Annotated in this window: 59 protein-coding genes (1 of these 59 cut by a window edge); 32 read left to right on the plus strand and 27 right to left on the minus strand. The window is 32.6% G+C overall.

Annotation, left to right across the window (positions count from 1 at the left end):
* The 5 genes from B5E87_RS04720 to B5E87_RS15685 all read left to right on the plus strand — a co-directional run.
* Window positions 1–683: the 3' end of a metallophosphoesterase gene (locus B5E87_RS04720; RefSeq protein ID WP_158095551.1), read on the plus strand. Its footprint begins 1,816 nt before the window's first position; 683 of the gene's 2,499 nt are visible here — the last part of the coding sequence; the start codon falls outside the window, past its left edge; it ends in the stop codon at window positions 681–683.
* Between the two features lie 184 nt (window positions 684–867).
* Window positions 868–1,668, plus strand: coding sequence for an AIM24 family protein (locus B5E87_RS04725; RefSeq protein ID WP_087243772.1), 801 nt, complete (start codon window positions 868–870; stop codon window positions 1,666–1,668).
* A gap of 238 nt (window positions 1,669–1,906) precedes the next feature.
* On the plus strand, window positions 1,907–2,626 hold the full coding sequence (locus B5E87_RS04730) for an HNH endonuclease (protein ID WP_158095552.1): 720 nt from the start codon (window positions 1,907–1,909) through the stop codon (window positions 2,624–2,626).
* Between the two features lie 248 nt (window positions 2,627–2,874).
* Window positions 2,875–3,171: a zinc-ribbon domain-containing protein gene (locus tag B5E87_RS04735; protein WP_087243773.1), complete on the plus strand. Its 297-nt coding sequence runs from the start codon at window positions 2,875–2,877 to the stop codon at window positions 3,169–3,171.
* Window positions 3,171–3,518: a DUF2085 domain-containing protein gene (locus tag B5E87_RS15685; protein WP_087243774.1), complete on the plus strand. Its 348-nt coding sequence runs from the start codon at window positions 3,171–3,173 to the stop codon at window positions 3,516–3,518. Before B5E87_RS04735 ends, B5E87_RS15685 begins: the two co-directional genes overlap by 1 nt.
* Window positions 3,519–3,561: 43 nt before the next feature.
* On the opposite strand, the gene B5E87_RS04745 is transcribed toward B5E87_RS15685, so the two are convergent.
* Together B5E87_RS04745 and B5E87_RS04750 are read right to left on the minus strand one after the other, a co-directional pair.
* Window positions 3,562–3,981: a YolD-like family protein gene (locus tag B5E87_RS04745; protein WP_087243775.1), complete on the minus strand. Its 420-nt coding sequence runs from the start codon at window positions 3,979–3,981 to the stop codon at window positions 3,562–3,564.
* Window positions 3,978–5,444, minus strand: coding sequence for a Y-family DNA polymerase (locus B5E87_RS04750; protein WP_087243776.1), 1,467 nt, complete (start codon window positions 5,442–5,444; stop codon window positions 3,978–3,980). Before B5E87_RS04750 ends, B5E87_RS04745 begins: the two co-directional genes overlap by 4 nt.
* 240 nt (window positions 5,445–5,684) lie before the next feature.
* Here B5E87_RS04750 and B5E87_RS04755 point away from each other — a divergent pair, with 240 nt between their 5' ends.
* The 14 genes from B5E87_RS04755 to B5E87_RS04815 all read left to right on the plus strand — a co-directional run bounded on the left by B5E87_RS04755 (window position 5,685) and on the right by B5E87_RS04815 (window position 17,105).
* Window positions 5,685–6,524, plus strand: a complete 840-nt coding sequence (locus tag B5E87_RS04755) for a DpnII family type II restriction endonuclease (RefSeq protein ID WP_158095553.1) — start codon at window positions 5,685–5,687, stop codon at window positions 6,522–6,524.
* 37 nt (window positions 6,525–6,561) lie between these two features.
* Window positions 6,562–7,200 carry a metal-dependent hydrolase gene (locus B5E87_RS04760; protein ID WP_087243778.1) on the plus strand — a complete coding sequence of 213 codons (639 nt, stop codon included), beginning with the start codon at window positions 6,562–6,564 and terminating at the stop codon, window positions 7,198–7,200.
* Window positions 7,201–7,445: 245 nt separating this feature from the next.
* Window positions 7,446–9,911: an InlB B-repeat-containing protein gene (locus B5E87_RS04765; protein WP_158095554.1), complete on the plus strand. Its 2,466-nt coding sequence runs from the start codon at window positions 7,446–7,448 to the stop codon at window positions 9,909–9,911.
* Between the two features lie 81 nt (window positions 9,912–9,992).
* Complete coding sequence (locus B5E87_RS04770; protein ID WP_087243780.1) at window positions 9,993–10,661, plus strand: hypothetical protein; 669 nt, start codon at window positions 9,993–9,995, stop codon at window positions 10,659–10,661.
* A 112-nt stretch (window positions 10,662–10,773) separates the two neighbouring features.
* A complete protein-coding gene (locus B5E87_RS04775) occupies window positions 10,774–11,805 on the plus strand; it encodes an ATPase, T2SS/T4P/T4SS family (protein ID WP_087243781.1) in 1,032 nt (343 codons plus the stop codon).
* The gene (locus B5E87_RS04780; RefSeq protein ID WP_087243782.1) at window positions 11,798–13,378 is read left to right on the plus strand and encodes a hypothetical protein; all 1,581 of its coding nucleotides are present in this window, start codon (window positions 11,798–11,800) and stop codon (window positions 13,376–13,378) included. The genes B5E87_RS04775 and B5E87_RS04780 overlap by 8 nt, the downstream gene beginning before the upstream one ends.
* A 133-nt stretch (window positions 13,379–13,511) precedes the next feature.
* A complete protein-coding gene (locus tag B5E87_RS14985; protein WP_158095555.1) occupies window positions 13,512–13,676 on the plus strand; it encodes a hypothetical protein in 165 nt (54 codons plus the stop codon).
* Window positions 13,677–14,120: a hypothetical protein gene (locus B5E87_RS04785; RefSeq protein ID WP_087243783.1), complete on the plus strand. Its 444-nt coding sequence runs from the start codon at window positions 13,677–13,679 to the stop codon at window positions 14,118–14,120. It begins immediately after the preceding gene.
* A 13-nt stretch (window positions 14,121–14,133) separates the two neighbouring features.
* Window positions 14,134–14,469: a hypothetical protein gene (locus B5E87_RS04790; protein ID WP_087243784.1), complete on the plus strand. Its 336-nt coding sequence runs from the start codon at window positions 14,134–14,136 to the stop codon at window positions 14,467–14,469.
* Window positions 14,470–14,668: 199 nt separating this feature from the next.
* Window positions 14,669–14,872: a hypothetical protein gene (locus B5E87_RS04795; protein WP_087243785.1), complete on the plus strand. Its 204-nt coding sequence runs from the start codon at window positions 14,669–14,671 to the stop codon at window positions 14,870–14,872.
* Between the two features lie 206 nt (window positions 14,873–15,078).
* Window positions 15,079–15,381, plus strand: a complete 303-nt coding sequence (locus B5E87_RS04800) for a hypothetical protein (RefSeq protein WP_087243786.1) — start codon at window positions 15,079–15,081, stop codon at window positions 15,379–15,381.
* A 98-nt stretch (window positions 15,382–15,479) separates the two neighbouring features.
* Complete coding sequence (locus B5E87_RS04805) at window positions 15,480–16,178, plus strand: hypothetical protein (protein ID WP_087243787.1); 699 nt, start codon at window positions 15,480–15,482, stop codon at window positions 16,176–16,178.
* Window positions 16,165–16,509, plus strand: a complete 345-nt coding sequence (locus tag B5E87_RS04810; RefSeq protein ID WP_087243788.1) for a winged helix-turn-helix domain-containing protein — start codon at window positions 16,165–16,167, stop codon at window positions 16,507–16,509. The genes B5E87_RS04805 and B5E87_RS04810 overlap by 14 nt, the downstream gene beginning before the upstream one ends.
* A complete protein-coding gene (locus B5E87_RS04815; RefSeq protein WP_087243789.1) occupies window positions 16,506–17,105 on the plus strand; it encodes a hypothetical protein in 600 nt (199 codons plus the stop codon). Before B5E87_RS04810 ends, B5E87_RS04815 begins: the two co-directional genes overlap by 4 nt.
* Before the next feature lie 31 nt (window positions 17,106–17,136).
* Here the strand turns inward: B5E87_RS04815 and B5E87_RS04820 are convergent, their stop codons facing one another.
* Window positions 17,137–17,586, minus strand: coding sequence for a hypothetical protein (locus B5E87_RS04820; RefSeq protein WP_158095556.1), 450 nt, complete (start codon window positions 17,584–17,586; stop codon window positions 17,137–17,139).
* A gap of 235 nt (window positions 17,587–17,821) precedes the next feature.
* On the opposite strand from B5E87_RS04820, the gene B5E87_RS04825 reads away from it, so the two are divergent.
* From B5E87_RS04825 to B5E87_RS04870, 10 genes are all read left to right on the plus strand, one after another.
* Window positions 17,822–18,301 (plus strand): DUF1307 domain-containing protein, encoded by a 480-nt coding sequence (locus B5E87_RS04825; RefSeq protein ID WP_158095557.1) that lies wholly within the window; start codon window positions 17,822–17,824, stop codon window positions 18,299–18,301.
* A gap of 91 nt (window positions 18,302–18,392) precedes the next feature.
* Window positions 18,393–19,679, plus strand: a complete 1,287-nt coding sequence (locus B5E87_RS04830; RefSeq protein WP_087243792.1) for a CAP domain-containing protein — start codon at window positions 18,393–18,395, stop codon at window positions 19,677–19,679.
* A gap of 171 nt (window positions 19,680–19,850) precedes the next feature.
* Window positions 19,851–25,259 carry a SpaA isopeptide-forming pilin-related protein gene (locus tag B5E87_RS04835; protein ID WP_087243793.1) on the plus strand — a complete coding sequence of 1,803 codons (5,409 nt, stop codon included), beginning with the start codon at window positions 19,851–19,853 and terminating at the stop codon, window positions 25,257–25,259.
* A 108-nt stretch (window positions 25,260–25,367) separates the two neighbouring features.
* Window positions 25,368–25,547, plus strand: a complete 180-nt coding sequence (locus tag B5E87_RS04840) for a hypothetical protein (protein WP_087243794.1) — start codon at window positions 25,368–25,370, stop codon at window positions 25,545–25,547.
* Window positions 25,548–25,549: 2 nt separating this feature from the next.
* Window positions 25,550–25,870 carry a hypothetical protein gene (locus B5E87_RS04845; protein ID WP_087243795.1) on the plus strand — a complete coding sequence of 107 codons (321 nt, stop codon included), beginning with the start codon at window positions 25,550–25,552 and terminating at the stop codon, window positions 25,868–25,870.
* Between the two features lie 74 nt (window positions 25,871–25,944).
* Window positions 25,945–26,529: a hypothetical protein gene (locus B5E87_RS04850; protein ID WP_087243796.1), complete on the plus strand. Its 585-nt coding sequence runs from the start codon at window positions 25,945–25,947 to the stop codon at window positions 26,527–26,529.
* A gap of 67 nt (window positions 26,530–26,596) precedes the next feature.
* Window positions 26,597–27,868, plus strand: a complete 1,272-nt coding sequence (locus B5E87_RS04855) for a C40 family peptidase (RefSeq protein WP_241147131.1) — start codon at window positions 26,597–26,599, stop codon at window positions 27,866–27,868.
* Between the two features lie 87 nt (window positions 27,869–27,955).
* Window positions 27,956–28,321, plus strand: coding sequence for a hypothetical protein (locus B5E87_RS04860; protein WP_087243797.1), 366 nt, complete (start codon window positions 27,956–27,958; stop codon window positions 28,319–28,321).
* Window positions 28,278–28,814, plus strand: coding sequence for a hypothetical protein (locus tag B5E87_RS04865; protein ID WP_087243798.1), 537 nt, complete (start codon window positions 28,278–28,280; stop codon window positions 28,812–28,814). The genes B5E87_RS04860 and B5E87_RS04865 overlap by 44 nt, the downstream gene beginning before the upstream one ends.
* Window positions 28,807–29,295, plus strand: a complete 489-nt coding sequence (locus B5E87_RS04870) for a hypothetical protein (protein WP_087243799.1) — start codon at window positions 28,807–28,809, stop codon at window positions 29,293–29,295. The genes B5E87_RS04865 and B5E87_RS04870 overlap by 8 nt, the downstream gene beginning before the upstream one ends.
* Window positions 29,296–29,301: 6 nt before the next feature.
* Here the strand turns inward: B5E87_RS04870 and B5E87_RS04875 are convergent, their stop codons facing one another.
* On the minus strand, window positions 29,302–30,207 hold the full coding sequence (locus B5E87_RS04875) for a tyrosine recombinase (RefSeq protein WP_087243800.1): 906 nt from the start codon (window positions 30,205–30,207) through the stop codon (window positions 29,302–29,304).
* A 217-nt stretch (window positions 30,208–30,424) separates the two neighbouring features.
* On the opposite strand from B5E87_RS04875, the gene B5E87_RS04880 reads away from it, so the two are divergent.
* On the plus strand, window positions 30,425–30,718 hold the full coding sequence (locus B5E87_RS04880) for a hypothetical protein (RefSeq protein ID WP_087243801.1): 294 nt from the start codon (window positions 30,425–30,427) through the stop codon (window positions 30,716–30,718).
* A gap of 306 nt (window positions 30,719–31,024) precedes the next feature.
* Here the strand turns inward: B5E87_RS04880 and B5E87_RS04890 are convergent, their stop codons facing one another.
* The 18 genes from B5E87_RS04890 to B5E87_RS04970 all read right to left on the minus strand — a co-directional run bounded on the left by B5E87_RS04890 (window position 31,025) and on the right by B5E87_RS04970 (window position 47,825).
* Window positions 31,025–32,368, minus strand: coding sequence for a cadherin-like beta sandwich domain-containing protein (locus B5E87_RS04890; RefSeq protein WP_087243803.1), 1,344 nt, complete (start codon window positions 32,366–32,368; stop codon window positions 31,025–31,027).
* A 12-nt stretch (window positions 32,369–32,380) separates the two neighbouring features.
* Window positions 32,381–34,057 carry a dockerin type I domain-containing protein gene (locus B5E87_RS04895; RefSeq protein WP_241147132.1) on the minus strand — a complete coding sequence of 559 codons (1,677 nt, stop codon included), beginning with the start codon at window positions 34,055–34,057 and terminating at the stop codon, window positions 32,381–32,383.
* A gap of 230 nt (window positions 34,058–34,287) precedes the next feature.
* Complete coding sequence (locus B5E87_RS04900; protein ID WP_087243804.1) at window positions 34,288–35,634, minus strand: HD domain-containing protein; 1,347 nt, start codon at window positions 35,632–35,634, stop codon at window positions 34,288–34,290.
* 33 nt (window positions 35,635–35,667) lie between these two features.
* Window positions 35,668–36,402 (minus strand): hypothetical protein, encoded by a 735-nt coding sequence (locus B5E87_RS04905; protein ID WP_087243805.1) that lies wholly within the window; start codon window positions 36,400–36,402, stop codon window positions 35,668–35,670.
* A 61-nt stretch (window positions 36,403–36,463) separates the two neighbouring features.
* Window positions 36,464–36,781, minus strand: a complete 318-nt coding sequence (locus B5E87_RS04910; protein ID WP_087243806.1) for a hypothetical protein — start codon at window positions 36,779–36,781, stop codon at window positions 36,464–36,466.
* On the minus strand, window positions 36,781–37,191 hold the full coding sequence (locus tag B5E87_RS04915; RefSeq protein WP_087243807.1) for a hypothetical protein: 411 nt from the start codon (window positions 37,189–37,191) through the stop codon (window positions 36,781–36,783). The genes B5E87_RS04910 and B5E87_RS04915 overlap by 1 nt, the downstream gene beginning before the upstream one ends.
* A complete protein-coding gene (locus tag B5E87_RS04920) occupies window positions 37,166–37,564 on the minus strand; it encodes a hypothetical protein (RefSeq protein WP_087243808.1) in 399 nt (132 codons plus the stop codon). The genes B5E87_RS04915 and B5E87_RS04920 overlap by 26 nt, the downstream gene beginning before the upstream one ends.
* A gap of 15 nt (window positions 37,565–37,579) precedes the next feature.
* Window positions 37,580–38,494 carry a PIN domain-containing protein gene (locus B5E87_RS04925; RefSeq protein WP_087243809.1) on the minus strand — a complete coding sequence of 305 codons (915 nt, stop codon included), beginning with the start codon at window positions 38,492–38,494 and terminating at the stop codon, window positions 37,580–37,582.
* A gap of 106 nt (window positions 38,495–38,600) precedes the next feature.
* The gene (locus tag B5E87_RS04930; protein ID WP_087243810.1) at window positions 38,601–40,088 is read right to left on the minus strand and encodes a hypothetical protein; all 1,488 of its coding nucleotides are present in this window, start codon (window positions 40,086–40,088) and stop codon (window positions 38,601–38,603) included.
* Window positions 40,089–40,302: 214 nt separating this feature from the next.
* The gene (locus B5E87_RS04935; protein ID WP_087243811.1) at window positions 40,303–40,893 is read right to left on the minus strand and encodes a hypothetical protein; all 591 of its coding nucleotides are present in this window, start codon (window positions 40,891–40,893) and stop codon (window positions 40,303–40,305) included.
* 16 nt (window positions 40,894–40,909) lie between these two features.
* The gene (locus tag B5E87_RS04940; protein ID WP_087243812.1) at window positions 40,910–42,523 is read right to left on the minus strand and encodes an NERD domain-containing protein; all 1,614 of its coding nucleotides are present in this window, start codon (window positions 42,521–42,523) and stop codon (window positions 40,910–40,912) included.
* A 25-nt stretch (window positions 42,524–42,548) separates the two neighbouring features.
* Window positions 42,549–42,875 (minus strand): helix-turn-helix domain-containing protein, encoded by a 327-nt coding sequence (locus B5E87_RS04945; protein ID WP_087243813.1) that lies wholly within the window; start codon window positions 42,873–42,875, stop codon window positions 42,549–42,551.
* Window positions 42,876–43,003: 128 nt separating this feature from the next.
* Window positions 43,004–43,174 carry a hypothetical protein gene (locus tag B5E87_RS14990; protein ID WP_158095558.1) on the minus strand — a complete coding sequence of 57 codons (171 nt, stop codon included), beginning with the start codon at window positions 43,172–43,174 and terminating at the stop codon, window positions 43,004–43,006.
* 96 nt (window positions 43,175–43,270) lie between these two features.
* Entirely contained in the window at window positions 43,271–44,311 is a 1,041-nt protein-coding gene (locus B5E87_RS04950; RefSeq protein WP_087243814.1) for a hypothetical protein, read from the minus strand.
* Complete coding sequence (locus tag B5E87_RS04955; protein ID WP_158095559.1) at window positions 44,298–45,635, minus strand: PcfJ domain-containing protein; 1,338 nt, start codon at window positions 45,633–45,635, stop codon at window positions 44,298–44,300. The genes B5E87_RS04950 and B5E87_RS04955 overlap by 14 nt, the downstream gene beginning before the upstream one ends.
* Window positions 45,636–45,700: 65 nt before the next feature.
* Window positions 45,701–46,087 carry a hypothetical protein gene (locus tag B5E87_RS04960; RefSeq protein WP_087243816.1) on the minus strand — a complete coding sequence of 129 codons (387 nt, stop codon included), beginning with the start codon at window positions 46,085–46,087 and terminating at the stop codon, window positions 45,701–45,703.
* Window positions 46,088–46,214: 127 nt separating this feature from the next.
* The gene (locus tag B5E87_RS04965; protein ID WP_087243817.1) at window positions 46,215–46,550 is read right to left on the minus strand and encodes a YolD-like family protein; all 336 of its coding nucleotides are present in this window, start codon (window positions 46,548–46,550) and stop codon (window positions 46,215–46,217) included.
* A gap of 18 nt (window positions 46,551–46,568) precedes the next feature.
* Entirely contained in the window at window positions 46,569–47,825 is a 1,257-nt protein-coding gene (locus tag B5E87_RS04970) for a Y-family DNA polymerase (RefSeq protein ID WP_087243818.1), read from the minus strand.
* A gap of 144 nt (window positions 47,826–47,969) precedes the next feature.
* Here B5E87_RS04970 and B5E87_RS04975 point away from each other — a divergent pair, with 144 nt between their 5' ends.
* Window positions 47,970–48,563: a LexA family protein gene (locus B5E87_RS04975; protein ID WP_087243819.1), complete on the plus strand. Its 594-nt coding sequence runs from the start codon at window positions 47,970–47,972 to the stop codon at window positions 48,561–48,563.
* 12 nt (window positions 48,564–48,575) lie between these two features.
* On the plus strand, window positions 48,576–49,529 hold the full coding sequence (locus B5E87_RS04980) for a DUF4046 domain-containing protein (protein WP_087243820.1): 954 nt from the start codon (window positions 48,576–48,578) through the stop codon (window positions 49,527–49,529).
* A gap of 30 nt (window positions 49,530–49,559) precedes the next feature.
* Here the strand turns inward: B5E87_RS04980 and B5E87_RS04985 are convergent, their stop codons facing one another.
* From B5E87_RS04985 to B5E87_RS05005, 5 genes are all read right to left on the minus strand, one after another.
* Window positions 49,560–50,147 carry a hypothetical protein gene (locus B5E87_RS04985; RefSeq protein ID WP_087243821.1) on the minus strand — a complete coding sequence of 196 codons (588 nt, stop codon included), beginning with the start codon at window positions 50,145–50,147 and terminating at the stop codon, window positions 49,560–49,562.
* Between the two features lie 73 nt (window positions 50,148–50,220).
* A complete protein-coding gene (locus B5E87_RS04990) occupies window positions 50,221–51,243 on the minus strand; it encodes a DNA recombination protein RmuC (protein WP_087243822.1) in 1,023 nt (340 codons plus the stop codon).
* A gap of 55 nt (window positions 51,244–51,298) precedes the next feature.
* On the minus strand, window positions 51,299–51,634 hold the full coding sequence (locus B5E87_RS04995; RefSeq protein ID WP_087243823.1) for a hypothetical protein: 336 nt from the start codon (window positions 51,632–51,634) through the stop codon (window positions 51,299–51,301).
* 11 nt (window positions 51,635–51,645) lie between these two features.
* Window positions 51,646–51,852 (minus strand): hypothetical protein, encoded by a 207-nt coding sequence (locus B5E87_RS05000; RefSeq protein WP_087243824.1) that lies wholly within the window; start codon window positions 51,850–51,852, stop codon window positions 51,646–51,648.
* Window positions 51,853–52,002: 150 nt separating this feature from the next.
* Window positions 52,003–52,170: zinc ribbon domain-containing protein (locus B5E87_RS05005; protein WP_143746878.1), on the minus strand; the 168-nt coding region annotated here is incomplete at its 5' end.

Raw genomic sequence — 52,170 nt, forward strand, 5'->3', positions numbered from 1 at the left:
ATTATAAAGATGGAGTATATAATATTACTTCCGAACAATATAAAAATTTCTTGCGCGGGAAGAATGTTCGTTGTAACTATAACCGTACTCCTTATAAGCTTTATATGTTAAAAAGACAAGGTTATTATTGCTTTATAAGTGAATCCAAGAATCATCAATTGTGTATCTTACATGGTGGAGCATTAAAAAAACTAGAGCAAAAAGATATTAATTATTATTATTCTCACATGTTAGAAGCTATTGATTTAATCTATGAATTAGAACCGTATTATCATATTCAAAAAAATGTATCTAAAGAAATAAAAGCAATTGGCGGTTCAGGATATATTCATGGGTGTATTGTTGACATTGATTATTACAATCATATTTACATTAATCCATTTGATTTGACTTGTACTCCATATTTTGCTTGGAATATGGAAGACAAAATGCTGTATCCTTCATTAAGTAAGTTATTAGAAGAAAGAAACGAAACTTTATTCTTAAATTATAAGCAAGGGACAAAGCAATTACCTTCACTTAATAATCTTAAATATCCGGCCATTCAAGAAAAAACTATGTATTATGATACGGATATTTATCAGTATTCTCGATATTTGAACAAAACACAACGTATTCAAAAAGGAATACTATCTATATGGCCTGATAAGAACAATACTGATAATAATTTATTAACTAATTAATAATTGTTGTTTTGTTATTACAATCCTTAATATATTTAGATAAGGATAATGAAAACCAATTCTTAATATAAGTAGGCATATCTAATGTCGTTTTCTAATTCGATGACATTAAGGTATACCTTCATTTTTTTTGTTGAGATATATGCTACAATAAAATAGCAAAGTCAATTGCGGAGGATGAAAATTGTTTAAAGTTAGAAATTTTTATGATAATGACGATGTTAAAGTCATTGATGAATTAGCCCCATTCAAGGTTGTAGAATATCAAAGAGACTTATCCGTCATGCCACAAAATGCACAGATGGCCTATTTTGCAGACAAGATGAATGTCAGAAAAAGACAAGTTGTTTGTGATGTAGGGCAATCCAACATTACCTTACAGGCTGGTGCAATGCAATGGATGCTAGGGGATGTCCACGCTACAACGGGAGTTAAAGGTGTTGGAGACCTTTTCAGTAAAGCTGTCAGAGGAAAGGTCACTGGTGAATCTGCCATTAAACCTGAGTATGTAGGGAATGGAATACTCGTCTTAGAACCAACATATAAGCATATTTTATTAGTTGACTTGAGTGACTGGAATCATTCTATTGTGTTGGATGATGGCTTGTTTTTAGCATGTGATGCCAATTTAAAACATAAGGCTGTCATGAGAAGTAATGTTTCATCTGCACTTGCAGGAAATGAAGGATTGTTTAACTTAGGCATTGAAGGAAGTGGAGTGGTATGCTTAGAATCAAAATGTCCTAGAGAGGAGCTTATTGAAATCACTTTAGAAAATGATGTCTTGAAGATTGATGGAAACATGGCTATTGCATGGAGTGGTAGTCTTGATTTCACTGTTGAACGTTCTGGAAAGAGCTTGATAGGTTCGGCTGCATCTGGTGAAGGATTGGTCAATGTATATCGAGGAACTGGTAAGGTCTTAATGGCACCTGTCGGCGATGAAGCTATGATGTGGAATAGTCAGATTGATGTGGGTGAGTGAAAATGCTAAAAAAAACTGTTTCTATTATCTAGTTGTATATTTTTATTAACTGGATGCACAATTTTAGAAAACAATAAACAAGACTATAATATTAATAATATTGAAAATGAAAACAGTATAAAAAACAAAAATTCTAAAGACAAAAATTCACAAACAGAACAAGGTATGAATGATTTTGATAGTCTTGTAGGAGATTTTGCTCCACTTCATTAAAATACAAGCGTTAGTTACAAAAGAGGTGATATTTATAAATAACGAATCTCAAGTAATATTAATAATTATATGTCTGATATTTATCCTCTCTGTATTTTTAGCATATAAATATAATCCATTTTCTTATCCTTATTATAAAATTGAAATAGATATAACAGGTAAAAAAAACGTAGATATTGATGAACAAATTGAATTATATTTATTAAGAAATAAAGAGAATTCATTGAAAGAATTTGAAACATATTTAAAAAACTTAAACAATTGGAAACAAGAATCCGAGAAAAAAATAGAAAACTCTATTTTAAAAAAGAGAAGAAAAGCACAGTATTTAAAAGCTTTAGATGATAAAAATATGTTTTGTTTCTATTTTATACGAAGAAAAACAAAATATAAACAAGTAAATTATATGAGATATCCTTATATTGAAAAGATTATTTATGATTCTAAAAATTGTGATATAAATGCAATTCGAGAAAAATATAAAAAATTAGAAAATATAAATTTTGAAACAACAACAAAAGCTTATAATATGAAAAATCAAAGGAAGTTAATGACAAAAAAATTAAGAGACAAGATAAAAAAGAGAGATAATTATACATGTCAAAAATGCGGAAAATATATGCCTGATGAAGTAGGATTACATATTGACCATATAATACCAGTTTCAAAAGGTGGAAAATCAGTGGAATCTAATTTACAAGTTCTATGCTCTAAATGCAATGGAAAAAAAACAAATAAAATGTAATAAAAAAGGGTGTTTAGTAAATTTTTATAATTCATCATTAAAATATTCATCAAAAAAAAGAAGTAGGGCCCCTTTTTACAAGAGACCCTATATTCCGAAATCAATCGGAACAGGAGAATGACTTTGTCTCCAAAGTCATAGAAATTATATCAAAACACATTGAAATCCACAAGAAGATTGAACAATATGGTATAATAAAATATACAGACAAAGACCAATGATAGGCATTGGTGGTGGTGATAAGATAGATGTTCTGTAAAAACTGTGGACAAGAAATTGATGATAAAGCTGTTGTCTGCCCTCATTGTGGAGTTGCACAAAGAGAAATGTCCTATGACACTATCAAAGATGATGGTGGAGTTGGATGGGGTATTTTAGGATGCTGTATTCCAGTAGTTGGTTTAATTCTTTGGCTAGTATGGAAAGATTCTAAACCTAACACAGCAAAAGCAGCAGGAATTGGCGCTCTTGTATCAGTAGGATTGGCTGCACTTTGGTACATTTTTGTCTTTGCATTAGGTATCGGCGGAGCAATGATGTTCTAATGCATTTCCTATACAAATTCCTGCCAATCCTCTTTGGGTGTCACCAACGTCCAGAGCGTTCATTCTTTTATAAAGGAAAACAGTTTCCTATCTGTGCGAGATGTACTGGGGAGTTAGTAGGATTGATTATAGGATTTATAGGATGGTGGTTCGTGCAACTGCCATCCTCTGTTTATATCCTTTTATTAATCCCTATGTCTGTTGATGGATTTATTCAACTGTTAACTCCATATGAAAGTACGAATTTGAAAAGATTGATAACAGGATTTCTATTTGGAATAGGGTTCATCTCTTTATTTCTTTTGACGACAACTGTTGCATATCAATTTAGCCAGTCATTCATATAAAAAAGGCATATGTGCAAAATAGACACATATGCTTTTTCATATTTCAGAAATCATTATCAAAGCAATCTCCATCAATTCTATATAAATTCTTGAAATATATCTTTTCTCCTGTATCAAGAAGAAGATATCTCTGATAAGTATCTATCTTGGAGATGAAGGAAGTTTGAGAGATATACTTCCCACCATCCTTTAGCTTATCGTCCTGAAAATAGGTTATGGTGATGGTGAATTTATTTGAAAGGTGGGATATCAGGAAGTTGAGCTGGTTGTTGAGGGTTTGAATCTGTTCTTTATCCAATATTCTTCTTTTTTCTGTTAATCTTGCTGTTTCTTGAATTGCATCATCATGGCCAGTCAAGGCAGCAAAGGGCGAAAACTGTGCCGAACGGTCATATATTGACATCTTTGGATGTTTTGATTGTGGACGTTCCATATGAATAATGTCTGAAAAATCTTTTTTCATGCTTTATGCCCTCCAATCTCATCATTTCTTTCCTTGCCGGTTGCACCTTCTTCAAGGTTCATGGCCTTTAAGACAGAGTTTTTCCCATATTTATTCTTGATAGAAAGGATAGCTTCTTGCAATCGTTTTTCCTTCTCTTCATCAATGCTTTTCTTTTCCATGTCTTTATCTACATCAAAAAGTGATATTTGTTTTGGAATGCTTTTTGCACGTTCTTCATTGATGAGATGATTTGCTGAGATGTTCAGCTTTCTGATTGTCAGGTGCTTTTTAGTAATTCTATCATAGAGTTCTAAGGTCTTTTCCATAATAGTTGTCAAAGAGGAAGTATAATCAAAGTTAATGGTTCCATGTCCATGTTTTGGGATTTTTCTTCCATAGGCATCTACAGTTGTTTGTCCATTAAAGCTTCCTGTTAAATTCTCTCTATCATAATTGACTGTTAATACAATTTGGTCAGTGGCAAGATGTTTTTCTACAAGAGAGAGGACCAATCCATCAGTCATTTCCTTGAGAACCAATCTTGCTTTCTTGTTTGAATAGGGGCAGTGCAGGACCTGTCCAGTTCCAAGACTTTTGGACTCTGGTTTGTATGCTTTGATGTCTTTAATAGTACAGGGTTCAATTCCCCATGCATGGTCAATGAGCAATTCCGCATTCACTCCAAATAGCTTGTATAATAATTCCTCATTATGAATCGACATACGGGCGACATCACCCATGCATTCCATTCCATTGGCTTCCAGTTTCTTAGCATATCCTTTACCAACTCTCCAAAAGTCGGTCAATGGTGTATGAGTCCAAAGCTTTTTCCTGTATGACATCATATTCAACTCAGCAATGCGGACTCCATCTTTGTCGGCGGGCATATGTTTAGCCACAATATCCATGGCGACTTTGGCCAGATAAAGATTTGTGCCGATTCCCGCCGTAGCTGTGATGCCTGTCTGATTTAAGACATCTTTGATGATTTTCATAGCAAGCTGATGAGCTGTCATGTTATAGCTATGAAGATATTCCGTCACATCCATGAAGACTTCATCAATTGAGTAGACATGGATATCTTCAGGTGCTATATATTTGAGATAGATGTCATAGATGCGTGTACTGTATTCAATATAATATGCCATGCGAGGGCGAGCAATAAGGAAGTCTACTTCATAGCTGTTATCCTGAAGTTTTATAGCATCATAGCTTTTTCCGGTAAATTTCTTATATGGTAAATTCAACATTCTCTGTCTATTGACATCTTTGACTTTTTGTTTGACTTCAAACAGACGAGGACGGCCAGGAACACCATATGATTTTAGGCTTGGCGAAACGGCGAGGCAGATTGTTTTATCTGTACGAGATTCATCGGCTACAACAAGGTTTGTTGTCAATGGATTCAAATGTCTTTCCGTGCATTCGACACTGGCATAGAATGATTTTAAGTCAATGGCAATGTATGTTCTTTCTCTCATCGTCTGTTTCACCTCTTTTTTATTATTCTAAGATAAAAAAACAAAGAAAACAACAAAATTAATTTAGAAATATAACAAATTTGACTTGTTAAAATAACAAAAATATGGTATAATACTTTAGGAAATAAAGAAAGGAGATACAAGAGGTATACAACTTAAACGCTATTTAAACGAGTGTACCATTGTATACTCGTTTTTTAATGAATAAATCGCCAGAATTTGGCAGGAGTGAAGAAAGGAGTGAAAAAAGAATTTACTAGCTGGCTAGATACGTTTCAGCCAACTTTAGCAACATGTGACTATTTTACTGACTTTGAAAAGGTTAATCATAGAATAAAGGAGTTAAAACCTCAGATAAAATTGGTAAAAAATATTCTTAAACAGGATGATATTTTGATAGCCATTGAAACCACATTAAATGAGGATTTTTCCTTGATGTCTATTTTGCCATTATTTATTGCTGTAAACACATCGAAGGCAACATTCATTGATTCCAATGGACAATACCAAACAATTTCTTTTAACAAATCTACAAATGATTTATCTGTATACATGGAATTCATTAAGACTTCAGGCATTGTAGATGTTCTAAAGAAAGTGAAAAGTGTAGGTGTTGAAAAGTATTTATTTGGTATCTTGGTTGGTATGGATTCTAATACAAGAAAGAACAGAATGGGACGTCTTGCTGAGGATAAGTTAGAAGAATTCCTGCAAAAAACTGGCAATCCCTATTATAAGGAAGTTACTCTGGAAACAATCAAGGGGCGTTACAATGTAGACATCTCTCAATTAAGTAATCACAAGGTTTCTTCTAAACGCTTTGACTATGTCATGGAAAAGAATGGTGAATTGTATCTGTTTGAATCGAGCTATTATACAAGTAGTGGAAGCAAACAGAATGAATTGTCTAAAAGCTATACAGAAATCTCTAAAGCTATCAATGAAATCAAAGGACTTCATTTCATTTGGGTTGTTGATGGAATGGGATGGAAGAACTGTCGTCATGCCTTGGAACAGGCATATTATCAGATGCCTGATGTTTATAATTTCTCAGAATTAGAAGAAGTATTCTGTTCATAAATAAGATTGCAGTATTCTGCAGGAGTGAAAAAAGGAGTTGAATTATCAATGTCATAGATTAGGCGGAGTAACTGCTGCAACTATTACAGTCATGTATGCTTATCAAGGTGGAATGCTTGATAGGTATGCTTTTCATATAGATAAATATGTTGATATTCCCATCCACCCACATCCCTATATGATTCCACTCATCATTCTCTTTAGCTTTGCTATCTATTCTTCAACACTTCCTGATATAGACCATCCACTTTCTGTTCCGGGAAGGAGGCATATGGGATTTTCGGAGTTTTTGAATAGTCATTTTGGACATAGAGGTATCACTCATTACCCTGTCACATTATTTTTGATGGGATTTATCATGTGGTTTCTTTGGAGATTTATATCTATATCAGAATGGCTGGATATCGTGTTATTGTGGAGTATGATAGGATTCTTGGTGGGTTATCTATCACACATCCTGTTAGATACCTTCAATAGTACAGGGATTGCCTGGTTGGCCCCACTCTGTAAAGTGAAAGTGAAGATTCCTACAGGACTCAAGGTCAAAAAGAAGAGAAAAAGTTGGATAGTGTCTTTAAGGTATTTAAGAGGAAGTGACATCTTTGATAATTTTATCATTGTCTGTCTTATGGTGGGAATTGTTCTCTTTTGTTCATATCAATTTGGATTTTTATAGGGTTTGAGTGGGTTCTCTGAGAAATGTGTCTGTGTAAATTTTTATGCAGACATTTTTTTGATATAGAATCAAGATAGAACGAAGTCCTTGGATTATAGCGAGAAAAAATAACAGAGAGGGTTATTATAGTATAATTATATTGAAGAAATAGGTTTTTCGGAGGTGAATAGTTAATGCGAGAGCAAGGTAAACACAAATGTGTTAAACTTTTCTTCATGTTATTTCTTGCTATACTGTGTTTTTCTATGATTTCAGCGGATGCTGCATATAAGCAATTAGCAAGTAAGTACAATGTTATTCTTGCAAACTCTTCAAGTAAGAAAAAAACAATCTATGTAGATTTAACAGGAAGTGTCAATGTCTCACAGAATCCATCAGTTAAATATTATTCCACAGTAGATACTACTGGTAAGTTATATAACAGTATTTCTCCACCAACTGGAACTGATATGACTTGGTATGGATGGTTAGATGATATCAATGCCTATGCATATCGTAACTGGACATCAAAAGGAGGTTCTGTTTCAGGTTCTTGGGCTAACAATAAAAAAAGTGCTTTGACATTAAACAGTGTCGATGCAACGGCTTCTACACCATTTATTCGATTACCTAAAGTTTCAAAAGCGGGATATACATTTACAGGATGGAGTGTAACACAAACGCAAACGCCTTACATGTATTTCAATGGTAAGTATATTAAGTCATCAACAAAAGGTTCTACCTATAATCCAGGAGTAAAAAAGGGTAGTGATGGATGGTATTATATTGAAGTAGGTGCATTTAGTACAATTAAAACTGTCAAACCAACATGGAAGGCCAATAACTTCTACGTTCGCTACCATGCTAATGGAGGTAGTGGTTATATGGCTAACCAGACATTCACTTACGGTGTTAGTCAGAATCTAAGAACGAATACATTCACGCGTACCGGATATACATTTAGTGGATGGAAAGTACAACGTGAATATGATAATAAATGGGCTTGGGCTGAAGGTCATGGTAATGGAGAGTATTGGCAATCAGGTGAACCATGGGGTAGTGATATCAGAATTTATAAAGATGGAGCTTCAATAGCAAAGACAACCTATTCAGGGTATGTTAATATGTATGCACAATGGACTCCAAATAACTATTATTTAGATGTTAACGGATTGCTAGATGGAAAAGCTACAGGAAATACAGCAGGATATGGAACATTCGATGTCTACATAAATGGTAATTTGGTCGCAAATGATGTCACAGATTTTTACCAGCAATATGCTTATGGTACAAAATACGAAATTAAGGACATTAAGTCTAACACTGGTAAAACATATAACGGTGTTTCTTCAGGAAGGATATCTGGAACAATAGGAACATCCAACAGTATCCAATTAAAATTCACAACAACTCAGTATTCGAATAGTATCAGTCATTATATGTGGGGATTTACAAAAGGTGAAGGAAACAACTTAGGAAAGAATGCTTGGTTAATGGGAAATACATCATTTACTGCTACATATAATTCAACATACAGGATGGATTCTTCAAGAGCAAAGAGTGCACCTAAAGGATTCCAGTTATCATCAACATTTGGAACTTCAAGTATCTCTGGAAGTTGGCAATCATATTCAATGGGAACAAATGTAACGCAAAAGAATTATGAGATGTCATATGAATATGATTACACTCCTATCACATATACAATCAACTATGATATGCAAGGAGGAACAAATGCTTCCAATCCAACAACATATAATATCTTGTATGGAGTATCTTTAAAGAACCCAACAAGAAGGGGGTTCACATTTGATGGATGGATGTTGAATGGAAAGAAAGTAACAGGAATTAATGAAGGAGTAACAAACAACTTTACAAATGAAACAGACATGAGAAATAAACTTAATGCCAGAACAGCAGGTAATATCACTTTGACAGCCAAATGGATAAATCATACTCCTGAATTTACACCAGAAATAGATGGTACAAATCCAGATAACAATCCTATTCCACCATTCTTTAATGAAAAAGGAATGCTTGTCATTCAAAAAGACGATGTTTTCACTCCAATCAACTACATCAGTGTAGATGATGTTGAGGATGGAAAGAGTATTGAAGATGATATACAAATAGATAACGAAGTTCCTTTAAATGATGAAAATGAGGCATACAAGCCAGGTATATATGATGTTGTCTATAAAGTTACAGATGAAGGAGGAGCAACTGGTTCATATACTTTAAAAGTATTGGTAAATGAACCTCCAGTCATTAATGCAACAGATAGAACATTCTTTAAAGGACAGACTGGTGTGGATGCAGAGGAATTATTAAGAAAGGTAACAGCAACAGACAGTGAAGATGGTCCATTGACAGATAGAGTTGAAATCGTTCAAATTGATTATCAAGATGGAAGAATAGATAAGGATGTTTCTAAACTGGATACATCTAAAACAGGAAGTTTTACAATTACATATACTGTGACTGACAATTATAAAAAGACTGTAACAAAGACAGCAACAATCAAAGTCATTGACAATCAGTCTGTAGTCAATGCAGGACAAACAGGAAGTATCAGATTTATCAATCAGAAATATTTAAGTACAATTAAAGAGCAGTCAATCTGGAAAACAAATGATGAATATAACAGTTTATTGAAAGAATCTTTGAGTTCAGGAAATGAAACAGCACAAAAATACAGTAGCGCAAAAATTCAATCTATGAGAGGGGAATAATTCCTCTCTTTTCATTTTTTCTAAAATAAAAGGATAATGGTATAATAAAGAGAGTGATAGAATTCAACATGAGGTGGTGAAATGAAAAGTATTTTGACGGGATTTGGAGGAGTCTTAACTCTTTTCTTTGTTATATTGATACAGGCAACAATTCTTAACTTTGGAATCAGGCAAAATGAATTGGATACCGCCATGAATAATGCGATGATTGAAACACAAAGGGTTCTTTATGAGCAAAAAGAGGCTTTTTATGATAACAACAATGACAATATTGCAGATTCAAGCATGTTGATAACGGATAATGAGTCATATAAGGACGTTTTTGTGAAGAATCTCATGCAATATATTGATTCTAACTCTGATATAGAAATTTACTTCTATACAGCAGATAATGAAAAAGGATTGTTAGATGTCAAGGCAGTGGCCAATTATACAAATCTAGTAGGTAAAAACAAAGCATATGAATCTAGAAGAACATCTATTCTTGATTCTATTGAAAATTACAATGTTACAATAACTTTTGATATTGCAAATGTATTGCAGGTAGACATGTCAGATACCAGAAATTACATTGACAGAAACACAGGTAAAGGAACAATAGATATCAAGATTATTTCTGGAACTGTGACAGGGGTTTCTGTTGATAAAAGTGATGTTAATGTGTCTTATACAATGGATGGAGATATATTAAGAATCCAATTAGATAATGTTCAATCAGATATAAAAGTAACGGTCAGTGGACAGGCATAATATGAAAAGAGATGATTTATCATCTCTTTTTTGCATTTTCCTAAAATTATTTTAGAAATGATATAATTGTATTGATATTGAAGAAATATTTTATATGAAATGGAGGTGCATAATGGCAAATTTAGTATTAAGTGAAGATACCTTTGGAATTCTTCTTCCGTATATTAAAGAAAAAACAATTACAGATATTCGCTGGGATGGAAACAATCTCTGGCTTGATGATTTGGAAAAAGGAAGGATTTTGACTGATATAAAACTTGAGGAATCTTTTATTAATAAATTCACATCACGATTATCTGACCTTGCTAATACAAATTTCAACTCTTCTTCGCCAGTTCTAGAAGCTGAAACAGATTCTTTACGTATTGCGTGTCTACACCCATCTGTGACAAACACTGGAATTGCAATTACAATCAGAAAGACAGAAGCTGAATGTCGTTTAAAAGACGACCAGATGATTGAAACAGGATATTGCTCTGAAGAAATGCTTGAATTCTTGAAACAAGCTGTCAAAGCTCGATGCTCTTTTGTTGTCACAGGAGACGTTGGTTCGGGGAAGACGGAATTAGTCAAGAAATTAATGCAGTCAATCCCTGATACAGCAACAACTTTAACCGTAGAAGATAACTATGAGTTACGTGCAAAAGCACTACGTCCTCATTTTGACTGTACAGAAATCAAAGTCACTAAAAACTTCCCACCAAAAGCTGCAATCAAAGCTGCATTAAGACAAAATACAAAATGGCTAATGTTATCAGAGGCTAGAAGTACAGAAGCAGTTGAACTTCTAGAGGCAGCCTCTACAGGATGTTCCATTGCAACCACTGTCCATGCGTGGGATGTCAGAAACATTCCGGACCGTTTTGAAAACATGATAGGGGATAGCAACAATGATATCAAGAATGATGTCTGTTCATATTTTGACATTGGTATTTTGATTGTGAAAAAGGAAGGACCAGACGGCATCAGACGTTATATTGACCAGTTATGTTTCTATGAACATACAGAAAAGGGAAATAACTGTTACATGATTTTAGATGAAGGGAAAATGGTTGGAAATCATTTGACTAATAAAATCAAGGAACGTTTTAGACGTGCGGACATGAAAATTCCTGTAATGTTCGAAGGTGATAATAATGTTTAAGAAAAAGTCTAAAGAAGTTGTAACTGAAACAAAGGAGAACTATCTAACAAGGGAAAGTATGCATAAAGAAAGTGCATTAAAAAGACTAAATAAATATTTGAAATTGCTTTCTTTCAAAAACCTGAATTATACTATTCAAAATTATGGTTACAATTATTCGTTTGGTCGATATATTGCCTCTATCGTTATCTTGATGGCAGGTATCGTTGCTTCTGGATATATTTTTAAGTTAGATGCTCAGACGATTGTCTGGTTAGGATTCTTTGCAATTCTTTTATTACCTATCATTATCCTTTCTCAGATTAGATTCCTGTATAACAATTATAGATTTGAACAGATGGCTACATATTTGCAGGAAATGATTACTGTGTTTAAGGTAAATCCAAAGATTCTTTATTCTCTAAAGGAAGTGCAGGATTTATATACAAGTCCTAAGGGAATGAAATCGACAATTCAAAAGTCTATTGACTATATTGAACACAACTCAGAAGTTAATGATGATTTTTATAAGAGGGCTTTAGATATTATTGAAGAAGATTACCCATGTACTCGTGTTCATTCATTGCATAGCTTGATACTGACAGTAGAGAATCAGAACTCTGTTAATTATCATGATGCTATTAATGATTTATATGAAGATATTCAGGCATGGATATCTCGTGTCTATGATTATCAAATTGAACTTAAGAATGTCAAAGCTCAATTTACAATGGTACTTCTTTTAACTATTGCTGTAGCTTCGGCGATGGTTAATATCCTTCCAGCTACCCTTGTCACATTCATTGATAATCCAGTTTATCAGGTATCAACTGCGGGGATGTTAGCTATTTTCCTTGTTATGTTCTGCTTTATTCAATCAAAATTGAATGGACAATGGCTGGTCAATGATATAGACAAGGATGATGAGAAGATTTTAAAGAGCATCAATTATGTTGAAAACTTTGATGAAAAGAAATCAAAGAAACAATCTATCATTAAAGCTATTATTGTTGCATTAATTCCAATTTACGGATTATTTGTTGGAAACAATAACTTAGTTATTTTAGGAGGACTAGGTACTGTATTAATGTTCTTCTGGGATAGAATTCAGTACAGAAATCATTTCAAACATATTGAAAAAGAAATTCAAAAAACATTCCCAGTGTGGTTAAGAGACGTTTCCTTAAACATGCATAATTTAGTTGTAACAAGAGCAATAAAACAATCATATCCTAATGCTCCAGCAGTGCTGAAGTATTATTTAACAGATTTTATTAATGAATTGGAAGAAGACCCTGTTACAATCCGACCATATGCAAACTTTTTAAAAAAATTCTATATCAATGATATTACGTCAGCCATGAAGTCACTATATTCTATCAAGCAACAGAATGGTGAAAATGCATCTAAACAAATTTCAGACTTAATTGTCAAGAACCAGTCTATGATGGAGAAAAGTGAACGTATACGTAATGAAAACCAATTAATAGGTATGAACATGATGGGTACTCTACCTATGATTGTTGGTAGTTTAAAGCTAATTATTGATATGGTTTTATTGATTATGGATTTCATGGCAATGACTTCTATGTAGAGGTGATTGAATGAGAGCATTTTTTAATGAATTTGGTGGAGCTGTAATTCGACTTGTTCTATGGGGTGCTATTATCAATATCTTTTATGGTGTTCTTGTTACTTTATCTGAAACAATCTAGAGGTGATATCTAATGAAAGTGATGTTAGATGAATTTGGTTTGTCGATTCTTGAGGGGATAGGTAGCCTTTTAATTCTCACTATTATTCTTTATATCTTTGGACAGATAACAACAGGAGATTCAGTTATATTTGAAGCGTTAGATGGATTCATTAATGTTCTAATAGGTGGTGTATAGATGAAAGTATTATTGGAAGAATTTGGAGGAACAGTTATAGCAGCGATTGTCTGCGTGCTTCTTCTAAGTTTTAGTATGACTGCTTATAAAGATATAGGGAAACCTTCAGATGAAGCTATGGAAAATATTGAAATTGTTACAAATACAAATGAACTCGAAAATCTAAAAGATACAGAGAAGCCAACAATAAGGGCTAGTAGTGGAAACTTGGATATCAATGAAATATTTGTAATTGCTGATTATGTTGAGGCAATATCGACTTCTGGGACAGATATTACTTCTCAAGTAAAGATAGTAAACATTACTCCTTCTACAGGTAATAAATCAAATGTCAATGGAAAGTATGAATTAGATACATCCAAAGCGGGAGTCTATACATTAAAGTTTATGGTAAGTGATAATGGAGTAGCATCTTATGCAGAGGCAACTTATATAGTCGATTAATGGAGGTGATGGAATGAAGCAGATATTTGAAGATATGATTGTCATTGTTTTGATTATTATTGGTGTACTAGTCAATACATGTATGATAAAAGCAAATCTTGAAATTACCGAAGCAAGAAACTATCATGCACAAGTCATTGAAGAAATACAGGCGTCAGGTTTTAGTGCAAATGTTATTACAGACAAACAGGCAGAAGCTCAAGAACATGGCTGGGAATTGATAGTATCAGATAATCTATCGCCTTATGAAGATAGACAGGATAGAAAAGTGACATTAGTATATACAATCACCCCATTACCAATTGTGGGTACAGAACAGGAAAGAAATATTGTAGGATATGCCAGATAATACGTTTTTACACAAGTATATAAAAATATGATATATTAATATTCGTGAGGTGAAGGCACACCCTAAAAAATGCTAAACATATTAAAATATGTGTTATGCCAGCACATGAAAAGGCAAAAGAAACAGAAGAATTGGCACAAAGAAATGAAACTCAAGAAATGAATAAAGAATTTAAACAGATTTCTATGAGGAATTTTAAGTGAAACAATTTTTCGAAGAATATGGTGGAGTAATCATCATCTTAATTGTTGTTGCAGTATTATTAGTTATCTTAGGTAATGGTAATGAAACCCAAGGATTAGCAAAAGTTGTTAGTGACGCAATTAATGGAGCTGTAGAAGGATTTACTGATATGTTTGAAAAAACAACTGGCGCTATTGCTGCTCCAGGAGCAGGAGTCTAATATTAATCCACCAATTTTGACACTCATTTGAGTGTCTTTTTTTTATGTCAAGACTTGTCTTTTAATTTATATATGATAATATATAGGCGCAAGGGAAATAGGGTAAAATAGAGGATAGTTGCTATAAGCATACTATCTTTTATTTGCCTCAAATTCCCTCAAAATACCCTATATTCCCTCCAAAAATCTCAAAGGAGGAAACATCTATGACATCATTTGACCGTATTGCATTTTTAAATTCCCTTCAAAACCCATCAACACTCTATGATTTTATTGTTAATCTTGAAACCCTTGTACATAATGGAGAATATAGCTATTCAAATTCTCTCAGTCTCTTTCAAAACCTCTTTCCAAATATCAAATCTGCTAAAGGATTAAGATATACCATCAAAAGAAAATATAAGGATGAGATTTTAGCAGAAGCATTGTTCGAACTTGTTTATTCGTCATCAAAAACAGATTGCTCATTTTTACAGCAGTTGGACACAATTATTTATAATTATTTATAAAAGGTGATTGATTTTCCCTTTTAATTTTTATAGTATATAGGTATATGGTATGTATTACATGCTAAAACTCATTAAAAGATATAAAAGGAAGTGAGAACGTGAACAATGATGCCAAGGAATTACTGGAGATTTTAAATAACACTAAAAAAGATGTTGTTCACTTAAAGCAACAAAAAATCAGCATATCATCTACTTATAATATTATTAGAACATGGATATTGGTATATGGATTGACATCGTTTATTTTTCTATTTAATGTCATATTTGTTCAGTCACATGTTAGTGCTCAAAGCTATGAATTATATGGTGCAGTCAATAGGCTTTCATTAATTGTATTACATCTGGCATGTATAATTGCTTATCTACTGGCTTTAAAATTCAACACAACTACTTTGTGGGAAAGAGAACGATTATTAGTCTTAACACCAGTCATTATTCTACTGTCAGTGAGCCAGATGTTATATCCATTGTCATATTATATTCCACAACTTTATAGTGTTTATAATATCTTTGTATCTATATCATTTGATTTGTGGCTATGCCTTATTGCAATCACTATATTATATACAATCACTCATAACAAGAATATCTTGATAGTCTTATCTGTCAATATAGTATATCTCGTTATTAATATATTATTAATGATTATGGCAAACTCCACATTTTATGGAATTGAAGTATTTTTACAGATTAGAAACATTAGTCTTATACTCAATCAAACAGGATTTGCTGTTGTCATATTTATGTTGAGTTCTATATATTTTATAAGAAGGGAGATTAAAAATGAAACCAGATGAGTATTTATTATGGAATCAAAAAAAATTGCAGCTCTTAGTTGCATTATCTGTTGATGACCTGACTTACATGGAAATTATGAAAATAATGCAGTTTTCTAGGACAGAGGTTCAATATTATCTAGATAATCTATCAAAGGCTGGCTATATTGAATCTTATAAGATGGAGCTTAAAACACAAAAACGTGCTAAAAACAGAATTAAAGAGAATACAGTATTCAAAATCACGGATGTAGGAAAGGATATGTTGACACAATGTATTGAACATATCAACAATATGATACCTAACACTAAGAAAAGTGTACTGAAATTGAGAGAGGAGAACAACAGATGAAAAAGTTATTAGTGACTTTATTATTGGTAGGATTTATTTTAATGCCACAAAGCGTTCATGCTTATGATTATAGCTTCTCGGATTATGAAAATATCCTTGATGAAATGAACGAAGAAAACAATACTGATTATGCATTACTGACAGAGAAAGATTTTAATACTTATGATGGATATAAGGAAATCTATGGGACATATCAGAATTACCAAGATGCTGTCTTAGCTTTATCTGTTGATGAATTCAAAGATTATTGGTTACAGATGTCTCCTTATGAAGTCGTTGAAGCTGATGAAGGAAATGTCAATACTATTGAAACAAGAAGTACGCGTACTACAAAATCTAAACTGTTTAACAATTCGATTAATAGAATGAAATTGACATATTACTATACTACGAAATCTGGAACAAGATATTTCGATACATCAAAAAAACCAACTGTAACTGTAGAAAAGGTCGCTCTCGTAGATTATTTTGTTATGTCTTCTCATACTGGAAAATATAGCAACAGCAATAAAAGATATACAGTAACTGCCAAAGGTACAATCTATAATCTATTTGGTACAAGAAGCGGGACTTTCATAGTTGCGTTTGATGCATAGGAAAAAATAGCCCTCATATGGAGGGCTTTTATCATTTAGGACAATTTATAACAATTTTATTATCCAGTATTTTATAAGAATATTTGAGATGCTCAAGAAATCTTTCATCAAACTTTTTATCTCTCTTTCCAGATACAACAATGACAACCTCGTCATTCTCTTCTTTAAACTCCTCAATTCTTTCTTTGATAAACATCTTTATCATCGGAATTTGTTCAATTTTAGGAGAGTTTAAGAAGATTGATACGAGAAGTATATCCTCCCATCTTCCCATTACCATCTTCATATATATCTTTTGTGTATGGATATCTTCGAAAGTCATGGGATTGTTGATGGAATCTTCTATGGGAGTAGGGAAGGCATATTCATTGGCAACGCCATCATAATACACGCCATATCTATCAAATCGTGGTCCTTGATATACTGGTGAGGAATAGAAGTTAGGATTAGGCGTGAAGGTGGATGGGATTGTATTATTCATCTGATGAGATAGGGTATCATGAAATATCATTGCATTTGCAAGAAACATTGGGTCGCTAAAGTCCATAAAAACACCTCCTAATATGATTATTCATAGATACTATCATTGTACTATATTTATAATATAAACAAATATGATTTAGGATATTGACAAATATAGATGCGTATGATAAAATATGTATGCAAACTAAGAAAGGAACTGATATATGAATTCAAATAATGAGGTGATAGAATTTGTGAAGAAAATATTAGTATTGTTATGTTTTTTAGGAATGGTTGGCTGTACATCGACAACTTATAGTGATTTAAGATATAGTAAAGAAGAAACATTAGATATGCCTTCAGATATTCTAGGTACTGAGTCGGAGTTAAATGTTGATTATATAGACAATATAACTGTACAGACCGCCGATGACATGGTTGAAGGTGTTGTCAGAGAAATCTTCTATGATGTAGAGGCTTTGAATGAAGAACAGCAAAACACTTTTGATGATATCATCAGAGCAGGTTTGGAAACTGAATACAAAGATTATGATAGTGTCTCTATAGATTCTGTTGTAGAGGATAACAAAGTTGTTGTCACTCTCAATGTTGACATTGAAAAAGCCGAAAAAGAAGACTTGTCATCACTAGGAATATATGATGCTAATAAAACAGAAAATGGATACCCATTGGAAGATTATAAGCAGTATTTAGAAAGTTATGGCTATAAATAAAACACAATCTCCACCAGTCATATGGTGGGATTTTTTGTAGAAACTTATGAGATTGTGTGATATTCTAATTATAGAAAGAAGAGGTTAGATTATGGAAAGGATTTTGGAGAGAATTAAGGATAAAAAAGTTATTGGAGGGATTATTGCTCTTGTTATCATTGTTATTGTAGCTATTATTATGATACTAAATCAGAAAAATCTTGTATTAAAAAATGAAGAAATTCAAGTAGAGTTTGGTGAAACTATTTCTTTAAATCCTGAAGACTATTTAGATATGGCAAAAATAGATAAAGATATCTTAGATAAAGTAAACATATCGACAAACGCACCTGATAGAACTGAATTACCTGATAATTCTTTTAAAGAATGCCCACCTGTTGGAGAGTATTCGGTTATGATATCTTATAATGATGAAGTTGTTGAAGCGACTGTTAAAGTTGTTGATACAACAAAACCTATATTTGCTAAATACAAAAAAGAAGTCGGAGTCACAAAAGACTGTAATCCGGATATGGAAAAAATCATTGCCGAATTCCAAGCAAATGATTTGTCTGAAGTTAAAATTACTGTAGATGACAGTCAAGTCGACTATTCAAAGGTTGGAACATATAAAGCAATAGTAAAAGCCACTGATAAATACAATAACGAAGCAACAAGAGAGCTAACTTTTGAGATTGTAGAACCAACCATTGAGTTAAACAAGAAAAGTGATAGCATCTATGTCAAAGAGAATGTTGTATTAAAGGCAACAATTATTGGAAAAGATATAAAAGCGAAGTTTACATCTTCAGATACAGGAGTTGCGACTGTTGATAGTAATGGAAAAGTTACTGGGAAAAAAGCAGGTAGTACAACCATTACAGCTGAAGCTAATGGTGTGAAAGCAACATGTAAAATTACAGTCAAGAAAGTCCCTAGTGGTTCTTCTACAGAGAAAAAGACAGTTACAAATCCTAATACTGGCGAAAAAGAAACAGTCACTGTTATTAAACCTAAGCCAAGTGGTGGAAGTTCATCTGGTGGTAGTACAAGTTCTTCACCTACAGCTGTTCAAAGCATGATGAATAGATTTAATCAAGCAAGAGCTGAAAATGGAATCTCTGCTTTAAGATGGGATTCATCTTTACAATCAGCAGCGATGACCAGAGCACAGGAAATAACTCAAAAATTTAGTCATAATCGTCCAGATGGAACAAGTGCATTAGATATGCCAGGTGTTAAAGGTGAAATTTTAGTTGCGGGTGCTTCAAGTGAATCAGCTGCATTTAATGCATGGATGAATTCTACAGCACATAGAAATGTTATTTTAAATGATGAATCTGGTGGAGTTTATGTTGTGAGAAATGGAAGCTACTGGGTGGGATTATTCTCATATTAAAGTTTTGTTTCCGATTTCACACAAAAAAAGTTTTAAGTGATACAATGAATACAGAAGGATTTTCTTTTATAGATTATCCTTTTTTTGTTTATAAACAAAAATAAATTATGTTTTTTATTGGTTTTTTGAAACAACAAAAATCAAAATATTTTAGCAAGGAGGTGAATTAAATTGCTAAAAGAGGTATGTAAACGAGTCACCAAAGGAGCAAGCATTTTAGGTAAATCGTTATTAGCCTTTGCAATGGTTATGACTGGCTTGACAGTGACTCCACCCATACAGGCAGAGGCTGTAGACCTGTATAATGAAGCAACAGCTTCGGTTAGTCTTGTTAGTAATATTACCATTCCATCATTAGGAAAATCGACACCGGTTTATAATCTATCTTTAGATGGAACAGAAGCTTTCTGTATTGACTTAGGAGATAGATGTACAAGTGGAACAAAATATGCTCGTGTTGATGATTCTTCTGCTATTGATTCTGATATTATACAAGTTTTAAACTGGTATTATAGTGATATAGCAAAAGAAGAGTATTCTTCTAGTGAAGTTCGTAGAGCAATTACGAGTGGGTATATATGGGCAGACAGAGAAGGAGGAGATAAGGTTTCTGTTATTTTAGATGTTATAGAGCAACTTGATTTAGAGGAAAATCTTGGAATTGCTGGAGGTTTCGACCAAATATTAGCAATTATGAAACTTACAACTACAGTTGCATCTATTATGGGTCAACCAACAACAGGAAATTATTATTTATACGATTGTGGTAAAGGTGGATATCAACGTCTAGTATCAAGAGAAACGGGTTCACCAGTTGCTTTTGGTGGAGATGAAACTTCAGCTACAGAAAAATATACTGCTACTGAAAAAGTAACTGTTAATTTAACAAAAACAGATGATGAAACATCAAATGGATTACAAAACGCAACATTTGATTTCTATCGTGATAACAAAAAAATTGGAACAAAAACAACAAATGCAAGCGGAAGAGCTAGTATATCATATTCACAGGATTATACAAGAAGTGCTACAGTTAGTGCTACCTATTATGAAGGATATGATGATTTATCAATTCCAAATCAAGGTTTAATTGGAGACTTTGACTTTAGTAGTAAAGCTGAAGCAAAAGCTTGGTGTAGAGAACAGGCTCTTAAAAAAGCAAAAGAAGCTGCACAAAATGCTGCCAATCAAAAACACACATATAAAGCTGTTGAAACAAAAACGCGTACTGAATACTATTTAAATCCTGATAAAGATACTGTTACAAAATCCATTACTGGTAGTGGAACAGTAACTATGAGTTTAACAAACCATAGACAGGAAGGAACAATCAGTATTGTAAAAAAAGATAGCGAAACTAACAATACCGTTCCAAATGCTATCTACAAATTGTATGCAAAAACAAATATTTCTCATCCAGATGGTCATAAAGGAATTTTATACCACGCTGGTGATGAAGTTGCAACATTTGCTGCAACAAATAGCAATGGGGAAGCTAGTTTAAGTGGACTATATTTAGGAAATTATTACGTTAAGGAATATCAAGCTCCAAACGGATATCTTTTAAATACAGCAACTTATGACGTTACATTAAGCTATGCAGGACAAAATGTATCTATTACTGATGCAAGTACAACTGTCAATGATAAAGTTGTAAGAGGTCAAGTAGAATTTACAAAGGTTGATAAAGAATTAGATAATGGTTCTCAATCAGCTTCTATTGTAGATGGTAATGGAGATGGAGCACAAGGTGATGCCACTCGTAGAAATGCTACCTATGGATTATATGCAAGAAACAACATTGTTCATAAAGATACAAAAACAGGAGTTGTAACATATAATCAAACAGCTGGAAGCATTAATGAAATTAAGCTTTTAAAAGGAAGCAACCTTTCAGTTAAAAATGTTCAGGCAACTGCAGGTACATTACTGGCGACAGCTCAAACTGATGCTAACGGTCAGATTGAATTTGGACACCTATATTTAGGTGATTATTATATAAAGGAAATCTCACCTAGTGAAGGTTACTTGTTAAATAGTGAAACTTATAACTTCTCTTTAACTTATGCTGGACAGACTGTTGAATTAGTTGATGCCACAGTTAAAGGAACAGAACAAATTAAAAAACAGGCATTTGAATTACAGAAATTCGGACATCAAACAGGACAAAGTGGTGTTGCAAAACCTTTACAAGGTGCTGAATTTACAGTTAAACTTGAAAGCGATGTACAACGCTTAGGATGGGACAATGCCCCAACATATTGTACGATTACAACAAATAGTCAAGGATATGGAAAGAGTATTGAACTTCCATATGGAACTTATCGTGTAAGAGAAACAAAAACACCTGCTAACTACAATACTTCACAGGATTTCTTTGTTGAAATTACAGAAGACAGCAGAACACCTCAACATTTCTCAAATAAGACAGTTATTGATGAAGAATACTCATCATTATTGAAGATTGTGAAAACTGATTCAGAATCTGGAAAGACTGTTCAAAGAGGAGGGGCAACATTCAGAATTAAGGCTTTAACAGATGTTGCTGTCAATGGTGTCAAATTTGAAGCTGGAGAATACATTAAATATACTCAATGGAATCCAGTACCAACAGTTGTAGATAGATGGTCTACAAATGATGAAGGATATATTATCTTACAGGAAAAATTAGGAGCTGGTACTTATCAGTTAGAAGAAATTGCTTCTGTTGATAAATATTTAATCTCTAATACTCCATTAAAATTCACTATATCTTCAGATAACTTTACAAGCACTGAAACTGACGTTGATGCAACAGTTGCTATGACTGAAGTCAAATTTGCCAATCAACCAGTAAAAGGACAGATTAAAGTTTATAAGGAAGGTGAAGTTTTAGATAGTTATGATGATGATTTTGTTTATGTTGTCAAAGGATTAGCTAATGCACAATATCAAATTATAGCTAGAGAAAATATCATGGACCCAGCAAACGATGGAACAATCAAATATAAAGCTGGTGATATCGTAGAAACAGTAACGACTGATGCATCTGGAAATGCAACTTCAAGCAAGTTATATCTAGGTGAATATACTGTTAAGGAATACAAGGCTCCAAATGGATTTGTTATCAACCCTCAAAGTCAAGACGTTTCTCTTGTTTATAAAGATGAAGTGACAGCAGTTGTATTTGACAACGCTAGTTTTGAAAATGAAAGACAAAAAGTAGACATTGAAACAGTAAAGAAAGATGCTGATAATCAAACTCCTTTAAAAGGAGCACAGTTTGGTATCTATGCAAAGGAAAATATTACAAATCATGAAGGTGCTGTGATTGTAGAAAAAGGAACATTACTTCAGACAGTGACAACAGATGAAAATGGTAAAGCTCAATTTACATTAGATTTCCCATTAGAATTTGATTTTGAAGTCAAAGAATTAAAAGCTCCTATTGGATACTCATCAAATAAGGTTACATTAACATATAGTCCAACATATGCTGGACAAGAAAAAGACAAGGTATCATTATCTCAGGATTTCTTCAATGAAATCACAAAAGTAGAAGTCAGCAAATCTGACATTACAACTGGTGAGGAATTACCAGGAAGTACATTAGCAGTTTATCCAGTTGTTGATGGTGAAATTCAGAAAGGTGAAGCATTTGATACTTGGGTATCAACTGATAAACCACATATGATTCAAGGACTAGAGCCTGGAAAAGAATATGCTTTAGTAGAATTAAATCCTACAACAGGATATACAACAGCAGAAACAATCTATTTCACTGTAGAAGATACAGGAGAAGTACAGAAAGTAGAAATGAAGAATAAATTAACTGAAACAGTTGTTGTTAAATACGATGAAGACATGAATCATGTTGTTGGAGCTACAATGGCCATCTATCCAGTTGATGAAAATAATGAGCCTATCTTAGGTGAATGTTTTGAAACTTGGTTAACAGATGGAAAGGCTCATACAATCTATGGATTAGAAATCAATCAGAAATATTTAATCAGAGAAACAGTTGCTCCATTTGATAATGGATACGTAACAGCTAAGGATACACTTATCACTGTTAAGGATAGTTTAGAACCACAATATTACTACATTGAAGATGAGTTTACACATATCGAAATCAACAAAGTAGATATTGAAACTAAGGATAACTTAGCTGGTGCAACACTTGCTTTATATCCAATTTTAGATAATGGAGAAGTTGATTATGGTGCTTGCTTTGAAACTTGGTTAACAACAGACAAGACTCATACAATTGATAGAATTCCAGTTGGTAAATACTTATTAAAGGAACTTTCAACTATTGATGGATATACTGTTGCAAAACCTATGATTATCGAAGTTAAAGACACAGCTGATACTCAGACATTTGAGTTAGCTAATGATTTCCATAAGATTGAAATCAGCAAGACAAATCTTCATACAAATGAATTCGTTGAAGGAGCAACTTTAGCCATCGTTCCTGTTGAAGATGGAGAAATTCAATATGGTGAAACATATGAAACATGGATGACAACTGACAAAGCACATCGCATTGACAGAATCCCTGAAGGAGAATATGCTATTGTAGAATTATCTACTCCAGCCAACTCAGGATATCTAAAAGCTGAACCAGTATTCATTACTGTTAAAGATACAACTGAAGTTCAATCATTTGAAATGAAAGATGACTATACTAAAGTTGAAATCTCTAAACAGGATATTGTAACAGGTGAAGAAATCAAGAATGCACATTTACAAATCATTGATGATGAAACAAATGAAGTTGTCAAAGAATGGGTAACAAATGGAGAGAAAACTCTTATTGAAAACGTGTTACAACCAAATCATGACTATACATTAGTTGAAACATCAGTGGATGAAAAAGGATATATCAAAGCTGAAGATGTGAAGTTCCATGTAGATGAAACTGGAGAAATCCAAACAGTAATCATGAAAGATGACTTTACAAAAGTTGAGTTCTCTAAAGAAGATATCACAACAGGTGAAGAAATCGAAGGTGCTCATCTTCAAATCATCGACAAAGAAACTGGTGACATCATTACTGAATGGGTAACAGATGGTAAGCCACATTACATTGAAAATGTCTTACAACCAGGAGATTACTATTTAGAAGAAACAAGTGCTCCAGACGGATACCTAATAGCAGAACGTGTCGAATTTACAGTTGAAGAAACCGGAGACATTCAAAAAGTCACTATGAAAGATGATTATACAAAAGTAGAAATCATGAAATATACTGATGATAATAAGATTTTGGAAGGAGCTCAGTTTGAAATGACAGATAAAGATGGAAATGTTGTGGCAACATGGACATCTGGAAAAGAAGCGTTCAGAATTGACAGATTAACAGTTGGTCAAGAATATACAATCAGAGAAATCAAAACTCCTGATGGATATACAACAATGAATCCTGTCACTTTTACAGTGCAAAATACTGCAGAAATCCAACATATCTCATTATTCAACAAAAAAGAAGTCATTATCAAAACAGGTGATGATACAAATGTTGGTTTATATGCAGGATTGGCTTTTGTATCAATGTTAGGTATTGCATTTGCAATGAAAAGAAAAAAAGAATCTGAATAGAATTTAAGAGGAATCTGAAAAGACTCCTCTTTTTTTATGAATGGATTTTATTGTCTGTTTTTGTCAGATATTATATAATAGATACAGCAATTGGAGGTATCAATTTATATGACAAATAATGAAGCAATGGGATATGTGATTAAAAGTCTGGAGGATTTAGAATTGTCTCCTGAAATGATAAGAGATGTCTTATATGCCGTGAATGAAAACTTTGATTTCTATACAGAAGAACAAATGAAGGATGTTTTCGACAAGAAAATAGGAAAGTATTGGAATTACAGGGGGTAATGATGAAAAAGTATTGTATATACCGTTCTTTTGGGGATATTGATAAACAGATTAGAAAGCACGTCCTTATAGGAGTAGCATTTGGAGAAGACGAAGAAGAGGCATATGAAGAAATCAGACAAGCTGTACTGGATGACTTGAATGGTGATGAAAGCATTCATTATCATTTCAATGCAGATACATTCGAGTTAGAATTTAACGAAGATTTTCATAAAAACAAGACATATGATTATGTTATGACAGGAATTATTTATCCAGATGATGGGCCGAAAAATATATTAATTGATTATGGAATCAAAGAAATGGATTATATAGAAATGTAGGAGTCAAAAGACTCTTTTTTGTTTATTTTTATGGCGGGCTAATATATAATGGAAAACATTGAGGAGTGTTAGATATGTCAACAATACTATGGAATGCCAGAGAATCGGATGATTATATTAGGATAAACGTTAAAGAGAATAATATAACTGTCAAGAATGAATGGAAAAGAGTATATAAACTTGATGAAAATGCAAAAGAAGTAGCTATTTTAGATGTTTTGTCATTATTGAGTGATGTCATGTTCATGTTTCAGAATTTAGAAGAAGTTTTTATCTCTTTTGATAGAAACATCCTCATTGTCAAATCCTATTTCAAAGAAGAAGAAAAAAATGATGTCTTCAATTTTAAGAACTTGAATATCCATCGGGAAGATATCATCAATATTTTAGGGATAGAAGAAACGATTGTCATCAATAATTGCTTAAAGCAATTAATTGGTCAAAAGCCTATAAAAAAAGATTATTTTCCTATAACAAAAATGATTGATGAATATATGGATAGGGATATGTTATGCAATCAGGCTTTGAAATTCCATGATTATTTTTTTACTCTTTCTGAAGATGAACAAAAAGAGGTTTTTGTTGATTTTATTGCATCATTGAAGATAGTTGATTCATTAGATACTTATTCCATGAAAAAGTCTAAAAAAGAGATATAATATGATAAAATATAAGAAAGGACTACTTGTTAGTCTTTTTTTTGTTGTTTGAAAGGAGGCGATGCATTTGAAAAAATCTACTAAAAGAATGGTTATTATAGGTTTTATAGTCGGCATGATTATTACTACATTAACTCCAGTATTTGCTGATAGTGATTTTGAAACAGATGAAGACAAATATATTACCTTATGTTCTTCAAAGTCTTTATCACAAAGTCAGCAAAATATCTGCAAAAAATTCAATACATATCTGAAACAGAAAAGCAAAGAGGTCCGTGAAGATATTTCTGAAACAAAACAGGATATTTCTGAAACTTCAGATGATATTAATGCGATTAAAGATAAGATAGAAAAAAATGAGCAGGAAATCATCACACTGGAAATAGATATCAAACAATTAGAACAAGATATCAAAGACTTAGAATCAACGATTTCTCAAAAAAAGGAACTACTAGGAGATAGATTATATGCGATGCAAAGCCTTTCTAATTCTAATGATTACCTCTATTTCATAATGGGAGCACAGGATTTTACGACAGCCTATAGAAGAGCCAAAGGCATTAAGGAATTGACAGAGGCAGACCAGGAAGAAATTGATGAATTATCTACACAATATAATACTCTCCAAATTCAACAAAACACCTTGCAGTCAAAAAAGAAAAAACTCGAACAGAAGCAAGAGGAAAATAAAACATTACAGAAGAAATATGAATCATTACTCGCTAAGCAGAAGACAAGTCTAAAAAATTCTCAACAGGAATCTTCTGAACTCTCTGATGCTCAAAAAGAAATTGATAAGAACCTCACTAGACTCTTTGAAGAATCATTAAAAGAACAATCAAGTACGAATGTTGGACAGATTACAAAACCTTCAAATGGACAATCAAGCACATCTTCTAGTGAAATCGGCATAAAAATTGCGAATAAAGCATTAACAAGACAGGGTTGTAGATATTGGTGGGGAGCTCCAGGAGGAGGATATGGAGATGGTCAAGGCCTTGATAATTCAAATGCACAGTATTTTGACTGTTCCGGACTTGTTGCATGGGCGCATAGGCAATCAGGAATTATGATAGGTAGAACGACTGCAGCAGGATATTCTCAAAGTGGAAAATCCGTGTCATATAGCAATCTTCAGCCCGGTGATGTCATCACGTTTAGCTATGGTGGTGGCGTTGCACATATCGGTATCTATATAGGAAATCAGCAGTTTGTCCATGCATCTGGAAGTGGTAGTGGAACGAGAGGACAGTATGCCAACCAGTGTGTGAAAGTGTCTTCTATCGCCCCTGGAGGATATTGGTATAACTACATGTACAATTGTAGAAGACTGTACTAATACACTCAAAACTCATTGTAAAATCATAAAAATGATATCTAATGTGATAAAATATAATATATGGGCAAAGCCCGGAGGTAGTTACAATTGAAAAGAAAAATACTTAATTTTATCTATGAAGGATGCGAAGTTGGAATCTGGATGGGACTCATTTCAATGACATATCAGTTATTTGTTATCGTCAAGAATGGGGCATTTGGCATACAGGCAGGCTGGCTTGATGTTATCTTGCTTTTAGGTCTTTATGTACTATGGTTCTTTGCTTGGCAATGGGAACCTAAGAGTAAAAGACAGACTAATCAAAAATCAGAGGATAAAACCACTGAACAGATTGTAGAAAACGAGTCAGATACAAGCAAAGAATCTCATGTTGAAGAAGTATCACAAACAGAAGAAAAAGAGGTTAAAGATGAAGGGGTTGAAAAGGGACACGATTCTAAAGAATGCCTATAGTCATACTGACCTTGATGATATAAGTCGAGATAGTGAAAAATCAAAGGCATTCTATGATACTTTGCTTACTTTCGTTATTGAACATCCAGAATTTAAATATATTTGTGGTTTAAGTGCTTTTAAGGATGTACCTGGAACCTATGTCATAGCTTGTCTAGGTACAAATAAATTTAAGATTGGGTATACTGGTAAAGATTCAGATTTATATGAGTCAATTACTCAGGAATGGGCTAAAATATCCAATTCTAATGATATGTTTACATATGCAAAGGTATTTGTTAATCCTAATACTGATAGCATTAAAGAGATTGAAGATATATTTCCTGCAAAAATGATTGCAGATGATTATGGAGGTACAAGAATGAACTGTGTAGAATGGAAAGAGAGGGTAGGAGAAGTTGACAAAAAGCATGTTGCTTTAGCAGCAGGCGGTATCCTGGCACTTGTAGGAGCTATTTCACTTATCAAATATCTGGTTGGAAAACATGAATAAAATAAAGAAAATATTATTGGCAGGAATGACCTGTCTATTAGTTGGTTGTGGAGGGGTTTCTTCAACAACATATACATATGAAGATTCTATGACAATACCTTCAGATATGATTGGTGCTCAGGAAGATGTCGATGTGTCTGGAATTGAAGAAATGACTCTTTATTATAATGATGAAAAAGTTGATAAGTTAGCTGATACAATAGAATATACATTTGACGGTGAAGTTAGTGATGAGGCTAAAGAGAATGTGAAAGGATTATTATTGGATTCATTTGATACAGATGAAAAAGGAATTGTTGTAAAAGACATTTCTTCTAGTGATAAAATTGGTGTGTCTATTGAAATTGACTTAACTCAAGTTGACAAAAACAATGAAATACTTCAAATGTTCAACTTAAATGCTTCTGATTTCAATGATGATAATACCTATCCATTAAATACTTTAGAAAATGCTCTGATTCAGGCTGGATATGAAAAATAGAGACGATTACTCGTCTCTTCTTTTTTTTGCTCTTGGATGAAAATGATTGTATTCATCAATGACTTTCTTATTATTAACATGTGTATAGATAGTTGTTGTTGAAATATCACTGTGCCCTAAAAGTTCCTGTATAGAACGTAAATCAGCATCGTTATTTAGCAATTCTGTAGCAAAAGTATGTCTTAACATATGTGGATGAATACGTTGAGATAATGGACTCATAGCAACACGTTTCTGTAAGATGTTATAGAATCGTTTTCTTGTCATTGGATTGCCATTATTAAGTAAAAAAATATATTGAGTGTCTTTTTTCAAGAATTTATCTCGATACACTGTTAAATAATCATAAAGAATAGAGCGAGTTTCATCATCAAAGAAAACAATTCTTTCTTTATCACCTTTACCAATGATATTGATAGTGTTGTGTGATAGAGAAACATCAGATAACTTAATTCCACACAATTCACTGACTCGGATTCCTGTTGCATACATTAACGCTATCATTGTCCTGTCTCTTGAATCCTTTTCATCATTTACTTGAATAGAATCAATTAAAATCCTCATATCATCCCCAGAAACGGTTTGAGGGAGTCTTTGTTGCTTTTTAGGAGAATCTATATATTCTGATGGGTTATGAGTTGTATAATTGTTTCTGATAAGAAAACGGAAGAACATTTTAATAGATGTGAGATGTCGTCTCTTTGAAGAATCTATCAATTGTCTATCTAAATTCTGGATATATGAGTAGATATGGTCCCTTGTAATGTCATCAATAGAAGTGATGTTGATGGTTTTTAGATAGGATTGAAAATTGCTCAAATCAGATAAATAACTTTCTATTGTATTTCTACTGGCATTCTTTTCAACATTCAAATACAATCTATATTCTTCTATGGCATCTTTTAATTTCATAAATGGAGTCCTTTCTATATCTTTTCGTTTATTCTATCATAAAAAGCCATTATTTTCTATCTAAAATCGTAGCATAATCCATATTATACGAAGTTGCATATTAAAAAAACAGTTTATATTTTTTCAAAAATTTACTACAAAAACAGTCTCTCGTGTTATACTATTATTTGCCACAGGAGTCTCATAGACTCCTTTTGTTGTTGGCGGAGGGAAAATATTGTCAGTTAAACTTATTAATTCTATTATGGTAGAAAAGAATAATATCAATCTAGGACTTTCATTATATTTACATACAGATGAAGATAACAAGCAACACTTTGTATATTATACAGACTACTTGGGTTATGGAAATGACGAAGGTAAATATAGTCCTGTCATAGAAAAAACTATTCATTTAGATGAACCAGAAAACATATCTGAAGAAAATTACGCTAAACGTATGGAAAAATATATTAATGACATGAACAGGATGTCCTTTGATGATGTTTTGTCAATGATTGCTAACTCATAAAAAAGAGATGCCTAGAGCATCTCCAGATATTTACTGATATTCAGCGGACTTAGATGTACATGCGAAAGTACATCTTTTTTTGTTGCCTTTCTTATGAATATGAACTTTTCTCTATCTTGCATATTCATATTGACCCAGTCATTTTCTTTTGTAACAAACCTCACCTTCCCCTTCATAAACTCTATCACATAATATCTGTCAAAAAAGAAATGAGATATTCCTTTCACAATCTTTATAAAGGCTTTGAAGAAATCGTAGATTTTAGTAAAACAGACTTTGAAGAAATGTCCCGTTTCATGAATATAACTAGTAATTTTTACTTTCATAGTATGCTTTAACAGATGCAATGGATTTTTTCTTGAATGTATAATAAAGCGCAGAGAAGATGATAGTTGTTATGAAGAATCCTCCAGTAGTGCCAGCTAAGATGTATGCTGTGAGATTATTGCTGGTATTGTCATCTATAATCGTATATCTTTGTAATGTTCCTTCTTCTTTATCATAGCTATAATAATTTTTCTGACCATCTTCATTCATCAGATAGACAATGCTATAAGAAGACAATTCCTTTTCGTTGAATTTCCATCCATTCACTTGCTTATCCCCTATTTTGATTGTGGTTTTAGCAAGATTATTGATGGAATCTGGTATGTTGTCAGGACTTACAATAATATATATCTTTCCATTGACAGTGATAGTTTCAAATGGCGAAAGAACTTTGTTTTTCTTTGTATCATAGATATAGAATCCTGTTTCTTCTTTTTCATTTTGCAAATATAATAAAGTTAGTCCCATATCTTTATTTTGTAAAGCTGTCACATCTTTATTATCAATTTTTATTGTTGTTTTATCAAATCCTTTTGATACATCAGTCTTTGATAAATCATTGAGAATTCCTAGTTTTTGATTATCATATGTTAAAAACTGTGTAGGTTTTTCAGTTACAATGACACTTAATGTATATCTTTTGATGCTTCCATTTTCCGCTGTAACAGTTACCTTGAAAATGTTCTCACCAATATGTAATTCTTTTTTACCAGTCCCTGACACTTTGGCCTTGCTGTCTTTAGCTTTGACTGTAATTGTGATATCTTCAACATCGCTTGTCAAGTCTACCTGATAGCTTGTCTTATCGCTAGAAAATGCAGGACTGAGTTTTCCAGTAGAAATAGATAATGATGATAAATTGTTTTCACTAGATTTTTTAACTTCAGGTTCTTTTTTTGTCACTGTTGAACTGCTTGAACTACCAGATGTAGAATGTGAAGACGAATGACTTGATGAACTGTTTGAACCACTTGATGGTGTCTTAATTTTGACACTTACCGTATGACTTCCTGTAATTGGAGTTTCATCGTATCCTGTAGCATCAACAGCTGTGACCGTCACTGTTGTTGTGCCACTGCTTCCACCTGTAACAGATACACTCCCACTACCATCAACCCAAACACTTCCACTAGATACTTTTCCATTGGATGCAGATACATTGAATTGACCTGCCCCTTGTGTTGAAATGGAAACTGTAAAGGTTGAATTTGGGGATATGGTAGATTTGCTTGCCTTGACTGAAAAACTGGCCGCCTGAACAGGAATCATCTGGCCAAGCATCATGATTGAAAATAAGAATAATCCTATAATTTTTTTATACATTGAACACCTCCATTAGAACAGTTTATTTGTTCCCATGATATGATTTTTTATTTTGATATAGTCTAAAGAAGACACTTTTCCATCCTTGTTGACATCTGCTCTTGTAAGAGAATTACCTGTCAAAACCTTGGTCTTCATAATATGATTCTTGATTTGGATGTAATCAAGGGATGAAACCTTATCATCTCCATTTACATCCCCTGGCAAATATGTCTTCTGTGTCGTTCCTTTGACAATACGAACATTGTCAGAAGGAATATAGAGATAATCTCTTGAAAAGTCATATCTTTTATCATAATCTAAATCAGTTCTTGATGCATTTAATGCTGTGTCATTCTGTATCTTATACCAGATTTTCCCTTTTGTATCTTTGACTTCACCGAGAATGATGACAGGTAAATTATATGTACGTGGACTCTTACCACTTCCTATAGTATGCACGACCTTAGAAGTTGAAGGAGATTGATAGAGTTTATATCCTTTCTGAACACCTTCTATGATACCAATCGTATACTTTCCATAATCATCTAATCCTGAATCGTTATAGTAGTAGACTGAAGCTGCCTTTTCACCCCAATATGGGTCTGATGCATATCTGACATTGACACCAGAAGACTTATCACCAAGATGTGCCCCATTATATCTCCAATCTTCTGCGTCAAGATATCCATTGGAAATAAAGACTTCTGCATGATATTTAATGCTATCAGCTGGCGTTTCATATCCATTTGCTCCATAATATGGATTACTGTCAACAGCACCATGTCCAAAGAGATTATTCTTTTTCATGGCAATACTGCTTTCACCCCATCCAGATTCATTTGCTGATACCCCATACATCAGCAATGCATTCACACCATAAGTATTTTGATGGGAGATGTAGGAGTTGCCTAATCCTCTCATCTTTGATGTGCTTTCTGAATTGGCCTTTGTGATATTATCAAACTGACTGGCTGTAATGCTTGTCTTGCTTCTATGAGATAGGAATTGAAAATAGTTATAATAAGGATTTTGAGAGTTGATGGCATGATTTCTATTTCCATCCTGATAATCATCTATCATAGTCTTATAATCTGTATAGAAGTAATGACCATCATAACTGTAATATTTCTTTCCTTCACTCATGTAATCCAATTCATAACCGACTCTCTGGGCACTTGAAGAACTTTTACCATAGAAATATTTATGATAGAGATATCCATCATTGATGTAGTAATGAGATATATCAGCTTTTGAATAGTCTACAATACTGACATCCCTTGCATCAAACTCCATGACAACTCCCGACTGCATAGCACGAACCTTGCCATTGTAAGTGCCGATATAGGCAGCATCCTTACCATAACTTCCTGTTACATACCCGTCATATCCAGGATTGCTGACGTTATCAAAAGTCAGATAAGCCTTGCCGTCATGTGCCTTGGAATTAAGATAGACAACTCCATAGGAGATACGGGAATCTGACAGGGTTGATATGGCTCTCGCTTTGGGCTTAGCTACAGGGGTAATTTCATCGTAATCTATGGTTTCAATCTCCCCTTCTTCATTAATAAGTATCATATAATCTGTCATCTCTGGTCCATTCAAAATATTCTCGGCTTTGGTTGGATTGGATAAAGCGCCAGCAATACAAAGAGAAGACAGAAACATACTGATTCCAAATATATGTAATGTTTTCCTTTTTCTCATGGTTCACCTCCATAAAAAAAGGAGACGATGTCTCCATTGATTTATTTATACCATAAGAATATTATATAATATATTGAGGGTTTTGAGGGATTATGGAAAGATTTTTTACTAAATTCGAATTTACTAAATCACGATTTGGTAAATGAAAAAGTCATGACTTGATTGTCATGACCCTTAATTTTCATTTTTAATTGAAGAAATATTCTTTTCCAAACATATTTCAACATTGTTTAATCTGTTTCATCATACAGCTTATAATGTAACAATTGATGTGCAAAAAATACTAATGATTTAGATATTTCTAACCTTAAATAGCGAGTATCCAATGCTCTAATACCAAATCTGACTCTGTCCAACGCATCAGCATCTTTAAGTATCTGATACATAATTTGAATTTTTGAAGAACATTGAGGGAATTGAATATCATCTTTGCAATGATATTCAATGATTTGACGCATATCCTTACTTATATGAATATGATGTTTATCTAATAATTCGATACTTCTTTTCCCATGATTAATATCTTCTCCATCGTTTTCTCGACCAATATCATGGAATAAACCAGCCATCATCACATGCACCAGTGTTGTATCATTTAAATTGTCATAGTCTTCTCTAACAAGTTCATGAATCAATCCACTCAAGATAGATACTCTATAAAGATGATTTATATCATGGTCTGGAAATTCTCCTAAAATACCTTTTAAAATCTCATTATATTCTTCACAGATATGCTGAAAAACATATTGGACATTCGAGAATTCCTGTGCATATGTTTCACTCACTTCAATAACGGATGGTAAGTCAATTCTATTGAGAATTGTTACATCTTCTGGAAATGCAAGAATTTCCTTTTCATTTCTGTCATCAAGATAATCAAGAATGGCTTCTCTTTTTATTTGTGCCGTATAAATTGAGGAACCAGTATTGCTATTTTTACAAGCAAAGAAGAAAGCGACTTCTTTTGATAAGGTCCATGACAGGGCTTTATCTACTGGTGTAGACTTATCTCCTTCTCCTCTATAAATAGTGACAACATCTGATAAAGAATTAATGAATTTCTGTCCAATTCTATCATGAGGTTGTTGGAAGATTTTGTTTAGTTTATCTCTGGAAAGCTGAGAAAAATTATATTCATTGTGCATATACAGCTCTATAAATGATGAATAATCATGAATAGAGTGTGTGTTTAAATAATAATTCATTAAAGATATCTGAAATTCAGATGGTATCAGGAATTGATGTTTTTCTAAACCATCTTTCTTTATATCCTTAGCCAGAGACTCAATATGCTTTTCCAGTTCTTCTTTAGGAGTTTGCATTAAAATAGCACCTGTCAGTTTGACAATGACATACGTGTCTCTATTGAAATAAACAACTTCTGGAAATAGCCCCTTAAAATAGTAACAGTTATTAGCTATGTCTTTGCCATATAATTGACATATTTTATCATATGTTGGTAGTAAATCTGTTTCACCGATTTGAAAATATTCGAAGGGATTTTCAATGTTTTTAATGGGAATTAAATCATTGATGTTTCCCGTATTTGCTTTTTGAAATATTTCATTGATATCCATATATGTCTCCTAGTTTAGTTCCTTCATAATCATTTATTCTATATTCTGACAGTTTCTTAACTGTTTTATCATTTTTTCATCACTGCTATTTGAAATGATGATATCCAGAATTTCGTTTCTATAAAATGGGAAATTAAGATAAGTAAAGTATTCATAGTTTCCTTCTTTAAAATTTTCATAAATGAAATCAATTTTCTTCAAAATACCTTCCTCAACACCCATATTTATAGCAGGATTAAATAATTCATAATTTTCTGGTTTATTTTCCTTATTTGGATTATAACCCCAATACAATTCAACCATCGCATATCTTGCAGAGTCGTAATACACCATATTTTTTAAAATAGTATTATCATAAAACACTTTATTCACATCCAGTAATGGATATTTTTGATGAAAATCCTGGGCTGTAATCTGTGTATTGTACCCTCTTTTTTTATATTTCTTTATATCATTTTCGGTTTTAATATCAGCTAAACACACCATATCGTCAATATACTTTTTATATACGCCTAGTTGGAGATGGTCTCTAATTTTATCTCTTAACCAGTCAGCTGGACTATTGTAAGATTGGTTCTCTTTAATCAATTCTTTCAGTTTTTTTAAATCTTTAAAATCTTTAAGAACGATATCAAAGTCCTTATAGGCTTCATTTTTTATGAAATCCGTCATATCTTTAACTTTAGATTTTTGCATGAACAGTTCATATAATTCATTGCTTATATAAGCAAAATGTTGTTCGAATATAATTATCTTTTTTCTTTCCATAGCCTTACACTCCTTTACTACAGTATATCCTACCCAAATGAGTAGGTCAACACTTTATTACTCAATTGGGTAAAAAAAGATGACACTTCTGTGCCACCTCTACTTTATCAATTATCTTTGCTTTGTCTGCAATGTATTCATTCATACAGTTGTTATAGCAATATCCTATTGGCTCTACAAGATAAATAATTGGACTTCCTCCAAAACGTTTGGCTGCCTTTCTAGAATATCTTTTAGCTGATACCAGAGAAGTTGTTAGAAAGACTTTATCCAGAAGCTTCATTCTCCAGTCTTCTCTTATCATTCCTGTATCAATAGGTGGTTTTAGAATTCCATCATCTATAACAAATACATCAGTTGTCCCATGATAATATCTCATCAGACACCTTCCATTTCCTTTAACTCATTCAATATTCCACCTAAAACCACTTCACATGTTGCTTTGAATCCATCAAATTGTCTATTCACATCCATGAAATATTCTTTCAGTTTCTTTTTATAATAGCTCTCTGCTTCCCATTGTGTTTCAAATACCTGGAAAGGAACAGCGTATAAGACTGGTCCAGTGATAGATATGGTGGTTTTTGAAGGCTTTCCATCCTTTCTAGGTTTTACAAAATAAAGTGAACCATCTTCTTTTTCTAAAACAATAGCTTCAGTAGGTTTTAACTTTCGTCTATAATCCCCTACTGGATTTTCTTCATTTGGGCGGACATCACAAACCCAGAAATTATCTTCAGCTTTGTAGATGCCTTCTTTATATCTATTCTGAAATGTTTCGTAATTCATAATTTCCTCCTATTCTGTTAAAAATTGTATTGATTTTGTTGAGAGTTATAGAGATTTCTCCATTGATTCTATGAGAATCTGTCTGGGAGTTGAGAGATTCTAATTTCTCTTCCAACAAATCTATTTCTGTACATGCCTGATAGCAAGCATGTTCAAACTCTCTTTTTTCAAATTCCTGAATTTCTTCAGCTGAAAGAGGACAAAAAAGTTCAGGTATTTGCTTGATTTTATATGGGATTTCTATCATTTTGAATAATGTGTAATTCAATCCTGGAACAAGTGTAATTGTCTTTTCTGTGACCTCTTTGATGCGATAAATATGATAGCTGTAATATGGATATTTACGGTATTTGACCAAATCTCCTTTCTTCATCTTTTTTAACCTCTTTTATATTGATAAATCTTCAATAAATCTAAAATATTTCTCATAAGCTTCATCTTCATTCATGAACTCACACATACTGTCATACAATGGCTTTCCAGTAGATGAGGAAATTTCAATATATGGGAGTATAGGTTTAGCTTTTTTGAAGATGTCATAGCTGATATATTTCTTTGACATATCTGTTAAAGTTTCCACATGATTTTTATAGACATCTTTAGCATCTTCTAATGATGATGTCTGATAAGAAAAGTGTCCACAGTTTCTGACTTCATATAATCGTGTGTATATATCATAGACAATATCAATATGTAACTGAGAGATAGGTATATCTGTATGTGTATAGATAAATATTTTTCTTTGTCCATTAGATAAATGAATCTTTAAGTCTTTCATATTCGCCCAATGAGAAAGTTCATTTTTTGTAGCATTTGTCATTTTATTCACGCACCAAATTGGAACTTTAATGCCCGCTATTTCTTTTTCTTTGCTTACTTTGTGATTTTTCTGATATTCAATTTCTTTCATGACTTGAACATTTCCATATAAATATTGATTGAGAGTCCCTTTAAAGCACTTTATAACCAAATTTTCCTGCAATAAGATATTTCTTACACCTTCAAAATCCTTGTCTTTGCTGATGATGACAATATCCTTATTTTTCCATTTCTTTATTTTTTTCATCAGAAAGTACATTATATAGAAATCCATATAGTTTGCTTTTTTTACCAAGCCCTTTTTGTATTCACTAATATCAACGATTTCCATATTCTTAGGTACAAAGTGATATAACTTATTTGACTGCGATACAAACATAAAAGCGTATGTATCCTCTGGTATGATTTCTAAAGAAAATCCAACATTTTCACAATCAACCAGAAGTATTTTCTTATACTTTGCAAACTTATTGTATTTTTTCAATTTTTTTCATCTCCTTTGACAATAAAAAAAAGACACACCATTTGATGTGTCTATGTCTCGTATTAAGTTTACATTTATATTTTATCACAAAACAGAAAAGATATCATTATTCTTCAGTATTGTCTTCAATATTTTCCTGATTGTTCTGCTCATTTTTATTTTTTATGATATTGACCTGTCCAATCCCTATATCAGCTACTATTTTTTCCAATGCATGGATAAATGTCATTTGAGAATATTTAAGGACTTTTCTTCTTTCATTCTTTTTCTCTCTGACATTCATGTTTTCTTTTTTTATGATTTCAAGACTGATATTTGCTCCATAATGCGTCACAATGTATTTGGCAAGATGATTATAGCGATTTTTGAGTGTTTCGCTGTGGCAATCAAACTGGTATTTTCTTTTTGTACGGATTATGTTATACCCTTTTGAATGTGTATGTATCTTTTGACCCTTTATTTTCTGTCCATCCTCCTGATAGCAGTCAGGATTTGTAACTATACGACTATTTTCCATATATCTGTCTATATTCGACAAAGTTTTCATGCGTTTATTTAAAGAATCATACCCTAATTCAAAGGATTCGACTTTTTCTTCATCGTTGCTTTTAGCAAACAACTCAACTTCTGGGCCGTATATATCTATTTTCACTTCATATGTATCTGTCAATTCTTCTACCAAAAAAGATAATAACTGTTTTTCTTTAAGGACAGGAGATTTTCCTTTGGCAGTGATACATGCATAATAAGTCCATCTTCCATTCTTCAGTTTCCTTTTTAATCCAGCATATCTAAATTCGCTATTTTGGATGCAATCTTGAATATATGCATTATTTTTATCTATATCCAATGGAAGAGTCAAGTAATAATAGCCAGGTTTTAATCGGTTTTCTTTCCTTTTCTTCCATTTATCATAGGGAATAGGAATCTTCCCATCCTTTAAATTATTACAATAGTTTTGATATCTCTGTTCTACTCTTTTCCAGTGCTTTTTACGTTTGTTTTTCCAGCTTATTGAGCCGTCTCTAAAAAATCCTGGATTTAATGTGAATGTATTATCTTCAAAATTTACAATAAAATCAAGTTTTTGAGCCATAGATGTGATATATCTAAAATCATAAAATGGCTTAAAATTAATTCTCTTTCCATTACCAAAAAGATACTTTTCTAATGCCTGATTGAGTCTCATCCCGATAACTAATGTTGTCGTATGAGGGACTTTCCCAACAAAGCCATGCTCTTTTCTTATATTGGATACAAATCTATCTAAACGATGTGTCCCACCTTTATCTATATTGTTTTCTTCAAGCCAATCTTTTTTGATTTTATTCATCTTATCAATAACATCTTGTCTTTTTTCTTCTAATTCTGTAGTATCGGTATCAGTTTCTTCTATATTTTTTAAGATAAAAGCATATTCCTTTTTGTTTTCAGATAGTCTTTCTTCTAATACTGTAATGAGTTGATTTATATTTTCAATAATAATATCATTCAATTGCTTACAATTACGAAAAATTCTATCTAATTGATACTGTTCGTCGATAGATAGATTCTTCAAGGCAATATCATATGAAAAATATATATTGTCTGCCATATAATTTTACTCCTCTTTTGGAAATAAATCCCAATTCCATGTTCAATTTTACAACCATAGGAATTATTGCTGTAGTCGTACCTCAAACTCCTTATAGCTATATCGTAATCGCCATAACACTTTCCGATATGGATTCGCCCTTCGGCTGGACTGTAAATTATCCATTCACATCTTATCATAATCTATGCATTTAATCCACAAAAAAAGATAGCGATTATCTTGCTATCTTGTTTGTTTTGTTTAGCATCGAATATTTCTTATAGTCACAGTGAATGAATGCATTGCTTTTGATTTCTTCAATGGACATTTCATTCATGAGCTTATCATATTCTTTATTAAATTCTTCCTCGCTTAAGTTCTTTTCTCTTTGTTCATTTAATAAGTCAATAAAAGCGTCGCTCTGTTTATCAGACAAAAGAGAAATGATACGATGGTCAAGGATTGTTGAATCTTGAGATGTAATAACAATAAAGAATGCCATAGCTTGCCCTTCTCCCAGATGGTGAAATTCAATTTCAGGAGCTGTATTTGCAGCATGGTATCCAAACTCATAATAACTTCCATCAAAACTCAAAATAATATCCATCACGTTTCCAATTTCTGCAATATCCAATGTGACATTCCCCTTAAAATCCTTCAATTCCTCTATAGTCCAATCGCCTTGCAAATTTAACAGAAATGTAAAATCATTAAGGCAGACAATCTGAGTCCTGATATTCCCTGGGATATGAGGAATTGGCCCCATACCTAGAATTTCAGGCATCTTTTCGCCCTGTTCGAAACCAATCATATTTTTATCACTCATTATCTTCTATTCCTTTCTATATCATCATTGGTACTATCATAATAGCACTTAAAACCAGTGCTTCTATTAACATCATACCAAATCCTCCAAAAATTCCTATATGTCTTTCCACCTTATAACAATCTCCTTCTTCATACCCATGCTTCCAAGAACCTATGTATCTCTGTTCATTGACAATATTACCTATACAGATGCATAAAAACATAGATGATAGGAAGATTGCAGGAATGTTTTCCTTATTAATAAAGAAATGTGAACCATATAAAATCAATCCGATGACTGATAGTACGCCAAATACACATTTCATAATTGTTCTTTTTCTGATTCCATTCTTGTAATAATCATCTCTCTGCACTTTCAATAACCATTGTGTCAGACGTGGAAGATAGAATCTAATATGATTATACAAGATTTCATCATTATAGACAGCGTAGGCACTTTCGAGTGTTGACAAAAAACTATCAAAATTCTTTGTTTCCTCTTTATATCTATAACTATAAATGGTGTTACCTATTTCCATTGCCTTTCTCATATCTATCTTTTTAGGATATTCTTCTATAACAGAATAAATATCGGTGCCTCTGATGACTTTATGAATAGACTGATTCTCTATCTTCACTTCATCATTAGCAACAACAATAAGAGGAACGACTGGTAGTATTTCATCGTTATAATTGATTCTTATCAGTCTCTTGATAGCTACACAGTCTAATGCATTCTTTTCTACTGGAGAATCAAGCTCTGTGATAAGACCTTCTTTATCTTTTAAAGTCCATTTATTGTCAGCAGGGACGACAATTGTCTCACCGCTCACTCCTTCATTGAATAATGATAAGACAAAAATACCTTTATCAGAAAAGATAATTCTATCAATTGTAAAATCCTGTCTTCCAAAAACGCTTCCTTCAAACTGTATATCTTTTAATATGAGATATTCCATACTGAATGGCTCCAGTTTTTTATCCATATAATTCTTTGCATCTATACGTTTCTTCATATAGATGTATTGTTTATATGCTTTTTCTGCCATCTCAAAATAGGCATTATCTATTCTTTTGTCCATTTGTGCCTCAAGCAACTTGTAAAAGAGATTTTCTTCATCACCACTTCTCAATAATCCGCTTACCTTCAATCCTTCTATATCAATGAATTCAGTCAGCTGACTTCTTAGGATATTGTCATTGACTTTCAGTACCTTTTCTGGATAGCTATATAGATTTAAGAAGGTTTCGTAGTTGTTTAAATCATAGTTTTGTCCATCCTGTCCATCATTGAAAACGAAAAGATATGACTTATCCATCTCGACTTCATCTATATAGCGAGGTGTTGAGAACTTATGAGGGGTTGAATTCTCCCTAATCTCTTTATAAATATCTAAATATGTATAAAACAGGGATTCAAAAAGTTGAAGCTGTTTCTTTAGGTGTTTTAAAGTTTCTTGGGAGATGGGCATCTCTTTTGAAACGGGAGCAAAATCCAATCCCCTTAATTCGCTTTTATTAATAATGCTGTTATAAAACTCATCAAATTCTTGATTACTAAAATTTCCAAATAAATCCTTGGATTCATCATATGAAGCAATACAGAGTTTTCTGGATTCTGTATTGTATTTAATATCCTTTCTTTGCATGCTCAACCTCCAAGGATGTTAATAGCTACTGTTGAGAGTTTCGCTTACGTTTATATTCAATAATGAACATCACTTCTTTCAAGTCGTCATCAGGCAATTCTGTAAGCAGTCGTGCAATATTGGCAATATTGTAATAATCATACTTTTTACCATTTATCATCTCTTCCACGCTACGTCCATAAAGTTTGGACAATATCTTCAATTCACTAACTGTAACGTCTCTCTTTCCATTTTCTATATCAGAAATGGCAGAATGAGGGACATTGAGATGAGAAGCGACTTCTTTTTGCGTCAAATTCTTGAATTTACGATATTCTTTTAAACGGTGGCTGAAGTCTTTATCAATAGCCATGTTTCATCATCCTTTCATTATAAAAGTTCATGGAATTTCTTTCCATGTATCATGAATAGTATATCATAATTTTAGGATTATTACAAGTTTTCTTAGGAATTTTATAAATGTGTTAGTAAAAAGAAAAACTAATCTTGATAAAGATTAGTCTTCTTCAATAAATTTGGATATTTGTCTTTATTTTTGTCATTCTTAATGGCTTTTTTTAGAATTTCAAGAGCATCTTTTGTATTTTTATTTTCTCTTTGCAGATTCTTTATCTGTCTTTTGTTTCTATCTTGTTGTGTCTTTTTTACCATTTTATCACCTGATAGTATTATGAAAGAATAGAAATGGGATGTCAATAGAGTTGATGATGAAAAAAAGAGAGCTTCTTGCTCTCTGTTCGTATATCTCTAGGATTCCCTTGCTTTTGATAGCTGGTGGATTTTTAGTAGAGTCTGAAGAGAATTATCATGCAATTTTTTCAAATACTCATCAGCTTCTTCAATGGAAACATGCAATTTCTTTACCAATTCCCAGTTATTGATGACATAAGCCATAAATTGAGGCGTCAAGCCTTGTTCTGGGATTTTATAAAGAGTGTAGTTGGTATCAAGATAGCTACTATACATTGAACATATCTCTTTTATATCCATAGGATTATCAAACCATATCTGACAAAGGGCCAACGCTTCCTTTGGACTACAAGTAAGTAAATTCGTCTTGTTATGGTTAATATAATAATATAATTCATGATATATGTACATAAATCTTTTTTGCTCTTCAAATGTTAAATTTAATCCTTCTAATGATTTATGCTTATTTAAATAACCAAACATATACGTTATATACTCTTCATCAAAATCCAATTTAGCAAAATCGAAGTTTGCTTTTAAAAGATTATATTTTTCCATAAAACCATCATAAAAGAAATAACTTCTAGCCCTTTCATACTGAAAAAATGATTTATCTATATTGTATAAAATAATATCCATCAATATTTCATTAATGTACATGCTTCTATCTGGATATATATAATGAATATTCATATCACTATCATCTATGTACTGAAGGAGACAGTCTTTTATATATCTTTTATCCTGGTTATCACCTTGAAATGAACAAAGTTTTCTTCGATACACTAATTTGTCATTTCTACATTCTGGAATATCTTGTAATGTTAAATGAAGTGAAATATCCCAAAGTTTCTTTTCTTCAACTGTTTCTTTTGCAAAATTAATGTAAAGCATGTATGCTCGAAAATGATTGTCTGTTTCAAATCTAATTTGCTTTTGATAAGACGTTTTAAATATTAAGTCGCTTCTTTTTAGACTCAAACCACAATGAGGACATACATTCTCATTTAATTCAACAGCGTGTCCACAACAACATAATTTCTTTGTATCAAATTTAATTCCATTTTTTTCAATATGGTATTTTTCAAATAGATTCATTCATCATTCCCCTTTCATTGTTTTTGATATTAGAAACCCATTCCTTAATATACTTTGCTTCTTTTTTGCTGACAGCCCTATTTCCTTTTCTTTTGTATTGAATAGCTTCATTAAATGAGTTTAGCTCAACAGTTATAAAGGAACTATCAATATAAGATTTTTTTCTCATGAAGTAGATTTTAGATGTATTATCAACAACTCTATTAAAATAACTGGCAACACAATTATGCATATCATGCCCTTCCTTAGATAAATCTTCTGGCTTTTCTGGACAAATGACTGTATATTGATTGCTTTCTGGTAAATATTTTAAAAGTTTAGAGTTTTCCTTACATACTTTTTTAAAATTATCAGTCTTTTCCTTGTTGGCAATAATTTCTATCTGATTAGAAAAATCATCATGATATAAGTGATAGTTTCTGATAATTTCTGATGTTAAATGAATATTTAACTGTTTTGCCATATTGACAACATCAACTATTTCTTGAAAGACATGATTGAGTACATTGCAATGACTTTCATTAAACAGCACCCATCCTTTTCCTCGCTTTAATAAGTTACGAATGATAAATTCTAATAATATCTTTGTTTTAAGTTTAGGAAAATCATTCAATATTAATAAAATACATTCTAAAATCCCGTTAATAGAAATGATATCTAACTTAGTGAAACATTGAAAAAAGCCAAAAATAGTCTTTAGCCCATCTGGTCCACAATTATTTAAATGATATAATTTATTCAGTGTACAGATATCAATTCCACTATAACATTGAATAAATTGCTGTATAATTCCATCAAATTTATTATCAAAATCCCAACTATGACTATATAATGGCATAGTTTTTTTAAGTCCTTCAAATGACACTCCTGATTTCAGTGCTTTTTCACACATTGAAAGATATTTCAAATTCCCAAAAACCATCATTTCAGGCATCTGATAATTATTATCTATCAATCTTACATATTGAGGGCCTATCTCTTTAAATGAAATGTTATCTGATATAGAAACTATAATTTCTCTTTTGACTTTATTGAAAAAATCGTCTTCATAGTCAAATTTATAGGTGTCTGTATATTTTTTAAGAAACTGTTTCAAGGATTCGTTATCCTTTTCTCCCCATGAATTGAGATTAACAATAGAAAAATAGTCTTTTGATACTATTTGGTCATTTTCAATCAAACATGAAACAATATTTTTGTTTTCCAGATAAATTAAATAATATCTTCCCTCTATTCTATTAAATTGACGAGAAAATACATGCAAATCATCTTTCTTATCTATTTCTAACAAACAAACATCATGTTTTTTATAAAACTCAATCATAATTTCCTTCCTTTCTTCTAAAAATAAAAGACTCTCACATAGAGTGAAAGTCATTTTCTTTTCGTTTATTTTAAATCTTCTTCTGTAATGCCTAATGATTTCTTCATCATATCAAACATGGCCTGTTCGGCTGGTGACATCATATCTTTGGCAGCTTCTCCAATTTTGAACATATCTCTCATGGAAATACCAAGTGGATTTGTATAGCTATCCATATAAGCTTTATCATCTCCATCTTCGTATTCTTCCTCGTCATCCTCTTCTTCATCATATTCATATTCAGAAGCAATATCTTGAATTTCTTCTAATGCGCCTTCTAGATATTCATTTCTCCTTTCAAGATAATCATTTCTTTCTCTAAGAGCGATAACTTCTTCTGTTAATTCCTTATTTTGTTCTTCTAAATCATTACAATACTTTTCAAATACTTCCATTAATTTTGGTTCTAACATATTTCTTCCTCCTTGTTTTTCCCATAAAAAAAAGACACACTCAATGTGCGTCTCATACTCGTTTATAGGTACATATATAGTATATCATATTTTATCATCAATTTGAGGAATAATTTCAACCCAAATCCTAGAAAAACTCATCCAACTCTTCCCCATTGATAGCAACAATATCCTTGAGATTCAGCTTTGTCTTGACTATCTGGATAATTCTAGTATCTAGGTTGAGTTTAGAGACTATACCTTCAATCTGATAATATTTACCTCTATCAAAATACACAACAGATACCATCATTCCCTTTTTGACCTGATGAATCTTTCTATCCAAAATCTCTAATTCATCTTCCATCAAACTTGCCCTTGGTACTTCAACTCTTTCCTGTTCTTTTAATATCTCTCTAAAGCCTTTCAATGCATCAAAAGACTGAAACATCTGCGCTCGATGGGCTCGACTTCTTTTGGCCATCAATATCACACCTCTTTTCTACTTGGCATTATGCCCGCCTATGAGAGTATTTCGTTTTCTCTGGGTTGCCTTGTCATAAAAATTCATTCCTTTTAAGACGGCATTCTTCCCATACTTATTTTGAATGAATACTAAAGTCTGCTGTAATCGTCTTTCTTTGTCTATGTCTTCCATATCAGTAAAAAGATTATATTGCTCAAAGTATTCATCCTTCAGGTTGCCAAAACTAATAGCAATCTGCCTGATGGGATAGTCTTTCACAATGATTTTCTTAAAAAGAAGGATAAACTCTTCCATAAGCAACTTACAGGAATTTGTTGTCACACCAATCTTTCGACTCCCTCTTGATGGCTTGATAACATTCTTGGAATAACCTATAAAGAGTGAAATATGGTTTGTCACAAGATGATTCTCAGTGAGTTGTAGGACATTGACATCGACCATTTCCTTCATGACGAGAAATGCATCATTGGTTTTGTAGTCTTCAAAGAGTATCTGTGAATTGGAAATGCTATTTGCCTTTGGCTTATACGCTTTAATATCCTCTATTGTACAGGGCTCTCTGCCCCAGCTATGGTCAATCAGATATTCAGCATTGACTCCAAAAATCTTATATAGAACCTTTTCATCACAGTGTGCAATACCTGCCATATCATCAATCCCTAGCATGGCCAATCTGTTTGCTGTTCCTGGCCCGACATGCCAAAAATCTGTCAGAGGTTTATGATGCCATAACAATTGTCTGTATAACCCTTCATCCAAGAATCCCATATTATTAGGCGAATGCTTTGCTGTAATATCTAAAGCCACCTTTGCCAAATAAAGATTTGAGCCAATGCCAACCGTTGCAGTGATATTCGTCTCCTTTAAAATATCATCTAAAATCATCTGAGCAATCTGTTTTGCCGTTTTCTTATATAGAGAAATATATGTTGTCACATCTAGAAAAGCTTCATCACATGAGTAGACATGAATATCATCTGCACTGATGTATTTAAGCATAATCCCATAAATCTTCGCTGAATATTCCATATAAAGACTCATTCGAGGAGGTGCAATGATATACTCAATGTCCTTTGGTATCTCATAAATTCTCCCTCGACTTGGAACCCCTAATTTCTTGATTGCAGGTGTTGCCGCCAAGGTAATAGCTCCACCGCCTCTCGATGGGTCAGCTACAACCAAATTAATTTCAAATGGGTCAATTCCTCTTTCTGCACACTCGACTGAGGCATAAAAAGATTTCAAATCAATACATAAATAAATTCTATCCATCACCACTCAACTCCCTTGTATGTCTTTATTATATAGCGAGAAAGTATACATAATCAACATAATTTTGTATACTTTGGATAGTAATTATTGGAAAATGCTTTATTTATCAAGCTTTTTCGTATATAATTTGCTTGAGGTGAAATCATGGAATTAAAGGATATAATCAGAGAATACAAGAACAGGTATCAATTGAATAACGAACAGATTGCAGAAAGATTCCATGTATCTAAGAATACTGTGGCGCGATGGTTAAGAGGAGAAGTGAGAAGTCTACAGGATGAAACAGCTTATAATATTTCTCAGGTGTTAGGTTATGATATCCAGATGTTGTTACAAGGAAAAGCCATCACAATGCATCGACCAATTCTAGGATATGCCAAGGCTGGCTATGACCTATTCCTCGAGGAAAACTTTCTTGGCAATGAAGTCATATCACCAGATGAATATGAAAAAGGCGACTTCTTCTTGAAAGTTGTTGGTGATTCGATGATTAATGATGGGATTGTTGATGGCGGTCTTGTCTATGTCAAGAAAACAGAATGTCTCAACAATGGTGAAATAGGCGTTTTCTCATATGATGAAGAAGTCACTATTAAAAGATTTTTTAAAGAAGATGATGGGTATTTGCTTAAGGCAAGCAATGCCAATTGTCAGGATTTATTCTTTTCTTTTAAAGATGCAAAGGAGAAACACCTGAAAATCATTGGAAAGGTTCTATTTAGCAAGAACTATATGTAGGAGGATGTTGTGATGAGAATCAATCCAGACGATTATAAACCTCATGAGATTTGGCAGATGGTTATGATAGGCAAACCTATCAAAAGATATCCGAATGGATATTTTGATACTGCACTCAAAAATGAAAGATTTAAGGATATTTTTCAATATATCTGCTTTCAGGTCAAAAGCTGGCAAATTGATGAAATTCCCTCTCATATGACTTCTCAATTTCTAAAAGAAAACAAGCTATCTTCCTTATATAATACTGTCTTTCATCATAATATGTTCGAAATGCTTGATACAGCCTTCCCGAATATCTTTCATCCATGGCAACTTCTTTTTGTCCCCAAAGGCTATTGGAATCTTGAAACTGCTAAGGAAGCTACAATCTGGCTGATAGAAGAAAAGCTTCATTGGACAAAAAGTGATATCAAAAATAAGATGACAAAGGAAACCTTCATTGAAAATGGTGTCGGGTGTCTATATATGGAAGAATTCAATGGAAGTATTTATAAAGCATTGTGTAATGCATATGGTCATGATTATATTCAACCATGGGAACTTAAATGCACACCCATATCTTATTGGAATGAAAACACTATCAAGCTTCCACTACAATGGCTTATTGATAAAAAAGGCTATACCAAGGAAACAATTATGAATTTAACTGAAGAAGAAATTATACAATATGGTTTTTATTCAGCTTATGATATGTGTAATCAATCTCTTTTTCAACTTCTAGATAAGACTTTCCCGCATGAATATAAAAAAGTGGGCAATGTTATATACTACATGCCCTTAAATATTAGAAACAAAAGAGAAAATAGTGTTATAATGACAGGAGTCCGTTTTCATTCTCAAAAGAAAGCATGGATTGCTTCAGTCTATAGAAATAATATCAATATACATTTGGGCTACTTCAAAACAAAAGAAGAAGCTATTCAAGCTAGACTTCAGTATGAACATGAAGAATTATATAAATAAAAGAAAAGATGCTATTTTACGTCTTTTTATCTACAATTTCTGAAAGAATTCTCCATTCCATATATACGCCTTATACAACTTGGCGATATCCTTTTCGTCATTTATACTACTTATTCTAGGCCCAAATATCAACATAAATTCTTCATCATCATATATATATCTTTTGAGATTGATAGCTTCAGCAATTTTATTGGCGAGATGCATAGCATTTGTATATTCTTCCTTTTCTGAATCATAGTCGCCATATGATATAACCACCCTTAAAGGACATTGAATATAGGTTAATTTGACTAATTCGTCACTCCAGTCATTCCAAGCATTTTCATGTTCTACAGCCGCCAGAAGTCGCCATTGATGAAAGTTTAATTCCCCATCCTTTTTATAACCTTCAGCCAAACTTTCATAGATACAATTATCAATTCTATAATATTCATTCGCTATATTGGCATTTGGAAAGGTTTCAAGCAAAGCCTTATCAATCAATGACAGCCCTTCATTATTTTTGGTAATGATATGTGTCCATTTCCCTGCGTTATGATAGGCTTCTGTCCCGTTCCCATCGAGAAAATCTTTTATATTTTCTATAAAATGATGGTAAAAAATTATTGATTTCATCATATCTAATGTCTCCTTTTATTTTCTATTATTAATAAAATATATCATATTCTATCAAAAATAAACAGACGCAACATTAAGCGTCTGTTTCACTCTCTTCAGGATTGTACCCATCATAAATCTTCATAATTCTTCCACCAATCTTTTCAGATGACGTCCTTACGTCCTTGAAGTTCTTTTGAAGATTTGAGATGGTATTATCCACCTTATCTAATCGTGTATATAATCTTTCAACATCCTGATACATACCAACAATATCCTTTTCCAGTGCCTTGATATTCCTACTTCTTTTGAAATCCTTTGTCAGATTCACTAGAGTAAAAACTACTCCTATCAAGGTTGTTGGGGATGTTATCAAAATATGTTTTTTATGTGCTTCTTCTATCAATTCACTATGATTGCCACAGACATACATATAGATTGCTTCAGATGGTATAAACATCACAGCATTTTCTACAGTTTGAGAATTGATATATTTCTTAGCAATGTCATTGATGTGTTTTTTGATATTCTGTTTGAATAGACTCTCATATTTACTCATTTCTACATCAGACAAATCTTTATTGAGTAGATTTTGATAGTTTTCTAATGGGAATTTCGAGTCTATAATCATGACTTTGTCAGTTCCTGGTAAATGCAGTGCAACATCACCAATATATCCGTTTTTAAGTGTGTATTGTGTCTCGAAAATCTCCTGGTTATCTCCAGCATAGACACTTAACAGATTATTGAGCTGGTATTCTCCCCAGTTCCCTCGAGATTTCTTATTGACCATAATATCATTAAGAGCATTGACTCTTCCAGCAATATCGTTGACTTTCTCAGTTGACGAAGTAGATTCCTTCATTAAACTCAGTACATTCTCATTCATGTTTCTTAAACGCTCTGCCATTTTCTCCTCATTTTTCATGGAATCAAGAGATTGCTGATTAAGGGTTGAGATAGATTGTTGCTGAGAATTGAGAAGGGATTGTAGTTGTACCATACCTTCATTATTTTTGTGTTCAGATAATAACTTATTTGTTGCCTGCAACTTCAAATATAACATCACAACTACAAACAAAATAACAATAAGAGCAATTATGTATATAATGTCCAATCTTATACCTCCTTTTCATGTTCTATAAAATTATATCATTATAATTAGTTTCATTCTACTTCATAAGTGACTTTAATTCATCAATCTGCTCGTACAATTCATCAATTCTTTCCTGTACAAATTGATTGTATGTCTGGATACACTCCTGTTCATTGTCATAGATGTGTGTAATATTTACACCTCTTGATTTACTGTTAACGAGCTGACCTCGTTTCCCATAAGGTACAAATTGATAGTAGTAATCACCTTTCTTTTTAATTTGTCCCTTCACCGGAGGACAATGAAATCTTCTGTTTTTGTTTTTGCTGTCTGATTTGTGGAAAGTCATTCCCCATACATCAGATTTTTTTTGATATATTTCTTCAAATTTTTCATAATCATTAATTAACATACTATTTCCTCCTAATATCTATCCTCATAATGGTATCCTCTATAAGGATATCCATTTTCATTTTCACTAGCTATTTCCATTAATAATTCTCCTGTTATCTTCATTAACTGATTCAAAGACATGCCTAAAGGACACTCATGTCCGTATAAATTTTGTAATCTATCTTTTAAGACATTTGTATCGGTATGTCTGAGATTTTCTTTCATTTCTTTTTTCATAATACACTCTTCCTTTGTGAACTACTCGGCATTGAAATAACGAGCTTCTCGGTCGAGTGCTCCAACGAACACAGCATACCCGAGCTTTGAGTTTTCTATATAAATAGTCGCACTCTCCTGTTGTCCCATCAGTACGGCGATTATATATTTTTATGCCATCATCTGCATTCCAGCATTCAATATATTGATGGCAGCATTGACATCTCTGTTGTGATGTGTATGACAGTCTGGGCATGTCCATTCCCTGACAGACAGGTCTTTTGTAATATCATGAACTGTCCCGCACACATGACATGTCTGGCTACTTGGATACCATTT

The organism is Massilimicrobiota sp. An142 (genome assembly GCF_002160725.1).
Taxonomy (GTDB): Bacteria; Bacillota_I; Bacilli_A; order Erysipelotrichales; family Coprobacillaceae; genus Allocoprobacillus; species Allocoprobacillus merdigallinarum.

Bases quoted from the DNA above. Each gene is read 5' to 3' on its own strand.
- B5E87_RS14990 (WP_158095558.1), bottom strand. From the start codon at position 43,174: ATGGTAAAAAAGACACAACAAGATAGAAACAAAAGACAGATAAAGAAT.
- B5E87_RS04745 (WP_087243775.1), bottom strand. From the start codon at position 3,981: ATGAAAAAAGATTTTTCAGACATTATTCATATGGAACGTCCACAATCA.
- B5E87_RS04775 (WP_087243781.1), top strand. From the start codon at position 10,774: ATGGCAAATTTAGTATTAAGTGAAGATACCTTTGGAATTCTTCTTCCG.
- B5E87_RS04945 (WP_087243813.1), bottom strand. From the start codon at position 42,875: ATGGCTATTGATAAAGACTTCAGCCACCGTTTAAAAGAATATCGTAAA.
- B5E87_RS04750 (WP_087243776.1), bottom strand. From the start codon at position 5,444: ATGAGAGAAAGAACATACATTGCCATTGACTTAAAATCATTCTATGCC.
- B5E87_RS04985 (WP_087243821.1), bottom strand. From the start codon at position 50,147: ATGATGAAATCAATAATTTTTTACCATCATTTTATAGAAAATATAAAA.
- B5E87_RS04830 (WP_087243792.1), top strand. From the start codon at position 18,393: ATGGAAAGGATTTTGGAGAGAATTAAGGATAAAAAAGTTATTGGAGGG.
- B5E87_RS04910 (WP_087243806.1), bottom strand. From the start codon at position 36,781: ATGAGATATTATCATGGGACAACTGATGTATTTGTTATAGATGATGGA.
- B5E87_RS04890 (WP_087243803.1), bottom strand. From the start codon at position 32,368: ATGTATAAAAAAATTATAGGATTATTCTTATTTTCAATCATGATGCTT.
- B5E87_RS04845 (WP_087243795.1), top strand. From the start codon at position 25,550: ATGAAAAAGTATTGTATATACCGTTCTTTTGGGGATATTGATAAACAG.
- B5E87_RS04840 (WP_087243794.1), top strand. From the start codon at position 25,368: ATGACAAATAATGAAGCAATGGGATATGTGATTAAAAGTCTGGAGGAT.
- B5E87_RS04920 (WP_087243808.1), bottom strand. From the start codon at position 37,564: ATGAAGAAAGGAGATTTGGTCAAATACCGTAAATATCCATATTACAGC.
- B5E87_RS04915 (WP_087243807.1), bottom strand. From the start codon at position 37,191: ATGAATTACGAAACATTTCAGAATAGATATAAAGAAGGCATCTACAAA.
- B5E87_RS04770 (WP_087243780.1), top strand. From the start codon at position 9,993: ATGAAAAGTATTTTGACGGGATTTGGAGGAGTCTTAACTCTTTTCTTT.
- B5E87_RS04865 (WP_087243798.1), top strand. From the start codon at position 28,278: ATGAAGGGGTTGAAAAGGGACACGATTCTAAAGAATGCCTATAGTCAT.
- B5E87_RS04850 (WP_087243796.1), top strand. From the start codon at position 25,945: ATGTCAACAATACTATGGAATGCCAGAGAATCGGATGATTATATTAGG.
- B5E87_RS04995 (WP_087243823.1), bottom strand. From the start codon at position 51,634: ATGTTAATTAATGATTATGAAAAATTTGAAGAAATATATCAAAAAAAA.
- B5E87_RS04935 (WP_087243811.1), bottom strand. From the start codon at position 40,893: ATGAGTGATAAAAATATGATTGGTTTCGAACAGGGCGAAAAGATGCCT.
- B5E87_RS04780 (WP_087243782.1), top strand. From the start codon at position 11,798: ATGTTTAAGAAAAAGTCTAAAGAAGTTGTAACTGAAACAAAGGAGAAC.
- B5E87_RS04905 (WP_087243805.1), bottom strand. From the start codon at position 36,402: ATGGAAAGAAAAAAGATAATTATATTCGAACAACATTTTGCTTATATA.
- B5E87_RS04895 (WP_241147132.1), bottom strand. From the start codon at position 34,057: ATGAGAAAAAGGAAAACATTACATATATTTGGAATCAGTATGTTTCTG.
- B5E87_RS04930 (WP_087243810.1), bottom strand. From the start codon at position 40,088: ATGGCAGACAATATATATTTTTCATATGATATTGCCTTGAAGAATCTA.
- B5E87_RS04965 (WP_087243817.1), bottom strand. From the start codon at position 46,550: ATGGCCAAAAGAAGTCGAGCCCATCGAGCGCAGATGTTTCAGTCTTTT.
- B5E87_RS05000 (WP_087243824.1), bottom strand. From the start codon at position 51,852: ATGAAAAAAGAAATGAAAGAAAATCTCAGACATACCGATACAAATGTC.
- B5E87_RS14985 (WP_158095555.1), top strand. From the start codon at position 13,512: ATGAAAGTGATGTTAGATGAATTTGGTTTGTCGATTCTTGAGGGGATA.
- B5E87_RS04815 (WP_087243789.1), top strand. From the start codon at position 16,506: ATGAAAAAGTTATTAGTGACTTTATTATTGGTAGGATTTATTTTAATG.
- B5E87_RS04950 (WP_087243814.1), bottom strand. From the start codon at position 44,311: ATGAATCTATTTGAAAAATACCATATTGAAAAAAATGGAATTAAATTT.
- B5E87_RS04765 (WP_158095554.1), top strand. From the start codon at position 7,446: ATGATTTCAGCGGATGCTGCATATAAGCAATTAGCAAGTAAGTACAAT.
- B5E87_RS04900 (WP_087243804.1), bottom strand. From the start codon at position 35,634: ATGGATATCAATGAAATATTTCAAAAAGCAAATACGGGAAACATCAAT.
- B5E87_RS04940 (WP_087243812.1), bottom strand. From the start codon at position 42,523: ATGCAAAGAAAGGATATTAAATACAATACAGAATCCAGAAAACTCTGT.
- B5E87_RS04735 (WP_087243773.1), top strand. From the start codon at position 2,875: ATGTTCTGTAAAAACTGTGGACAAGAAATTGATGATAAAGCTGTTGTC.
- B5E87_RS04790 (WP_087243784.1), top strand. From the start codon at position 14,134: ATGAAGCAGATATTTGAAGATATGATTGTCATTGTTTTGATTATTATT.
- B5E87_RS04870 (WP_087243799.1), top strand. From the start codon at position 28,807: ATGAATAAAATAAAGAAAATATTATTGGCAGGAATGACCTGTCTATTA.
- B5E87_RS04980 (WP_087243820.1), top strand. From the start codon at position 48,576: ATGAGAATCAATCCAGACGATTATAAACCTCATGAGATTTGGCAGATG.
- B5E87_RS04970 (WP_087243818.1), bottom strand. From the start codon at position 47,825: ATGGATAGAATTTATTTATGTATTGATTTGAAATCTTTTTATGCCTCA.
- B5E87_RS04800 (WP_087243786.1), top strand. From the start codon at position 15,079: ATGACATCATTTGACCGTATTGCATTTTTAAATTCCCTTCAAAACCCA.
- B5E87_RS04975 (WP_087243819.1), top strand. From the start codon at position 47,970: ATGGAATTAAAGGATATAATCAGAGAATACAAGAACAGGTATCAATTG.
- B5E87_RS04960 (WP_087243816.1), bottom strand. From the start codon at position 46,087: ATGTTAGAACCAAAATTAATGGAAGTATTTGAAAAGTATTGTAATGAT.
- B5E87_RS04820 (WP_158095556.1), bottom strand. From the start codon at position 17,586: ATGAATAATACAATCCCATCCACCTTCACGCCTAATCCTAACTTCTAT.
- B5E87_RS04785 (WP_087243783.1), top strand. From the start codon at position 13,677: ATGAAAGTATTATTGGAAGAATTTGGAGGAACAGTTATAGCAGCGATT.
- B5E87_RS04955 (WP_158095559.1), bottom strand. From the start codon at position 45,635: ATGATTGAGTTTTATAAAAAACATGATGTTTGTTTGTTAGAAATAGAT.
- B5E87_RS04810 (WP_087243788.1), top strand. From the start codon at position 16,165: ATGAAACCAGATGAGTATTTATTATGGAATCAAAAAAAATTGCAGCTC.
- B5E87_RS15685 (WP_087243774.1), top strand. From the start codon at position 3,171: ATGCATTTCCTATACAAATTCCTGCCAATCCTCTTTGGGTGTCACCAA.
- B5E87_RS04875 (WP_087243800.1), bottom strand. From the start codon at position 30,207: ATGAAATTAAAAGATGCCATAGAAGAATATAGATTGTATTTGAATGTT.